Origin of the sequence: Prauserella rugosa (assembly GCF_000719975.1) — a bacterium.
Classification (GTDB): domain Bacteria; phylum Actinomycetota; class Actinomycetes; order Mycobacteriales; family Pseudonocardiaceae; genus Prauserella; species Prauserella rugosa.
Genome location: NZ_JOIJ01000002.1, coordinates 346,029 through 403,699 on the forward strand (window position 1 = coordinate 346,029; position 57,671 = coordinate 403,699).

The following is a 57,671-nucleotide window of genomic DNA, read 5'->3' on the forward strand; positions in this document are numbered from 1 at the left end:
TATCCCGAAGGCTGCGGCGGCGGGCGCCGACGCCGTCGCGGTCGATCTCGAGGACGCCGTCGCGGCGACCCGCAAGGAACAGGCACGCCGCGACGCGGCAGCCGCTCTCGCACAACTGCCCGCACACGGGCCTGCGGTGGCGGTGCGCATCAACGCCGTCGACAGCGGGCTCGCCGACGCCGACGTCGACGCCCTGAGCGACGTGCTCGGGCGCATCGCACTGGTCATCGTGCCGATGTGCGCGGACGTCGACACCGTCCGCGCCGCCTCCGCGCTGCTCGACCACGCCGAGGGCCGCGCCGGCCTCGACCGGGGCGCGACGGGCCTGGTGCCGTTGGTGGAGACCGCGGCGGGCGTCACCGACGCGCGTGCCATCGCAGAGGCCGACCCGCGGGTGCACACGCTCGCGTTCGGACCGGCCGACCTCTCCCGTGAACTCGGGATCACCCCCACGGCAGGCGGCGACGAACTCGTGCACGCGCGGTCACAGGTCGTGCTCGCCGCCGCCGCTGCCGGACGGGCCCGGCCGATCGACGGGCCGCACCTGGACCTCGACGACGCCGACGGACTCGCCGTGTCCGCCGCACGTGCCCGGCAGCTCGGTTTCGGCGGCAAACAGGTCCTGCATCCACGGCAGCTCCCGGCCGTGGCGGCGGCGTTCGCGCCGAGCTCCGAGGAGCTGGCCTGGGCCCGCCGGGTCGACACTGCGTTCCGCGAGGCGGAGGACGAGGGCGTGTCCTCCATCCGCCTCGACGACGGGACGTTCGTCGACTACCCGGTCGCCCACCGCGCCCGCGCGTTGCTGGCCGAGAACGCCGGACTCGACGGCCGCGGCCCCCATGACGAACAGGGAAGGATCTCGTGAGCTCACCGACGATCGTCGTCACACGCGCGCTGCCGCCTGCGGCCCTCACGCCCTTGCAGACGGTCGGCAACGTGCGCACGTCCCCGCACGATCGCCCCCTCACCGAGGACGAGCTGAGGGACGCGGTGCGCGGCGCGACCGCGGTGATCAGCATGCTCTTCGACCGCATCGACGACGGCGTGCTGGCCGCCGCGGGGCCGCAGCTTCGGGTGGTCGCGAACACCGCCGTCGGCTACGACAACCTCGACCTCGATGCCTTCGCCGGACGCGGCATCGTCGCGACCAACACACCGGGTGTACTGGTCGATGCCACGGCCGACCTCACGATGGCGTTGCTGCTCGCCGTCACGCGACGGGTCGCCGAAGGCGACCGGCTGGTGCGTACGGGCACACCGTGGTCGTGGGACATCTCGTTCATGCTCGGCTCGGGCCTGCAGGGGAAACGACTCGGGATCGTCGGCTACGGCCACATCGGCAGAGCCGTCGCCACCCGAGCGCGAGCGTTCGGTATGGACGTCGTCCACCACTCCCATCGCGGCGGTCAGGAGTCGACCGACCTGGAGGAACTGCTGGCCACCTCCGACGTGGTGTCGCTGCACTGCCCCCTCACCCAGGCGACCCGGCACCTCGTGGACGCCGCAGCGCTGCGCACCATGAAACCCAGTGCCTACCTCGTCAACACCGCCCGTGGCCCGATCGTCGACGAGACCGCACTCGCCGACGCGCTCGAGGCGGGCCGGCTCGCGGGCGCCGCACTGGACGTCTACGAACACGAGCCCGCGGTCCCGGCACGGCTGCGCGCCCTCGACAACGTGGTTCTCGCACCGCATCTCGGTTCGGCCACCGTGGAGACCCGCACCCGGATGGCCGAACTGGCCGTGTCCAACGTCGTCGCCGTGCTGTCCGGGCAGGACCCGCTCACCCCCGTCTCGGTAGTGTCCGCATGACGTGAACGCTGAGAGGGGTGCGATGCCGGGCAAGAGGGACCGCGGAACGGGTGCGAAAGCGACCAAGGCCGAGGAGGCCTTCGACGCGATCCGGCAGCAGATCGAGCGTGGCACGCTGCCGGGCGGTGCCAAGCTCACCCTGCAGAGTCTCTCGGACGAGCTGCAGATGAGCCTCACGCCCATTCGCGAGGCACTTCGGATGCTGCAGGCGCACGGGCTCGTCGAGTACCGGCCGCACCACGGCCACGTCGTCACCCGCTACTCGATTCCGCGTGCGGAGGAGATCTACCTGCTGCGCGAGACGCTCGAACCGCTCGCCACGCGTCTCGCGGCCGAACGCGCCACCGAGCGGGAACTCGAGGAGATCCGCGGGCTGCACGAGGAGTTCCGCGCCGCCGCCTACGCCGACGACGGCGAGCACGGCGTGGTGGTGGATCTCAACGCCCTGTGGCACCGCACCGTGTACGAGGCGGCGCACTCGTCCTTCCTCGACGAGTTCATCGATCGGCTCTGGACCGGCGTGCCGTACCAGGCCATCTGGTTCATCCACCGCCGGCACCGTTCGGTGGACGACCACCAGGCGGTGACCGACGCGGTCGCGACAGGAGACGCCGACGCCGCCGCGGCCGCCATGCTCGAACACATCGAGCGGGGCAAGCAGGCGACCATCGAACATCTGCGCGCCATCGGCGCGCCCGAGAACTGAACCTCGGCGAAACCCTGCCGGCGGCTCCGGGTGGTTCTACGATCGGTCCGTGGAACTCCCCGTGATGCCGCCGGTCCGGCCGATGCTCGCCACCCTCGTGCGCGAGCTTCCCCGCGAGGACGGGCTGCGCTACGAGCCGAAGTGGGACGGGTTCCGGTGCATCGTGTTCCGCGACGGCGACGACATCGAACTGGGCTCCCGCAACGACCGGCCGTTGACGCGCTACTTCCCCGAACTCGTCGACCTGCTCACCGAGGCACTCCCGCGCCGCTGCGTCGTGGACGGCGAGATCGTCATCGTCGGTCCAGGAGGGCTCGACTTCGACGCCCTGCAACAGCGCCTCCACCCGGCCGCATCACGAGTGCGCACCCTCGCCGCCCAGACGCCGGCGGGCTTCGTCGCCTTCGACCTGCTGGCGCTCGGCGACGAGGACCTGACCGAACAGCCGTTCTCGCAGCGCCGCGCCCGGTTGGAGGACATCCTCGACACGGCGCTCGACCGAGTGCACCTCACGCCGCTGACCGACGACGCCGACGTGGCGCAGGACTGGTTCACCCGGTTCGAGGGCGCCGGGTTCGACGGCGTGATGGTCAAACGCGCCGACGACCCGTATCGGCAGGACAAGCGCATCATGCGCAAGGTCAAGCACGAACGCACCGCCGACTGCGTCGTGGCCGGGTTCCGCTGGCACAAGGACGGCGAGGGCGTCGGCTCGCTGCTGCTCGGTCTCTACGACGACGCGGGCACGCTCCACCACGTCGGCGTCGCCAGCAGCTTCACCGCGCAACGCCGCCGCGAACTCGTCGACGAACTCGCCCCGCTGCGGGCCGACGCGCTCGACGGGCACCCGTGGCAGGCGTGGGCCGATCCGGACGCGCACGCCGCGCACGGCGGCCGGATGCCGGGCGGGGAGAGCCGCTGGAGTGCCGGCAAGGACCTCTCGTGGGAGCCGTTGCGGCCCGAACTGGTGGCCGAGGTGCGCTACGAACACCTGCAGGCGGGCCGGTTCCGCCACGGCGGCAGGCTCGTGCGTTTCCGGCCGGACCGGACCGCCGAGTCGTGCACCTACGGCCAGCTCGAACAGGTGCCGCCCGCCGAGTTGGCCGCCCTGTTCGACGAGGTGTCCACCGCGGAGAGGGCGGCCGGATCGTGAGCGCGAAGGGCAGGTCCGGCGACACCGTCACGGTCGAGGCCGGCGGCACGCAGGTGCCGATCTCGAGTCCGGACAAGGTCTTCTTCCCCGCCCGCGGCGAGACGAAGCTCGACCTGGTCCGCTACTACCAGGCCGTGGCGGAGCCGTTGCTGGCCACACTGGGCGGCAGGCCGTTGCTGATGGAGCGCTACCCCAACGGCGCGGGCGGGAAGTCGTGGTTCCAGAAACGCGTTCCCGCCTCGGTGCCCGACTGGCTGACCACGACGGTCGTGTCGACCCCGAACGGCACCACCAGCGACGCACTGGTGGCTGCCGACCTGGCGCACGTGTTGTGGGCGGTGAACCTCGGCTGCCTCGGGTTCCACGTGTGGCCCTATCTCGCCGACACACCCGAGGTCGCCGACGAGCTGCGGATCGACCTCGACCCGTCCCCCGGCGTCACGTTCGCGCAGGTGCGCGAGGCCGCGTGGCTGGCGAAGGAACTCCTCGACGACCTCGGCATCGCCCCGCTGATCAAGACGACCGGTTCGCGTGGTCTGCACCTGTACGTGCGCCTGCAGCCGCAGTGGGACAGCTACGCCGTGCGCGCCGCCGCCGTGGCGCTGGCGCGCGAACTCGAGCGGCGCCACCCGGACCTCATCACCGCGCAGTGGTGGAAGGAGGAACGCGGCACGCGCGTGTTCGTCGACTTCAACCAGAACGCACCCCACAAGACCGTGTTCGGTGCGTGGTGTGTGCGCCCGGTCGCCGACGCGCGGGTGTCGGTGCCCGTGGCGTGGGACGAGCTGGACGACGTCGATCCGGCCGCGCTCACGATCGCGACCGTTCCGCAACGGGTGGCCGAACGCGGCGATCCGTGGGCGGGCATCGGCGACCGGCCGCAGACCCTGGAACCGCTGCTGGAGATGTCCCGCCGCGACCTCGAGTCCGGGCTGATGGACGCGCCGTGGCCGCCGGTCTATCCCAAACAGCCGGGCGAACCGCCGCGCGTGGCCCCCAGCCGGGCCAAGAAGTCCTGACCCACCGCGACTCTCCGGGCGCCCGCCCCGTGCGCCCCGTGCGCCTCACCTCGAGCGGCTCACCGGGAGCGGGACCGGGTGCGGCGTCCGCTCTCCTTCTTCAGCGCGTCCACGAGTTCGCTCTTCGTCATCGTCGAACGCCCCTTGACGCCGAGTTCCTTGGCGCGTTCGTACAGATGCTGCTTGCTGGCGTTCGCGTCGACGCCGCCGGCGGTCCGGTACTGCTTCTTCCGTCCCGCGCCGCCCTTGGCGGCCTGCGTGTCGGACGGCCCCTTACCGCTCTTGGGCTTCCAGCGGTCGCCGACCTTCTCGTAGCTGTGTTTGAGGGCGGCGAACGCCGTCTGATGGGCTCGCCGTCCCTCGCCGTACTCCTCGACAGCCGAATCGTGCGCCTTGATCCACGTGCGCTGCGCCTTCTCCGGCGAGCGGCGCACCGTGTCGGGAAGTTCCTGACGTCCGGGCATGACCGCACCTCCTTGCCGTGTCCGTCCCGAGTTCTACCCGCGCCGCGGTGGATCAAACGTCGCGATCACTCGCCCGAGCACGCGCCCGAGCACTCGCCGCGGACCGTGTCATGGCTGCTCGCGGTAGCGCGGGTTGGCCACGGCGAGCCGGTCGGCCACGTCGCGCCGGACGACGTCCAGCACGGCCGGGTCGTCGGGGTCGAGCTCGCCACTGCGCAGTGCCGCGGCGAACGCGGCGTCGTCGGACAGTCCGAGTTCGGCCAGCCGCCGCCGGTGCGCGTGCTGTTGCCCGCCACCCAGTGCGAGTTCGCGTCGCACCATGCCGAGTGCGTTCGCCGCGACCCGCGCGTGGTAGTCGCCGACCTCCGTACGCAGGTACTCCCGCACGGCCTCGAGCAGTTCGCCCGCCGTGGGTCTGCCGTGCAGTTCCTGTGCCTCGCGCGGCTGCGTCGCCGAGGTGTCCGCTGCGGTAGGTTCGGCTCGGCCCGGCTCCAGACCGAGTGCGAGCAACAGGTCGTGTTCCTGTTCGCACACCCGCCTGCCGACGGTGGCCAGTTCGACCGAGCGGGTGCGCCCGGTCAGGTGCCTGCGGGCCTGCATACCGCACACGACCGCCCACTTGGCGGTGCCGTACACCTCCCACCAGTGCAGGACGTCCACATCGGGCCGCGCGCCCGCCACCTCGGCGTAGCCGTCGAGCAGCTCGCCGCGGGTGCCGAAACCACCGACCGGGTCCGCGGCCCCGAACCGCCACGCCTTCACGCACAACCAGCCGAGGTCCTCCATCGGGTCACCGCGGTGCACGAGCTCCCAGTCGAGCACGGCCGCGAGCCCCTCCGGCGAGACGATGAGGTTGCCGTTGCGGAAGTCGCCGTGCACGAGCGTGTCCCCGGACGCGGCGGGACGGTGCCTGCGCAGCCACCGCAGCGCGATCTCCACGGTGGGCAGGGGCTGGCCGAGGGCGTCGTAGTGCTCGACGAGCCAGTCGATCGGGTCGGGCGCGGCGAGGCCGGGCACCCGCTGCGGGTCGATGCGGTGGATCCGCGCGAGCACCCTGCCGAGCTCGGCCGCCAGCTGCGTCCGCGCGCCGGCGTAGACCTCCTCGCGCAGCAGCCGCCGCGGGATCGTCTCCCCGTCGACGTGCCGCGTGATCAGGTACGGCGCACCGAGCTCGCCGAACTCGGCGGTCGCGTGGTCGACGAGTTCGGGCACGGGGACGCCGTGAGCGCGCGCCTCGGGCAGCACGGCGGCCTCCCGCGCCATGACGTCGGGTTCGCGTTGGCCGGGCGGGTCGCGGCGCAGTACCAACCGCACCGGCTCGCCGTCGTCGCGCCGCGCCGAGAACGCCCACGTCTCGCGGCTCGCACCCGCCGACAGCCGGGCCGGCCCCTCCACCGTGACGGTGCTCCCCCACAGCGCGCCGAGGCGCCGTTCGAGGGCACCGCGCAGGTCGTCGCCGTCCATCCGCGGTCTCAGGACGGGTCGGTGAACGTCGGCGCGCGACCGTCGAGTTTCGCGCGGACGGCCTCGGCCTGGTTGGGGCTGCCGATCAGCCGGCGGATGGCGGTCTGCTCGGCGGCGAATCCCTCCTCGAGTCCGACCCGGCCCGCCAGGTCGAGCAGTCGTTTGGCCTCGCGGATCGCGTCCGGATTCCTGCTCGCGACGTCGGCCGCGAGCCGCAGTGCCTCCGCGACCGGCTCGTCGACGACCCGCGTCACGAGTCCGAGCCTGCCCGCCTCCTCGGCCTCGACGATGCGCCCGGTGAAGGTCAGTTCCTTGGCCACGTCCCTGCCGACGAGCTCGGGCAGCACCTGCGTACCCGTCATGTCCGGCACCAGCCCCCAGTCGATCTCCATGACCGACAGGCGCGTGTCCGGTGCCGCGAGCCGGACGTCGGCACCGAGCGCGATCTGCAGGCCGCCGCCGTAGGCGTGCCCGTGCAGCGCGGCGATCACCGGCACCGGGAGTCTGGTCCAGACGTGGGCCGCGCGCTGCCCGAGCGCCGTCGCCGGGCCGTGCAGGCCGTCCGCGCGCTCGTCGGTGCCGGGAAGGTCGTGCTCGCCCGTGGCCATCTCGCCGAACGCGGCGACGTCGAGCCCGGCGCAGAACGACCTGCCCGCGCCGGACAGCACGACCGCGCGCACCGACGGATCGGCGTGCAGCCGCTCGCCCGTCCGCGCGAGCGCCGTGAACATGGCGGGGTCGAGGGCGTTGCGTTTGTCGGGCCGCTCAAGGCGCACGTCGGCCACTCCGTCGCGGATCGTGCAGCTGACCCTCTGGGCTCCGGCGGCTCCGCCGTCTCTGTCGTCGGCCGTGTCGGTCGAGCCGGTCCGGTCGGTGCTCGTCATGTCACGGGCCTTTCCACTCGCCGGTGAACGTCGGCTCGGTCTTGGCGCGGAACGCCTCGAACGCGGCCCGCGCGTCCGTCGTGCCGAAGTTCACCGTCTGGGCGCGCGCCTCGTTCTCGAGTGCCTCGCGCAACGTCGCGTCGGCGCCCTCGTTGAGCAACGCCTTCGTCTGCGCCAGTGCCACGGGCGGTCCGGCGGCCAGTTTCTTGGCGGTCTCGGTGACGAACGCGTCGAGTTCGGCCGCGGGTTTGACCCACGTCACCAGCCCCAGGTCCGCGGCCTCCTCCGGTCCGACGAAGTCGGCCAGCAACGCGATCCGTTTCGCCTGTTGGAGTCCGACGAGTTTGGGCAGCAGCCACGATCCGCCGAAGTCGAGCGACAGGCCGCGCTTGGCGAAGATCTGGCTGAACCGCGCCCGGTCGGACGCGGCGACCAGATCGCAGCCGAGCGCCAGGTTCCAGCCCGCGCCCACGGCCACCCCGTCGACCTTCGCGATCGTCGGCGTCTCCAGTTCGTGCAGGGTGACGGCCGTGCGGTTCACGTGGTGCATCCGCCGCAGCGGGTGCGCGATCGTCGAGTCCACCGACAGGTCGGCTCCCGCGCAGAAGTCACCGCCCGCGCCGGTCAGCACGACCACCCGCGTGCCGTCGTCGGCGTCGGCCGCCCGCAACGCGTCGGCCAGCGTCTTCCACGTGTCCTGGTCGATCGCGTTCTTGCGGTGGGGCCGGTTGATCGTGATCGTCGTGACGCCGTCCTCGTGCGCCGTCACCACCGTCGGTTCGTCCACGGATTCCCTTCCGTCGTCGGCGTCGCAGCCGCCGGAGATCGAGCTCTGTCGTGTTGCCGGGGTCGTGTTGCCGGGTTCGGGGTTGTCGGGGTCGGTGTTGTCGGGCGGGTCTAGACCCCCAACCGTTCGGCCAGCAGGGCGCGGTGCGAGGCGGGTGTGCCCAGCAGGAGTTCGGAGGTCTTGGCGCGCTTGTAGTACAGGTGCGCGTCGTGCTCCCACGTGTAGCCGATCCCGCCGTGCAGCTGCAGTCCCGCGGCCGCGGTGTCGAACGCGTCGCCGGACAGCACCACCTGGGCCAGTGCCGCCGGCACGGGAAGTTCCGCCGGGTCGTGGTCGGCGGTCCATGCGGCGTGCCGCACCACGGCTTCGGCCTGTTCGCACGCGGCGTACAGGTCGGCGCACGCGTGCTTGACGGCCTGGTAGGAGCCGATCGGCCTGCCGAACTGCACGCGGGCCTTGGCGTAGTCGACGGTCTCGTCGAGCACGCGGCGCATCACGCCGAGCTGCTCGGCGGCCAGCGCGACGGCCGCGCGGTCCCACACCGCGGCCAGCACGGCCTCCGGGTCGGGGCACGCGATGTGCCGTGCGGCCGTGCCCACCAGCTCCGCCCTGGCGATGCGCCGGGTCGGGTCGAGGGTCGTCGAAGGACGCCAGGCCACCGCACCACCGTCGACGGCGAACCATCCGTGGTCGGCGTACACGAGCACCTGGTCGGCGGTGGGCCCGTCGACGACGAACGCCGCCTCGCCCGCGAGCCGCCACAGATCGCCGTCACGGGCGGCGTGCACGCTCTCGGCCGACGAACCCCACGTTCCGTCGGCACCGGCCACGGCGATCGCGGCGGTGCGCTGCCCGGACGCCAGGTCGGGCAGCAGCTCCTCGGCCAGTGCACGGTCGTCCAGTGCCGTCACGGTGTCGGCCGCCAGCACGGCCGAGGCCAGGTACGGCACCGGGGCCAGAGCCGCACCGAGTTCGGCGAGCACGACACACCGTTCGACGTGACCGGCACCCGCGCCGCCGAACTCCTCGCCGACGGCCAGCCCCGCCGCGCCGAGCTCGGCCAGCTTCGTCCACAACGGACGATCGATGCCCTCGTCGGTGGTGATGACCTCCCGTACGCGCGCGGAGGTGCAGTGATCGCCCAGCAGGTCCCGCACGCTCGTGGCCAGCTGGGTCTGCTCGTCGTCGAGTATCAGCCGCATGATCACCCCGCCTGGGTGCCGACGCGCAGTTGCCGGAACGGCACGTCCCGATCGACCTGCGGTTCCTTCGGCAGTCCGAGGACGCGGTCGCCGATGATGCCGCGCTGGATCTGGTTCGTACCGCCGGCGATACTCGAGGCCGGCGTGGCGTTGATCGCCAGTGCGAGCGCGTCCCCGTCGGTATCCCCGGGATCCCACGCGATCGTCCTGGCACCCGCCACGAGCCCGGCCACGTGGACGGCCTGCCACAGCAGTTCGGCGCCGGCGAGCTTGGCGACCGACCCCCGCGCACCGGGCGGGACCCCCGCGTCGCTCTGCTGTCGCAACCGGGCATTGAACAACGCGAGCTTGCGCTCCCCGGCGTACAGCGCGGCCAACTCGGCGCGGACCACGGGATCGTCGGCCCTCCCGCGCCGCCGTGCCAGCGCGGCCAGGTTCTCGAACGCCAGCGGGTCGTAGCGTCTGCGCACCGAACCGCCGATCGACACGCGCTCGTGCCCGAGCATCGCCACGGCGGCCGACCAGCCCGCGTCGACCTCGCCGAGCACGGCGTCGGCGGGCAGGCGGACGTCGTCCAGGTACACCTCGTTGAACGGTGCCGACCCCGTCATGTCCTTCAGCGGCCGTACCGTGACGCCGGGCGCGTGCATGTCGACGATGAACATCGTCAGGCCACGGTGCTTGACGGCGCCGGGATCGGTGCGGGCGAGCAGGGCACCGAAGTCGGCGTACTGCGCACCCGAGGTCCAGACCTTCTGCCCCCGCACCACCCAGTGGTCGCCGTCGCGGACCGCCCGTGTCTGCACCCCGGCGACGTCCGAACCCGCGCCGGGTTCGGAGAACAGCTGGCACCAGATCTCCTCACCGCGCAACAACGGAGGCAGGTGGCGGGACTTCTGCTCGTGAGTGCCCAGATCGACAAGCGTGGGACCGCACATGCCCATGCTGATGAGGAACACGCCGGTCGGCAGGTCGTACCCGGAGGCCTCCTCGTGGAAGATCTGCTGCTCGGCCGCCGTCAGGCCCTGCCCGCCGTACTCGACGGGCCAGGTGATCCCGGCCAGCCCGGCGTCGTGGAGCGCGGCCTGGAACCGTTTCGCGGCCGCCAGTTGCGCCTCGCTCGGGACGCTCTCGCTCGCGTCGGGCACCCGTTCGTCGCCGCGTGGCGCGTTCTCCGCCAACCAGGTGCGCACGCGTTCCCGGAAGTCCATCGCCACCTCCCCTCAGTGCGCCGCGACGCGGTAGCGTTCGACGAGCTTGTGCTTGACGAGCTTCCCGGTCGGGGTCCGCGGCAGTTCGTCGACGAAGTCGACGCTCTGCGGCGCCTTGTAGTGCGCGATCCGCTCCCGGACGTAGGCCAGCAACGCGTCGGCCAGTTCCGGGCCCGCCTCCACTGTGGACGCCGGCTCGACCACGGCCTTCACCCGCTGGCCCATCTCCTCGTCCGGAACGCCGATCACCGCGACGTCGGCCACCGCGGGATGCAGTGTCAGGACGTCCTCGACCTCCTGCGGGTAGATGTTCACCCCACCGGAGATGATCATGAAGGCCTTGCGGTCGGTGAGGAACAGATAGCCGTCCGAGTCGAGGTAGCCGACGTCGCCGCTGGTCGCCCAGTTCGGGTGGGCCGGATGCTGCGCGGCACGCGTCTTGTCCGGTTCGTTGTGGTAGGTGAACGACACCTCCTCGCGTTCGAAGTAGACGGTGCCGATCTGCCCCGCAGGCAGTTCGGCGCCCTCGTCGTCACAGATGCGCACGATGCCGAGACCGGCCCTGCCCACCGATCCCGGACGCTCGAGCCACTCCTGCGGGGAGATGAAGGTGATGCCGGCGCCCTCGGTGGAGGCGTAGTACTCGTACAGGATCGGGCCCCACCAGTCGATCATCGCCTGCTTGACCTCGACCGGGCACGGCGCGGCCGCGTGCACCGCCACGCGGTGGCTCGACAGGTCGTAGCGCGTACGCACGTCGTCGGGCAGCTTGAGCATGCGCACGAACATGGTCGGAACCCACTGGCTGTGGGTGACGCCGTAGGTCTCGATGGCGCGCAGTGCCGCTTCCGGCTCGAACTTCTCCATCATCACGAGCGTTCCGCCGACGGCGTGCACGCACGCGCCGTACCGCAGCGGGGCGGCGTGGTACACCGGCGCGGGCGAGAGGTAGACGATGGACTCGTCGAAGCCGTACATCAGCTGCACCAACGGCAGCAGCGGGTTGCCCGGCTCGTCGATCTGCCGGGCGGGCAGGGTCACCTTGATGCCCTTCGGCCTGCCGGTGGTGCCCGACGAGTACAGCATGTCCGCACCCGCGGGCTGGTCGGAAGGACGTTCGGGGGAAGCAGCCGCCAGCACGGCGTCGTAGTCGTCGTATCCGGCCGCCGCACCGCCGTAGGCCAGTTTCACCGGCACGTCCACGAGTTCGGCGACGTCGGTGACGAGCGGGCCGAGGGTGGCCGAGACGACGAGCGCCCTCGCCCCGGAGTCGGCCACGATGTAGGCCACCTCGTCGGCGGTGAGGTGACTGTTGACCGCCGTGATGTAGAGCCCGGAGCGCACCGCGGCCCAGTACACCTCGTAGGCACGCAGCGCGTTGTCGCTGAGCAACGCCACGGTGTCGCCGGTACGGAATCCCTTGTCGCGCAACGCGTTCGCGAGCCGGACCGAGTGATCCTCGAGCTCGGCATAGGTCAGCCGATCGCCGGAGCCCGCCATGATCACGGCTGGCTTGTCCGGCTGGGTGGCGGCGAAAGTGCCCGGATACATAACGGCTCCTCCTTGAACCGAGACGTCCCCCGTGAGCCTGCCCTGCGCGCCAGCCGGCAGTCAATGCCGACTGTTCTTCGCCGGCCCGCGGGCTTACCCTGCGCAGATGGCCCACCGTGCCGCACGTCCGGAGAGCACAACAGGTCCGGAGGACACAGCGGGTTCCGCGCCGCGTACCCGCCAACAGCGCAGTGCGGGCAGTCGCGAACTCATCCTCGACGCCGCCGTGGACTGCCTGGTCGAACACGGCTACTCCGGGGCTTCCACGTTGGCGATCCAGGCCAAGGCCGGGGTGTCCCGCGGCCGGCTGTTGCACCACTTCCCGTCCAGGGACGGGCTGTTGGTCGCCGCGGCCCAGCATCTGGCGAACCGGCGGCTCGCCCAGACGGAGGCACGGGTCGCCGCAGCCCTGTCGGACGAACCGGCCGGGCCCGAACGCGTCGCGCGCTGCATCGAACTGCTGTGGGCGACGTTCCACGAACCGCATTTCTGGGCCGCCGTCGAGCTCTGGACGGCGGCGCGCACGAACGACGCGTTGGCGAGTGCGCTGCGCCCGGCCGAACGGCGCCTCAGGGAGTCCATCCGCGCCGTCACCGACCGCATCTGGGGCACGGAGATCCGGGCCCATCCCCGCTACGACGAGGTGCGCGAACTGCTGTTCACCAGCATGCGCGGCGCCGCACTGCCGTACGCGTTCGAGTCCCGCGATCCCGCGAAGGATCGGCACATCCGCGGCTGGACGTCGGTGGCCACCACGATTCTGTTCGGCGAACAGGGATGAACACGTCAGCTTGACCGGCGTCGCACCCGCGGGCGACGATGACGTCCGTCACGGGTCGACGTCGACCGGTTCCGTTCCGTCACCGACGGTCCGCTCACCGGTGGCGGGATCTGGCGGGAACAACGATGGCGGGAACAACGATGGCGAGGTCAACGATGTCCGCACCGTCCGCAGAATCCGCAGGGTCGACAGGGTCCGCAGAATCCGCAGCAACTCCGGCGCCCCGTTCGGCACCCGAGATCCCCCGCATGCTCGGACGCGGCATGACCATGGGCGATCAGCTCGCGCGGCACGCGCGCACGATCGGCGAGGAGGTCGCCGTCGTCTTCGAGGGCACCTCCCGGACCTACCGCGAGCTCGACCGGCGGGTCAGCAGGCTCGCCAACGCGCTGCGCGACCGCGGGGTCGGCAGGCGTGATCGGATCGCGGTGCTCGGGCTGAACACGCTCGAGGTGCTGGAGGCGTTCTTCGCCGCGACGCGGCTGGGCGCCATCTGTGTGCCGGTCAACTTCCGGCTCGTGGCCGGGGAGATCGCCTACGTGCTGGAGGACAGCGGCGCCGCGGCGGCCGTGGTGCATGCGCCGTTGGCCGCGACCTACGCCCAGGCCCGGCAGCAGCTCGACGACCCTCCGGTCTGTCTGGTCCACGGCACCGACGCGAGCACCGGAACGGACGCGGACATCGCCGCGGTTCCGGGTGCGGTCGACTACGAGACGGCACTGGCCGCCGCCTCGCCGGAGTTCGACGAACTGACCGTCGACGAGCACGAGCCGGCGTTCATCATGTACACCTCGGGCACGACCGGTCGCCCGAAAGGCGCCGTGCTGACCCATTTCAACCTGGTCATGCACGCGTTCAGCAACATGGCCACGATCGGCGTCACGAGCGAGGACCGCGTGTGGATGGCGGCCGCTCCGCTGTTCCACATCGCCGGCATGTCCGGACTGCTGCCGACCCTGCTGTTGGGCGGGCGGATCGTGCTCGCCCCGTCGGGCCGGTTCGACCCGGCCGCGGTGCTCGACACGTTCGAGCGCGAACGGGTCTCCTCGGTGTTCCTGGTTCCCGCGCAGTGGCAGGCGATCGTGTCGGTGCCCGACATCGACCGGCGCGACCTGTCGTCGCTCAAGCACATCTCGTGGGGCGCCTCGCCCGCGTCGACGACGCTGCTGCGCACGATCATGGAGAAGTTCCCGCAGGCCGAGCTGTCGACGGCGTTCGGGCAGACCGAGTGCAGTCCGGTGACGACACTGCTCAAGGGAGAGGACTCGCTGCGCAAGATCGGCTCGGTGGGCAGGCCCATGCTCAACGTCGAGGTGCGCGTGGTCGACGAGGACATGAACGACGTCCCGCAGGGCGAGGTCGGCGAGATCGTCTACCGCAGCCCCATGGTGATGACCGAGTACTGGAACAAGCCCGCCGAGACGGCCGAGGTCTTCCGCGGCGGATGGTTCCATTCCGGCGATCTGGTGCGCCAGGACGAGGACGGCTACTACTACGTCGTCGACCGCAAGAAGGACATGATCATTTCCGGCGGGGAGAACATCTACTGCGCCGAGGTCGAGGACGTGCTGGCCGGACACCCCAAGATCGCCGAGATCGCCCTCATCGGGATGGCCGACGAGACGTGGGGCGAGACGCCCCTGGCCGTCCTGACACCGCGCGACCCGGCCGATCCGCCCAGCGGCGCCGAGCTCGAACAGTGGTGCACCGAACGGCTCGCCCGGTACAAGCGGCCCCGCAGGATGGCCGTGGTCGACGCACTGCCACGCAACCCGAGCGGCAAGGTCCTCAAGACCCGGCTGCGTTCGGACCGCGACGAGGGCACGCTGCCGATCGAGCCGGTGTGAGCCCGCACGCTCCCGCGGCGCGTGCGGCGCGGACGGCGCGGGTCGGCGGCCCTGCGGTGATCGGGAACTCGAGAAACCCGCCCGTCTTCTGGAAGACTGGCCGGTGTGACGGATCTGGCGAACCACGACCGCATCCTCTGGCTCGAGCTCGACGGTGCGGTGAACATCAGGGACGTCGGCGGTATCCCGACGGCCGACGGCGGCACCACCGCCCGCGGCCGGCTGCTGCGCGCCGACAACCTGCAGGACCTGTCCGAGGCCGATCTGGGCCTGCTGGTCGACACGATCGGCCTCGACACGGTCGTCGACCTGCGCACGGCCCACGAGATCGAGTCCGAGGGACCCGGCCCACTGCGCGCCTACGAGCAGGTCCGGCACGTGCACCATTCGCTGCTGCCGGAGGCGGGTGGGGACGCCCTGCTGACGCGGGACCGGGCGCGGGACGCCGAGACCGACGCGGACCTGGGCCGCATGGTGTCGCACTACCTCGGCTACGTCGCGCACCGCCCGGACAGCATTGTCGGGGCGCTGCGGGCCGTGACCGAGGCCCCGGGCGCCGCGCTGGTGCACTGCGCGGCGGGTAAGGACCGGACGGGCGTGGTCACGGCCTTCGCCCTGGAGGTGGCGGGCGTCGACCGGCAGGCCATCGCGGCCGACTACGCCGCGACCGCCCAGCGGATCGAGGCGATCATCCGCCGGCTGCGCGGGTCGGAGACCTACCGGGAGGACGTCGAGCGCAAGAGCATCGACGAGCACCGTCCCCGCGCCGAGTCGATGGACCGGTTCCTGCGCGAGGTCGACGTGCGCCACGGCGGCGTGCACGCCTACCTCGACGCCCACGGGTTCGGTGCGGACGAGGCGGCGAGGCTGCGCACCAAACTGCGCGACTGACCCCACTCGGTGGCCGCCCGGCGTCTGTGCTCAGAACCGCGCGCGGGCGAGCAGCCGGGTGGTGGTCTCCCCCGCCGCCTGCCACGCGACGGTGAACCGATCGGGCAGCAGGCGCGCCGGCTGACCGTGCGGAACGCGGTACGGGTGCGGCACGTCGCGAGACGGCTCGTCCGGGGCCCGCAAGGCCTCCCAGGCGAGCAGTCCGCCCGGCGCCACCGCGCCCGCCGCGGCGGTGAACACGCCGGCGTCCCAGAACAGGGTCGCCAGCACCATCGCCCACGGCCCCGCGTGGGCACTGAGGGCGGCGCCCGCGTCGGCGCGCACGCACGTGAGGCGCGCGGCGAGTCCGCGGCGTTCGGCTTCGGTCCGCAGTTGCTCGAGCGCCACGTCGGAGACGTCCACGGCGGTCACGGCGCGCCCGCCCGCCGCCAACGTCAGGGCACTGCCCGACGGGCCGCAGGCCAGCTCCAGCACCGGCCCGGGAGGCAGACCGGCCTCGGCCGCGTGGGCCACGAGCGGATGCGGCGTGAACGACGGCGTCCGCTGCCGGTACCGCCCGTTCCACCGGACGCGGTCCTGCTCGGCCGTCACAGCAGGTCGGAGAAGTACGTCCAGAACCGCTGCACCACGAGGAACACCACGAGCGCCAGCCACAGGGCCAGTCCCCACACGTGGTGGCGCACCTCGCGCGGTGCGACACCGGGCAGATGCCCGGCCGCGACGTTGTGCACGGTCGTGTACCAGAAGATCGGGATCATCACGGCCCACACGACGAGGCAGTACGGGCAGAGCGCACCGATCTCGTACAGGCTCTGCGTGATCAGCCAGTGCACGAAGCCGACCCCGAACACGGTTCCGGCCTGCATCCCGAGCCAGAACCAGCGCGGCAACCGCGCGCCCGCGAGCAGCGCCACCCCGACCGTGACCACCACGGGGAACGCGGCCACACCGATCAACGGGTTGGGGAACCCGAAGGCCGCGGCCTGGTCGCTCTGCATGACCGACGTGCACGAGATGGTGGCATCGAGGGTGCAGCTCGGCCGGTAGTCCGGGTTCTCGAGCAGCGCGAGCCGTTCGAGGGTCAGCACGAACGCGGCGGCCGTGCCGAACAGTCCGCCGACGGTCAGCACCCAGCCGACCACGAGACGGAGCCTGCGCTCGACGAAGCCGGTGCCGCCGGTCGGGACGTCGCTTGCCAGGTGGGCGCCCTCGGCCGCCTCGTCCCTGTCGTGCCTGCCGTCCCGGTCAGGCCGGTCGGCCCTGTCGGCGCTGTCGTTCACGGGTGCGGACATACCCCCCAGTGTCCTCCATCGGCACCATCGGTCGGCCGGGTCCCTGCGGCCGTGCGGTCGGCTACTGCGCTTCCACGGTAGGCCGCACGCGGTACCCCGCATGTGAAGGGCACCGTGAACGACAGCGTGAACGACACCGTGAACGGCACCGCGAACCACACCGTGTGAAAGGCACCGCGCCGCAGAACGTGATCCATCGCTCGTTGAGCGCGGCGCGTCCGCGGGATATCTTCGACCGGCAGTTGTGGACGACAACCGTCTAGGAAAGCCGGTGAGTCAGTGCCGACGAACCACGCCCGGTCACGGAGTCACGCCGGAGCGACGAACCACGCCGGACCGACCAACGGGTCACCGCCGCCGGAGGGCATCACCGTCCTCGGCACGGCGCAGCGAGAGGCGTGGCTCGAACGCCGCCTTCCGCCGGTCGAGCGGGTCCACGCCGGGGTGTGGTCCGTTCCCGTGCCGATCCCGCACAATCCCCTGCGCTACACGCTCTCCTACCTGATCGCCTCCGACGACGGGCTGCTCGTCGTCGATCCCGGATGGGATTCGCAGGAGGGCTGGCAGGCGCTGCTGGCCGGACTCTCCGAGGCGGGCGCCTCGCCCGGCGACGTCCACGGCATCCTCGCCACCCACATCCACCCGGACCACCACGGGCTGTCGGCCCGGCTCCGCGAGACGTCCGGGGCGTGGATCGCGATGCACCCGGCCGAACGCGACACCCTCCCCCAGCGCATGACGCACGTCGTCGGGCCGCACGAGACGATCACCGACTGGCTGCGGCACCGCGGGGCGCCCGCCGACGAGGCCGCCGCCCTCGGCGGCCCGCTCGACGCGCGCGACCCCGACGAGGCCGCCATGGCCGACCCGGACGTCCTGCTCGAGGACGGCGACGTGGTCCCGCTGCGCGGCCGCACGCTGCGCGCACTGTGGACACCCGGCCACACCCCCGGGCACCTGTGCCTGCAGGCCGTCGAGGAACGTCTGCTGCTCACGGGCGATCACGTGCTGCCCAGGATCACGCCGAACATCGGTCTGTACCCCGGCGGCACCGGCTCGCCCCTCGCCGATTTCCTCGCCTCGCTCGAGCGCACCGGCGAGTTCGACGACCACGACGCGCTGCCCGCACACGAATACCGCTTCCGCGGGCTCGGCGAGCGGACCCGGCTGCTGGCCGAACACCACGAACGGCGCTGCCGCGAACTCCTCGACGTCGTGGCCGACCTGGGCACGCCGACCCCGTGGGAGGTCGCCACCCATCTGAGTTGGTCGCGGCCGTGGTCGGAGATCGGCCGCATGCGCATCAGCGCACTGGCCGAAACCGAGTCACATCTGGATCATCTCGTCCGACAGGGCCTGCTCACCTGGCACGGGCAGGCGTCCGGCGACGAGCGGGCCTCGTCGCCGGACGCCGGGGGTGCCAGGGTCCGTCTCGCCGCCACCGCGACCACAGGGAGCACGTCATGACCGTGAGTTCGAACGCCGGCCCCGGCACCGCCCGGCAACCGGGGAACGCGTCCGCGGAGCTCGATCCGCGCACGCCGGTCCTCGTGGGTGTCGGCCAGTCCGCCGAGCGCATCGACGACGCCGACTACCGCAGGCGTTCGGCCGTCGAGCTGGCCGCGGACGCCGCCCGCACCGCGATCGCCGACACCGCGGCCGGCGACGATGCCGCCGTGGCGGCCGCCGTCGACACCGTGGCGGGGATCCGCCAGTTCGAACACTCCATGCCGGGGGCGTTTCCCCCGCTGGGCAGTTCCGACAACTACCCCCGATCGGTCGCGGGCCGCGTCGGCGCCGACCCCGGGCGCGCGATCCTCGAAGTGGTCGGCGGCCAGGGGCCGCAGCACCTGGTGAACGAGTTCGCCGCCACGATCGCCGCGGGCGAATCGGAGGTGGCGTTGCTGTTCGGCTCCGAGGCGATCTCCACGGTTCAGCATCTCGCCTCGGCGGACGACAAGCCCGACTTCACCGAGCACGTCGGTGGCCAGCTCGAGGACCGCGGCCGCGGCCTGCAGGGCCTGATGACGCAGGAACTGCTCGCGGCAGGCCTCGCCGATCCGCCGAGCCAGTACGCCCTGTTCGAGAACGCACGGCGCGCCAGGCTGAAGGCCTCGCGTGAGGAGTACGCCCGCGCGATGGGCGAGCTGTTCGCGCCCTTCACCACGGTCGCCGCGCGCAACCCGTTCGCCGCCGCCCCGGTCCGGCGCTCGGCCTCCGAGCTGACGACGGTCACCGAGTCGAACCGGATGATCGCCGACCCCTACCCGCGTTACGTCGTCTCCCGCGACAAGGTCAACCAGGGCGCCGCCATGCTGATGATGTCGGTGGCGGCCGCGCAGCGCCTCGGTGTGCCGCGCGAGAGGTGGGTCTTCCTCCACGGCCACGCCGACGTCCGCGAGCGCGACCTCATGGACCGTCCCGACCTGTCGGCCTACCCCGCCGCCGTCGCCGCGGTTCGGCACGCCCTCGACGTCGCCGGCATCGGACTCGACGAGGTGTCCGCGTTCGACCTCTACAGCTGTTTCCCCGTCGCCGTGTTCGCGCTCTGCGACGGTCTCGGGCTGGCCCCGGACGACGCCCGCGGCCTGACGCTCACCGGAGGGCTGCCGTTCTTCGGCGGCGCCGGCAACAACTATTCGATGCACGCGATCGCCGAGGCGGTGACGTTGCTGCGCGAGCGGCCCGGCGAGTACGGCCTCGTGGGTGCCAACGGTGGCATGCTCAGCAAGTACTCCGTCGGCGTGTACTCGACCGCACCGACACCGTGGCGCGCCGACGGCAGCGCCCGCGTGCAGGCCGAACTCGACGCCGCGGAGACGCCGGGGCACACCCGGCACGCCGACGGCTGGGCGACGATCGAGACGTTCACGGTCCTGTACGGCAGGTCGGGGTCGCGGACGGGGGTGGTCGTCGGGCGCCTCGAGTCCGACGGCACCCGCTTCGTGGCGAAGGCCGAACGCGGCGACGACGAGCTGCTCGACCTGCTGGCGACCGGAGACCCCGTCGGCACGCGGGTGTTCGCGCGATCGTTCGGCTACGGCAACCGCGTCACGCTCACCGAGGAGCGCATGGCCGAACTGCACCCGTACCGTGCGCCCGCCCTCCGCGACGGGTACGAGCACGTGCTGGTGCGCCGGGACGGCCACGTGCTCGAAGTGACCATCAACCGCCCCGAGGCGCGCAACAGCCTGCACCCCGACGCCAACGCCGAGCTCGACGAGATCTTCGACGCCTACTTCGCCGACCCCGACCTGTGGGTCGCCATCCTCACCGGCGCGGGCGACAAGGCGTTCTCCGCGGGCAACGACCTCAGCTACACCGCCTCCGGCAACCTGCCGTGGACCCCCAAGAACGGATTCGCCGGACTGACCAACCGCGCCCATCTCCCGAAACCGGTGATCGCCGCGGTCAACGGCTTCGCCATGGGCGGCGGACTCGAGATCGCGATGGCCTGCCACCTGATCGTCGCCGACGAGACGGCACGCTTCGCGCTCAGCGAGGTGAAGGTGGGGCTGATCGCGGCGGCGGGCGGCCTCGTCCGCCTGCCCCGGACGATCCCGCCGATGCTGGCCAACGAGATGATCCTGACGGGCAAACGCATCGACGCCCACGAGGCCGCTCGGCACGGCCTGGTGAACCGCGTCGTGGAGGCCGGGACCGCCGTGGAGGGTGCCAGGGCGCTGGCCGAGGAGATCCTCGCCGGCTCACCCACGTCGGTGCGGGCGTCGCTGCGGTTCATGGCCGAGACGGCGGGCATCGCCGACACGGTGGAGGCGGTGAACCATCCGTCGTCGGTGATGGACCATCTGCTCGTCGCCGAGGACACGACGGAAGGCATCATGGCCTTCGCACAGAAGCGGACCCCGCAGTGGAAGAACCGGTGACGGCCACTGCCTGAGGGGCATCGCGGAGCCGAGACGAACGCGGGTGGACGCCATGCAACCACGAACCGGGCAGGCGACGCAGGCACAACAGAGACAGGCACAACAGACACAGCCACAGGCGCAGACAGAGCCGCAGACCCAGACCCAGACGGGGCGGCCACGCGATCCGGAGGTCGACCGGCGGATCGCGCTGGCCGCGGTCGCGGTGTTCGGCGAGGCGGGCTGGGCGGGTTTCAGCGTCGAGTCCGTGGCGCGGCAGGCAGGCGTGGGCAAGGCGTCGATCTACCTGCGGTGGCAGACCAAGCAGCAACTGCTGCTCAGCGCACTGGCCGAACACGTCGCGCCGGTCGTCGACGCCGACACCGGCTCGTTGCGCGGTGACCTGGTCGCGTTGGCCCGGCAGCTGCTCGACCTCTACGCCGGGCCGAGCAGGCAGGCGGCCCTGCGCATGCTGCTCGAGGCGCCGATGATCCCCGGGCTGGCGTCCCGGTGCGACCAGCTCCGCCAGGCCCAGGTGAAGGCGGCACGCGCCATGGTCCGCCGCGGTATCCGCCGGGGCGACATCGACCCGGACACCTCGGTGACGTTGCTGCTCGACACCCTGTGCGGCGGCGTCATCGCGCACATCCTGTCCACACCGGACCATCTCGCCGACACGGTGCACGCCCGCCTCGACGAGTACGCCGAGCACCTCGTCGGGTTCCTGCTCGGCCCGTCGCTCGGCCAGCGCCCAAGCTGAGGACGGCCGCCGAGCCGGCCGGCTCAGCGCTGCGGTGTGCCGCGGAGCTGGCGGGCCAGGTCACCGGCCAGTCGCCTGCCGGTGGCCGCGTCGACCGGCGCATGACCGATGAGGATTCGGTACCACAGCACGCCGTGGACCTGGTCCACGGCGAGGTCGGCGTCCAGTTCCGGGTCGAGGTCCGGTAGCCAGCGCTCGATGAGCAGGTGCAGCTGTTCCCTGCGGTCCGCAGTGAACTCGGCCAGGACGGCCGAGGCGTGCTCGTCGCGCAGTGCCTCCGACACGATGCCCCGCAGGGTGGCCGCGTACTCGGGGGTGCCTGCCGCCTCGAACGTCGCCGCGAGGAACGCCTCGAGGTCGCCCTCCAGCGATCCCGTCGACGGCGTCGGCGCGAGACTCCGTGCCCTCTCGGTGATCGCCTCGAGGACGACCGCGCCCTTCGACGGCCACCAACGGTAGATCGTCTGCTTGCCGATCCGCGCCCGCGCCGCGATCGCCCCGAGCGTCACCGGCGAGCCCTCGGCCAGCAGTTCGGTGGCGGCGCTGAGGATCGCGGCCCTGGCCTCGTCGTTCCGGCGTCGTCCGGTGTGCGCCCGCATGAGCTTGACGGTACCAAGAGTCTCGACTACGGGCGGGGTTCAACCGATCCGGTCGCTCGCCGGCCGGGGTCACTGCGCGGATTCGGCTCCCGCGGGGTTGCCGCGGTCCACGCGCTGGCGCTGGGGGACGACGACGTACTTCGGATCGCGGGTCGACTCGACGCCGGCCTCGAAGATCCCGAGCCGTTGCAGCGCGCTGCCAGCCAGCAGGGCCAGCCCCGACGCCACCGCGACCCCGCGGCTGCGCCCGGCCAGCAGACTGCCCAGCGCCCCGCCCGCGGTCAGGTACTCCGACCACTGCCGCAGTCGGTGCGCGCGGCCGGTGCGATAGGCCTCGCTGACCACACCCAGGCGCTCGTCGAGCTGACGGGAGGTCACCAGTTCGGTCACGGCGCCGGCCGCGGCCAGCCGCCGCGCGGGGCCTGCCTCCTCGACCGGAGCGCACACCATGCCGAATCCGCCACCGCTGGCCGCCGCCGAGCCGGTGAACACGAACGGCAGCCAGTCGCGCGCCTCGTTCCACGCGGGCACGGCGGTGTGGGACAGCAGCACCGCGGTGTACGAGGCGACCCCGGGAGCCACCGCGGCCGACGACAGTCCGGCCGGCCGCGCCAGCTTCCCGACGAGTTTGCCCAGCATCGTGCGCCGCAGCCGCTTCGGCATGAGTTCGGCGACCGCGGACACGCCGACGCCCGGCCCGTAGGCGACGAGGATCCACGTGCCCACGCTCATCGGCGAACTGGGCTTGGCCACGCGAAGCATGTGATGGAAGCGTTCGGGCCTGCCGAGGTCGGCGATGAGGAAGTACATGCTCGCGCCGAGGCCACCCAGCGCGCCCACCCGCGTCACCTTCCGCAGCCGCGGCCGCCGGGTGAGGTCGGCACCAGCCGCCAGCTCGGCACACGCGGCCGACAGTCCGCCCGCGAACAGGTACGCCGGCACGAGCCACTCCCAGACCGGCTGTTTCAGCACCGGCCTGCCGTAGTACGACCGGAACGAGGCCTTCGGGACGGCCCGCTCCTCCTTCGTCCCGTCGCCACCGGCCACCCGGTTCAACGCCCGGCTCATCGACCGCTCCGTCCGAAGAAGACGGACACGGCGGCCGCGGCGAACGCGGCGGCGGCCATGCCCGCACGGGTCCACATCGATCCTGCATCGCGCGTGGGCACGACCGGGTCCGGCGGCAGGCCGTAGACCTCCGGCTCGTCGAGCAGGAGGAAGAAGGCACCATCGCCGCCGACCCCGTCGTTCGGGTCCTCGCCGTACAACCGGGCCTCGGTGACGCCGCGCTCGTGCAGCGTCTCGACGCGCTGCCGGGCGCGTTCGCGCAACTCGTCGAGCGGTCCGAACTGGATCGAGTCGGTCGGGCACGCCTTGGCACACGCCGGTTCGAGGCCGTCGCGGAGGCGGTCGTAGCACATCGTGCACTTCCACGCCCTGCCGTCGCCCTCGCGGCGGTCGATCACGCCGTACGGGCAGCCGGAGACGCAGTAGCCGCAGCCGTTGCAGATGTCGTCCTGCACCACCACCGTGCCGAACTCGGTGCGAAACAGCGCTCCCGTGGGACACACGTCCAGACATCCGGCGTGGGTGCAGTGCTTGCACACGTCGGAGCTCATCAGCCACCGGAAGTCGGTCCTGGTCTCCTCCCCCGTCTTCGCGCCGGGAAGGTCGAACGACGGCAACCCCAGGTCGACCGCGGTGGCCTCGTCCGTACGGCGCTCCGGGGCCGGCTGTTCGATGAACGCCACGTGCCGCCACGAGTTGGCGCTCAGCTCGCCCGTGTTGTCGAACGACATGCCGAGCAGGTCGAACCCGTCGTCCGGGATGAGGTTCCACTCCTTGCACGCCACCTCGCAGGCCTTGCACCCGATGCACACCGACGTGTCGGTGAAGAACCCCACCCGCTCCGGGTGCTCGGTGTAGCCGGCGTCGCCGGAGACGTCGTCGAGCGGGCCGTAGAAGCTCTCGCGCGAGACGGTCATGCGTCCTCCTCCCGATCGTCCGTACGGCTGGCCGAGGACTCGGCGGCCGTGGTCAGCACGTGGGTTCCGGTGTCGACGGTGACGCCCGCACGCCTGCGATAGTCGTCCAGATAGGCCAGCAGCTCCCGGCCCCGCGGCCTGCGGCCGGGGCGGATGTCGCACGTGGCCACCTTGCTCTCCTGGATCAGCGTGTTCGGATCCAGCACCACACCGAGCAGGTCGTTGACGATGTCCCCGTCGACCTTGCCGCTCGGACCCCAGTGGTACGGCATCCACACCTGGTGCACCACCCGGCCCTCGAGCCGCAGCGGGCGCATCCGCTCGGTGACGAGCACGCGGGCGTCGACCGCGGCCCTGCTGGTCACCACGTGGGCCCAGCCGAGGTGCTCCAGCCCCCGCTCGACGGCCAGTTGCGGCGACACCTCGACGAACAGCGACGGCTGCAGCTCCGACAGGTAGGCCAGCTGCCTGCTCATGCCGCCCGCCGTGTGGTGCTCGGTGAGCCGCGCGGCGGTGAACACGAACGGGAACACCTCGCCGCCGGCTTCCGGCGGAGCCGGGTTCGACGGGTTGTCCGGCCGTCCGTACACCTTGCGCACCGGGCTGCCCTGCTGGCCGTAGAGCAGGTTGCGCATGGGCGACTCGTGCGGCTCGTAGTGCGTCGGCAACGGCCCGTCGACCACGCCGCTCGGCGCGAACAGCCACGCCTTGCCGTCGGCCTGCATGATGAACGGGTCGTCGCCGGCGAGTGCGTCCGGGCCGGCCTGGCCCAGTTCGGGCTGGTGGTCCGGCGGCGTCGTCCTCGGGAAGTCCGGCACGTCGTGCCCGGTCCACTCCCCGCGTTCGGCGTCCCACCACACCAGCTTCTTGCGTTCGCTCCACGGCCTGCCCTGCGGGTCGGCGGAGGCGCGGTTGTAGAGCACCCGCCGGTTGGCGGGCCACGCCCAGCCCCATTCGAGGGCGACCTCGTCCTGCTCGTCCCGCGAGGTGCGGCGGCGTGCCTGGTTGACGCCGTCGGCGTAGACGCCGCTGTAGATCCAGCATCCCGCGGCCGTGCTGCCGTCCGACTTCAGTTCCAGGTAGCTGTTCACCGGCTCGCCGGTGCTGAGGTCGACGCCGTTGATCCGGCGCAGCACGTCGTCGGCCGACGGCTCGGCGAACTCCCCTTCACCCTCGGTCGCGTAGTCCCACGCCAGGTCGAGCAGCGGACGGTCACGTTCGTCGGTCGAGTCCGCCAGCTTCCTGCGCACGAGGCGCCCGAGGTGGTAGGTGAACCACAGTTCGGAACGCCGGTCACCGGTCGGTTCGAGCGCCCGATCACGCCACTGCAGCATGCGCTGGGTCTGCGTGAACGTGCCCTCCTTCTCCACGTGGGACGCGGCGGGGAAGAAGAACACCTCGGTGCGACACTGCTCGGGCACGATCTCGCCAGTCTCGATCTCGGGCGCGTTCCGCCAGAACTCGGCACTCTCGATCATGGTCAGGTCGCGGACGACGAGCCAGTCCAGATTGGCCATGCCGAGGCGCTGGAGCCTGCCGTGCGCCGAGCCGACGGCCGGGTTCTGCCCGAGCAGGAAGTACCCGAACACCTTGCCGTCGATCATGTCCATGACGGTGCGGTAGGTGCCGTGGTCGCCGTCGATGCGCGGCAGGTGGTCGAAGCAGTAGTCGTTCTCGGCCGTCGCCGCCTCGCCCCAGTACTCCTTCAGCAGGGACACCAGGTAGTCGTCGGCGTTGTGCCAGAAGCCCTTCTGGTGCGTGCCACGGATCGACTCGACGTAGTCGTGCTTGTCGGCGTGCTGCGCATCGGGCATCGGCAGGTAGCCGGGAAGCAGGTTGTACAGCGTCGGGATGTCGGTCGAGCCCTGGATGCTCGCGTGCCCGCGCAGCGCGAGCACACCACCGCCCGGCCTGCCGATGTTGCCCAGCAGCAGCTGGATGATCGCACCGGCCCGGATGTACTGCGCACCCATCGAGTGCTGCGTCCAGCCGACGCTGTAGACCAGCGACGCCGTCCGCTCCCGGCCCGAGGCCTCCGTCCACGCGCGACAGACCTCGAGGAAGTCCTCGGCCGACACACCGCAGATGCGTTCCACCATCTCCGGCGTGTAGCGCGCGAAGTGCCGCTTGAGGATCTGGAACACACACCGCGGGTGCTCGAGGGTCTCGTCGGTCGCGATGCCGGTGCCGCTCTCCAGCTTCGGCCCGCCCGAGCCGTGCTGCTCGCCCGCGGACTCCTCCCGGTGCCGGTGTCCCTCGACCGCGTTCTCCGGGGCACCGTTCTCGTACTGCCACGTCGAGGTGTCGTAGGTGCCCTGCTCCGGGTCGTAACCCGAGAAGAGACCGTCGAGGTCCTCGGTGTCGGCGAAATCCTCATGGATGAGGAAACTCGCGTTGGTGTAGGCCCGCACGTACTCCCGGAAGTCCAGGTCGTTGGACAGGATGTAGTTGATCACCCCGCCGAGGAACGCGATGTCCGAGCCCGCGCGCAGCGGGACGTGCTTGTCCGCGAGCGCGCTCGTCCTGGTGAACCGCGGGTCGATGTGGATGACCTTGGCGCCACGCGCCTTGGCCTCCATGACCCACTGGAATCCCACCGGATGGGCCTCGGCCATGTTCGAGCCCATGATGACGATGCAGTCGGCGTTGGCCAGGTCCTGCTGATAGTCCGTCGCGCCACCGCGACCGAAGGAGGCTCCCAGACCGGGAACCGTGGCGGAGTGTCAAATACGCGCCTGGTTCTCGATCTGGATCGCGCCGAGCGCGGTGAAGAGCTTCTTGATCAGATAGTTCTCTTCGTTGTCGAGCGTCGCGCCGCCGAGGCTGGCGATCCCCTGCGTGCGCCGTAGCTTGCGGCCCTCGGCGTCGGTCTCCTGCCATCCCTTGCGACGGGCCTCGAGCACCCGGTCGGCGACCATGTCCATCGCCGTCTCGAGATCGAGCTCCTGCCACTCGGTGCCGTAGGCGGGCCGGTACAGCACCCGGTCCTCGCGGTGCTCGCCGGTGACGAGCTGCTTGCTCGCCGAACCCTTCGGGCACAGCCTGCCGCGGGAGACCGGACTGTCCGGGTTGCCCTCGATCTGCAGGACGCGCTCACCGTGTTCGGCCGTCTCGTCCTTGCCGACGTAGACCTTCTGGGAGCAGCCGACGGCGCAGTACGGGCAGACGGAACTGGCGACGTGGTCGGCCTCGACGGTCCGGGGCTGCCGCTCGCGCGAGCGCGGGGACGCCGCGGCGTCTCCCCTCCCGAGCCGGTCGGCCCCGGTGAGCTGGCGATAGACCGGCCACGACCGGATCCAATCGCTCACACCCATGGGCGGCCTCCCACTCGACTCGTCGGCGTACCCGACACCGTACCTCGCGGCGCTCGCCGCGTCATCGCGAGATGATCACACGAGTCCGCGAATCACGTGTGCGGGGGGCTTGTCCCCCTTGATCACCGCCACCATATCGAGCGCCTGGCACGTCTCGGCGACGTTGTGGGCGCGGAACACGGCCGCACCCTGCCACGCGCACACCGCGGTCGCGGCCAGGGTGCCGTGGAGCCTGCGGTCGACGGGCAGGTCGAGGGCCTCCCCGACGAAGTCCTTGTTGGACAGCGCCACCAGCACGGGCCAGCCGGTGTCGACCAGCCGGCCCAGGTCGCGGGTCAGCGCGAGCGAGTGCCACGTGTTCTTGCCGAAGTCGTGCGTCGGGTCGACGAGCAGTCCCTCGGCAGGCACCCCGAGGTCCTGCAGCTGCCGTGCCCTGCCGGTCACTTCGGCGATCACGTCGGCCACGACGTCCGGATAACGCACCCGGTGCGGACGCGTGCGCGGCACGGCCCCGCCCGTGTGCGAGCAGACGTACCCGGCGCCGAACTCCGCCGCGACCACGGCGAGCTCGGGGTCGGATCCCGCCCACGTGTCGTTGAGCAGGTCCGCACCCTCCTCGCAGGCGCGTCTGCCGACCTCGTGCCGCCACGTGTCGACACTGATCGCGATGTCGGGGAACCGGGACCGCAACTCGGCGACGAACGGCACCACCCGGCGGGTCTCCTCCGCCACGTCGACGTCCGTGCCCGGACCCGCCTTCACCCCGCCCACATCGATGATGTCGGCCCCCTCGGCGACGGCGCGCTCGGCGGCTTCGAGGGCCTCCTCGGTGCCGTAGGTGGCGCCGCGATCGTAGAACGAATCGGGCGTGCGGTTGACGATCGCCATCACCAGCGGCCGGTCCCGGCGCATCGCCCTTCCTCGGAAGCGGATCGCGGGCGCCGCGGGAGTCTCACCGGTCTGCACGGGTCCAGTATCCCGTGGACGGCCACGGGCCCCGGCGTGCGGGCCCGCGCACCGGTGGCCCGCCGTCAACGCGGTGGTGCCAGCGCGTCGATGCCCGCGGCCCGGCCGTTGCTCGGGGCGGTCGGGGCTGCCGGATCGGCCGGGCCGGCTCCCACATCGGCGTGCCCGCCCAGTCCGTAGCGGAGCCGGTCCTCGTCGGTCAGCGAGTCGGTGATGCCGCGCCGGGCCTCGGGCGGCAGCGTGTGCAGGATCGACATCACCCGGTCCTTGCGGCGCCGCACGCCCCGGCGTTCCGGCAACCCGGGGGTGGGCTGCAGCTGGGGCACGACGCCCCGCACGTCGTCGACGGACCCGTCGTGGTGGCCGGCGGCGGCGCGCGCCTCCTCGAGCGCCATCTGCGCCGAGTCCTTCTCCTCGCTCATGCCGATCGGCCCGCGGACCCGGCCGTTGAGGAACTGCTCGACAACCGGCTCGTCCGAGGTCAGCAGCACCTCGCGCGGGCCGAACATCACCAGCTCCTTGCGGAACAGCATGCCGATGTTGTCCGGCACCGTGCGCGCCACGTTGATGTTGTGCGTGACGATGAGGATCGTCGCGTCGATCTGCGCGTTCAAATCCACCAACAGCTGTGAGATGTAGGCCGTGCGCACCGGGTCGAGACCGGAGTCCGGCTCGTCGCACAGGATGATCTCCGGATCCAGCACCAGAGCACGAGCCAACCCCGCACGCTTACGCATACCGCCGGAGATCTCCCCGGGGAGCTTGTCCTCGGCACCCGAAAGACCCGTCATGTCGAGCTTCTCGAGCACGATCCCTCGGACCTCGGTCTCTGACTTCTTCGTGTGCTCGCGCAGCGGGAACGCCACGTTGTCGTACAGGTTCATCGACCCGAACAGCGCGCCGTCCTGGAACAGCACCCCGAAGAGCTTGCGCGTGTCGTAGAGCCTGCGCTCGGAGCACCGCACGATGTCGGTGCCGTCGACCGTGCACGACCCCTTGTCCGGTTTGAGCAGGCCGATCATCGACTTCAGGAACACCGACTTACCGGTACCTGACGGCCCCAGGAGCACCGACACCTCACCGGGCGGAAGGGTCAGGGTCACGTCCCGCCAGATCGGCTGTCTCCCGAACGACTTCGACAGGCCCTCGACGACGACTTCAGCACCCATGCTGCCTCCCGGCCACGCTCCACCTGCCGGCGTCCTCGCAGGTCCGGTGAAACATGTTCTAGCGTGACAGTGTGCCACCGGAGGGTCAAGCACGGGGATCGAGCACGAGAGGTCACGGGTCAGGGCCGAGCACGAACGACGATCAGCGCCGCCCGGGCGCCGCACAGGTGGCGGGCGAGGCAGGCCTGCCGTCGGCGGACGCGTCGGACTCGCGCGCGGCCCGGGGCGCCGGGGTGATCGCGGCGATCACGCACGCGAGCGCGCCCGCCCCTCCGGCGATCAGGAAGATCACCGTGTAGGCGTCGATGCCGGGCAGCACCGTGCCGTCGATCCGCACCACGATGCCGGCCGTGACGGTCGCGACGACGGCGCTGCAGCTGGACGTGCCGATCGAGCGGCACAGGGCGTTGAGACTGTTCGCCGCCGCGGTCTCCGACTGCGGCACCGCGCGCATGATCAGCGCGGGCACGGCGCCGTAGGCCAGCGCGGCACCGATCGCGGTCGCCGTGACGGCAGCGATCGCCGCGACCAGCGGATCGTGCACGACGGACCGGGCGAAGTTGCCCGCCGCGAGGACGCTCGTGCCGACCATGACCGTCACCCGCGGTCCCCACCGCCGCGAGATCACGGCCGACAGCGGGGAGAACACCACCATGGCCCCACCGACGGGCAGCAGGGCGAGACCGCTCTCCATCAACGAGAGGTCGAAGCCGTATCCGGTGGAGGCGGGCGCCTGCAGCATCTGGGCACTCACCATGAACCCCGCGAACATCGCCACGCCGATCAGCACCGAGGCCACGTTGGTCAGCAGCACGGCCGGCCGCGCCGACACCCGCAGGTCCACCAGCGGCGCGGAGGGCCCGCGCAGCTCGTACCAGCCCCATCCCACGAAGATCACCACGGAGGCGGCGAGCAGGCCCAGCACCAGCGGACTGCCCCACCCCCATTCGCTGCCGCGCGACACCGGCAGCAGCAGACACAGCAGCCCCGCCGACAGGCCCGCGGCTCCACCCGCGTCGAACCGGCCACCGCTGCGCACCGGCGATTCCGGCACGAGCAGGACCACCAGCACCATCTGCACCAACCCGAACAGCGCCGAGCCCCAGAACAGCCAGTGCCAATCGGCCTGCTCGGCGACGAATCCGGTCAGCGGCAGTCCGACCGCACCACCGGCACCGAGCGTCGAGCTCATCACCGCGATCCCCGTGCCGACGCGTTCGGGTGGCAGTTCATCGCGCATGATGCTGATGCCGAGCGGGATGACCCCGATCGCGACACCCTGCAGCCCGCGGGCCACCAGCACGAGTGCGACCTCGCTCGACATCGCGCCCACGGCGCTGCCGACCGTCATCGACGCGAGCGCGACGAGCAGCATGCGCCGCTTGCCGTACATGTCGCCCAGCCTGCCGAGGACCGGTGCGCACACCGCGCCGGTGAGCAGGGTGACGGTGATCAGCCACGCAGCGGTGGACGGTGTCGTGTCCAGCAGCCGCGGGAACTCGGGCAGCAGCGGCACCGCGAGCGTCTGCATGAGCGAGACCGCGATGCCCGACGTGGCGAGGACGGCGACCACGGACCGTGAAGCGGGTGTTCGGGCCACGGTCCGGGCTCCCCCTTGCTCCATGTTCGACCAGCACGGGCGGTGCGCATACGGCTGCACACGCAGCCTAACCCGGAAGCGGGACGGCCGTACAACACAGTGCGGTATCGACCACCCGCCATAACCATGTTCATCATCCCGACAGTTGCAGCGAAACCCTGGACGCCGCATGGCTTACAGGTGAACCTGACAGGGAACACTGGACAGACGGCGCCGTGAACCGCGTATCGTTGTGTTAATCTATCATCACCATTCGCATAGAGGAGACGACATGGCGACTGACACCGTCCCCTCCGGCGCGCAGCCGCTGACCGGTGTACGGGTGATCGAGCTCGGATCGATGTACGCGGCACCGACGGCGGGGCGCATGCTCCGCGACTTCGGGGCCGACGTCGTCAAGGTCGAGGATCCCACCGCGGGCGACTTCGCCCGCCAGTGGCAGCCCTCCCACAACGGCACGGCGATCGGCTTCGCGCGGCTGAACTCCGGTAAACGGTCGGTGGGCATCGACCTGCGCACGCCACGGGGGCGGGACGTCGTCACGCGGCTGATCGACGAGGCCGACGTGCTCATCGAGAACTTCCGGCCGGGCAGGCTCGAGGACTGGGGCATGGGCTACGCCGCGCTGTCCGCCCGCAACCCGCGCCTGGTGATGACGCGGGTCAGCGGTTTCGGCCAGACCGGGCCGTACCGCACCCGGCCCGGATTCGGCACGGTCGCCGAGACCGCCAGCGGCTACGCCTTCCTCAACGGCTGGCCGGACACCCCGCCGACCGCTCCCCCGTTCGGCTTCGCCGACTCCATCGCCGGCATCTCCGCGGCGTTCGGCACGGCCATGGCGCTGTACCGCCGCGAGCTGTCCGGCCACGGCTCCGAGGTCGACGTCGCGCTGTACGAACCGCTCATGTTCATCCTCGGCGACGCGGTGCTGAACTACACCTCGTCGGGCACGATCATGCAGCGCCACGGCAACAGCTCGGGCGCGGCCTCCCCACGCGGCATCTATCAGGCGTCCGACGGAGGGTGGCTGTCCATCGCCGGATCGAACCAGGCCATCGCGATGCGGCTGTTCGACGCGATGGGGATGCCCGAACTGAAGACCGACGAACGCTACGCCACCAACACGGCGCGGATGGCCAACAACGAGGCACTCCAGGAGATCGTGCGCGGATGGGTGGGCAGCAGACCGCGCGACGAGATCCTCGCCGTGCTCGACGAGTACGAGGTCGTCTCCGCCGCGGTCAACGACGCCAGCGACATCGCCCGCGATCCGCACTTCCTGCAGCGCACACTCGTCGACCTCGCCGGAAGCGCGCTCGGACCCGCACTGATGCCGGGCCCGGTCCTGCACGTCAGCGACTGCCCGCGCCCGGTCTACGACGGTGTCCCCACCGTCGGCGAGCACACCGGGGACGTCCTCGCGGGCGAGCTCGGCCTGCCCGCCGCCGAGCTCACCGCCCTCGCCGCCGACGGCGTCATCGGCGTCATCGGCCCCACCAACAACGGCGCCCCAGGGAACGCGGCAGCTCCGGCAACCGCGGACACAGCGGGGAATCCGGGGACTGCGGGGTCTGCGGGGACTGCGGGGACTGCGGCAGCGTCGGGAACCTCGGACACCGTGCCGGAGACCGGGGCGGCGTGATGGTCCAGCCTCCGCTTCGCCCGCGGAAGACGGCGATGCTCGTCGCGCAGCGCATCGTGGCCGACATCCACGAACGCGGAAACACCGTCGGGGAACGGCTTCCGCCGGAACGGGTCATGCTCGACGAGTACGCCGTCGGCAGGGGCACGCTGCGGGAGTCGCTGCGCTTCCTCGAACTGCAGGGCGTGATCTCGCTGCGTCCCGGCCCGGGCGGCGGGCCGGTCGTCGAACAGCCCGACGCCTCGAGCCTGGCGACGGCGCTGACGTTGCTGCTGCAGTTCGAGAACGCCCCCTTCCGTACCATCGCCGAGGCGCGCACCGGACTGGAACCGATGATGGCGCGGCTGGCGGCGGAGCGGATCGACGACACGGCGTTGGCGCAGCTCGCATCGAGCGTCGAGGCGATGCACGACGGGCTGGACGACCAGCACGTGTTCCTCGCCGAGAACAAGCGGTTCCACGACATCATCGCCCACGGCAGCGGCAACGCCATGTTCGGTTACCTCGTGGACGCGCTGCTGGGCATCCTCGACGGGTCAGCCATCGGCATCGACTACCCGCAGGTGCGCCGCACCGCCGTGCACAAGGCGCATCTGCGGATCTACCAGGCGATCGCGACCCGGGATCCGCAGGCCTCGGCGGAGGCCATGGCCCACCACATCGAGGAATACGTCAAGTACGCCGAGCGCAAGTTCCCCGACGTGCTGGCCGCGCCGATCACCTGGACCCATCTCGGCACGGTCTGACTCGCCCTTCGAATCGCCGTCCGGGTCGGCGCGGGTGGTGCCCGGCACGCTCCGCACGCGCAGTCTCACGCCCACGGCGAGGCGATTCCCAGCACGCGCGCCAGCGTCCCGCCCAGCACCGATTTCGTCTCGCCGTCGGTCAGCCCCAGCGCGTCGATCGCCGCGATCTCGGCCGCGGGGTCGGCCATCGGCCAATCGGAGCCGAACACGATCCGTTCCGCACCGTGGTTGCGGATGAGCCTGCGCACCCGCTCGGGGCGCAAGGTGTTCAGCCCCGGCGGCCACGACGTCTCGAGGACCACGTCGGCGCCGGAGAGCATCTCCTCGGCGTCGTCGAGGATCTTGTAGCCGCCGAAGTGGCAGGCCATCAGCCGCAGATCGGGGAACTGGCGCGCGATGTCGGCGATCATGCGCGGGCTGGACAGGCTGTTGGTGCGGGCGTCGGCGCTGCCCGCACCGACGTGGGTGATCACCGCGATGTCCGAGCCGAACGCCTCGAGGATCGCCCACAGCCGCGGGTCGTCGAGCGCGTAGTTCTGGAACAGCGGGTGGATCTTCACGGCGCGCAGGCCGTGCCGGTGCAGGCTCGCCAGGTTCTCTTCCACCGGCAGGTCCACGTGCACCGTGCCGACGGGGACGTGCCGGTCGCTGGCGGTGCCCGCAACGAACCGGTTGACCGAGTCGACGTGCCGCGCCTCGGCGGCGATACCGAGGCAGCAGCTCATGTCGACGCCGGTGCCCGCCATCGTGGCGGTCAGCCCGCCGACGGTGCCGTCCCCGCGCGGGGTCAGTCCGGGCAGCCGGTTACCGGCGAGCGCCGCGGCGGCGATCTTGTCGGGCCAGACGTGGGTGTGGGCGTCGATGATCATGTCGGTCACAACTTTCCGGATTCGCCGCCGTCGACCACGAACACCGCACCGGTGGTGAACGGCGACCGCGCCGAGACGAGCAGGCAGACGAGCGGCATGAGTTCCTCGGCGTCGGCCATCCGTCCCGAGGGGATCTTCTTGACCCGGCGCGCGAGCAGTTCCGGCGATTCCAGGACGGCGCTCTGGGCGTCGGTCGCGAACGCGCCGGGTGCGATGCAGTTCACCTGCACGCCCTTGCCCGCCCATTCCGCGGCGAGCGCCTCGGTCATCCGGACGACGGCGCCCTTGGAGGTCGAGTACCCCACGAGGTGCGGTTTCCCGCGCACGCCGGTCGTGGACGCGACGTTGACGATGCGGCCGCTCCCCTGCGCGATCATGTGCCTGCCCGCGGCCTGGGCGAGCAGCATCGGGGCGAGCACGTTGACCGCCATGGTCTCCTTCCACACCGCGGGGTCCTGATCGGCGAACCTGCCCGCCGGAGCGATGCCGGCGTTGTTCACCAGGGCGTCGATGTGGCCGTGCCGGGCCACGACGTGCTCGACGAGCGCCGTGACGGCCTCCTCGTCGCGCATGTCGACGGCCTCGGTGGTGATCCGCCCTTCGCCGCGCGCGGCGACCTCCGCGAGGGAGTCCTTGCTGCGTGCGGCGGCGACGACCGTGGCGCCCTCGGCGGCCAGCGTCGTCGCCATGGCGGCACCGAGACCGCGGCTGGCACCGGTGACGAGCACGACGGTTCCGTCGAGTCCGAGGTCCATTCAGGACACCTTCTTCCCTGCCGGGTCGACCGCGGCCTTCTTGCCCAGCCGCCTGGCCAGCGAGTCGAGCAGCACCTCGGTCGCACCCTCGTACACCCGCAGGGGCCGCGCGTTGCGGTACAGCCGCTCGATCTTCGAACCCCGCACGAGCCCGAACCGGCCCATGCTCTGCACCGCGCGGTCGGCCGCGCGCCCTGCCGCCTCGGTGGCGACGACCTTCGCGATCGACGAGTAGTCCAAATGCGACAGCGGGTCGGTACGGGCGAGCGATGCGGCGCGGTACGTCATCGCCCGCGCGCTCTCGACGTCGGCCCACGAGGACGCCAGGTTCTGCCCCACCGCACCGAGTTCGAGCAACGGCCTGCCGAACTGGGTCCGGGTCGTGGCGTGCCGGGTCGCCTCGTCGAGCGCGGCCTGGCCGAGTCCCACCCCGGATCCGGCGACGGTCACGCGGAACACCGCGAGGGTCTGCAACATCAGCGAGAATGCCTTGCCCGGTTCACCCAGCCGGTTCGCCTCGGGCACGACGACGTCGTCGAAGGCCAGCTCCCCGAGGATGTGCGGGGCGATGATGTCCGCACCCCGCTCGGCACGCAGGCCCGGCGACGTCGCGGGGACCAGCACCATCGAGTAGCCGTCCCCTTCCCTGCCGAGCACGCAGTAGAACGACGCGGCGCCGCCGTTGGTGATGAACGACTTGCGCCCGCGGACGACGAGTTCACCGCCGCGGCGCTCGATCGTCGTCGTGATGGCACGCAGGTCGGAGCCGACGTCCGGTTCGGTGAGCGCGAGGCCCGCGATCGCCTCCAACGCCGCGACGCGGGGCAGCCAGGCGCGTTTGAGCTCGGCGGACCCGCCGACGGTGAGCGAGTAGCTGCCGACGCCCTGCATACCGAACAGCGAGTCCAGATGCGCCGAGCTGTACATCAACGCCTCCCGCACGACCGCGATGGCCAGCGGGTCGAGCGTGTCGGCGGCGCCGCCGTAGTCGGCGGGCACGACCTGGCGGGCCAGTCCGGATTCCCGGAGCAGCGCCGCGGTTCGTTCGTGCACGTCGGGACATTCGTCGGCCTCGGCCGCGAACGGCTCGACCGCCGCGGCGACGTCCCGCGCGGCCTGCTGGATCGTGCGATGCCCCTCGGACAGGTCGAACAACTGCTCTGGTGCCACCATCTCGCCTTTCGGTCCGGATCGGAGGTTCGGTCAGCGGCGCTGGTCGAATCGGCGGCCGAGCAGTTCCGACACGATGCGGGTGCGCTGCATGGCGGGGGTTCCGCCCGCGATCGCCCAGCCGTGCGCGTCCCGATGCAGCCGTTCGAGGCCGTACTCCTCGGTGTAGCCGTTGCCGCCGTGCAACTGCATGCCCAGATCGGTGACGCGCTTGGCCATCTCGTTGGCCGTGCACTTGGCGAGCGAGACCCGCAACGGGTCGGGCAGTCCGGCGCGCGCGGTGTCGGCGGCCTTCTCCAGCAGCGCACGTGCACCTTCGACCTGCAACACCATGTCGGCCAGCACGGTCTGGACGCTCTGGAACTCCACGAGCGGTTTGCCGAACTGCTCGCGCTCCTGCACGTAGGCGATCGTGCGATCGAGGGCGGCCTGCGCGACGGCGAGACTCATCGTGGAGTTGCCGAGCCGTTCGATCGAGAAGACCCCGAACAGCTTGCCGAAGCCGCCGGCAGGCACGACGACGTCGGCGGCCGGCGCCACCACGTCCTCGAGGATCACGTCGGCGGACGGGATCCCGCGGAAGCCCATGAGTTTCTCCTGCGGGCCGAAGCTCAGGCCCGGAGTCCCCTTCTCCACCACGATCGCGCCGATGCCCTTCGAACCGGGCGCGTCGGACAGCCGGGTGTAGACCAGGTACAGGTCGGCCTCTCCGCCGTTGGAGATCCACCGTTTGGTGCCGTTGATGACGTAGGTGTCGTCGACGGGTTTCGCGGCGGTGCGCATGTCGGTGGCCGCCGAGCCCGCGTCGGGTTCGGAGATCGCGACCGCCATCGTCCGCTCCCCGGCGACGATGTCCGGGAGCCAGCGCCTGCGCTGCTCGTCGGTGCCGAGGTGGTTGATCACCTGCGCGGGCCCGGTGTTGGACTCGAACACTTGGAACGCGGCGGGCCTGCACACCTTGCCGAGCTCCTCGATGACGGCCAGCGCGTGGGCGATCGGGGCTCCGGATCCGCCGAACTCCTCGGGCAGCGCGATCCCCAGAAAGCCCAGCTCGCCGAGGCGCCTGCGCTCCTCGACCGGAAGGGGCCTGCGCTCGGCGTCCAGCTCGGCGGCCATCGGGGCGTAGACCTCGGCGGCCACCTGCGCGGCGAGCTGCCGGATCTCCCGGATGTCATCGGTCATCAGCGACCTCCTTGGTTGTAATCATTATCCTGGTTTATCCACCACGGTTGTCAACAGGCGGCCGGATGATGCGGCGAGAATGGGGGTGTCGGTGGCGCCCTTCAGGCCCCGGCGCCGCACGCGAGCATGGACCTAGACATGCATATCATGATAAGTAATTAACCATGATTCCAGCGCGGGAAATCAGCGACGCCGTCATCGTCGACGCGGTACGCACCCCGATGGGCAAGGGAAAACCGGGCGGTGCCCTGTCGAGCGTGCATCCCGTCGACCTGCTGGGACAGACCCTGACCGGCCTGCTCGAGAGCACCGGCGTCGATCCGGCCACCGTCGACGACGTGCTCATCGGCTGCGTGTCGCAGGTCGGCGAACAGTCGGCAACCCCCGGCCGGATGGCGTGGCTCGCGGCGGGCCTGCCCGAACACGTGCCGTCCACGACGATCGACCGCAAGTGCGGTTCCGGCCAGCAGGCGGTGCACTTCGCCGCCCAGGCGGTCATGGCCGGCTCCTACGACATCGCCGTCGCCGGGGGTGTCGAGTCGATGAGCCGCGTGCGGATGGGCTCGGCCCGGCTCGACGCCGATCCGTTCGGCGAGGGGGTGCGCCGGCGGTACCGCCCGGGGCTCGTCTCGCAGGGCGTGGCCGCGGAACTCGTCGCCGCACGGTGGAAACTCGACCGCGCCGAACTCGACGAGTACTCGGCACGCTCGCACGCGCGCGCGGCTGAGATGCGCGCGTCCGGGGCGTTCGACCGGGAGATCGTGCCCGTCACCACGCCCGAGGGCACCGTCACCGAGGACGAGACGATCCGCCCGGGAACCTCGGCCGAGAAGCTCGCCGCGCTCGAGCCCGCGTTCCGGGACGCCGCCGTGTCGGAACGTTTCCCCGAGATCGGCTGGCACGTCACGGCCGGAAACTCCTCGCAGATCACCGACGGGGCGAGCGCCGTCCTGGTGATGAACGCCGAGACCTGTGCGCGGCTGGGCCTCAGGCCCCGCGCACGCATCCGGGCGATGCACGTCTGCGGTGACGACCCGCTGTCCATGCTCACCGCCCCCATCCCCGCGACCCGCCGGATCCTCGAACGGTCCGGCATCGGCCTCGACGAGATCGGGCACGTCGAGCTGAACGAGGCGTTCGCCCCGGTGCCCCTGGCCTGGTTGCGCGAGTTCGGCGACGCCGGCGCCGACGAGGCACGGCTCAATCCGCGTGGTGGCGCGATCGCCCTCGGCCATCCGCTGGGCGCCTCCGGCGCGCGCCTGATGACCACCCTCCTGCATGCACTCGAGGACGGCGGCCACCGCTACGGCCTGCAGCTGATGTGCGAGGCGGGCGGCATGGCCAACGCCACCCTCGTCGAACGCCTCTGACCCGCACCCGTCCCGGCGGACACGCGCTGCCCGCACCGCCGGTGGCCACCGCACCACCGACCCCTCCACACCACCGACCCACCCACACCACCAGCCAACCCGCGCCACCAACCAGCCCGCGCACCCAGCCGACCCGCGCAAGGAGAAGGACCGTGGATCTCACCGACAGCTCCGTCGTCGTCACCGGCGGCGCCTCCGGACTCGGCCTGGCCACCGCCACCCGGCTGGCCGCCCGCGGCGCGCACGTCGTCGTACTCGACCTGCCCTCCTCGGACGGCGCCGCGGTGGCGGACAGTTTCGCCGGCACCTTCGCCCCGGCCGACGTCACCGATGCCGACACGGTCGACGCCGCGCTGGAGGCCGCCGAGCAGGCGGGCCCGCTGCGCGCCGTCGTGCACTGTGCCGGACGCGGCGGCGCGGTGCGACTGGTCGACCGGGACGGCAACCCGGGATCGATGGACATGTTCGACACCGTCGTGCGGACGAACCTCTACGGCACGTTCAACGTCCTGCGCCTCGCCGCGGCACGGATGGCACGCAACGAGCCGGTCGACGGCGAACGCGGCGTGTGCGTCCTGACCGCGTCGGTCGCGGCCTACGAGGGACAGATCGGACAGTTGCCGTACGCCGCGTCGAAGGCAGGCATCGTGGGCATGACCCTCGTGGCGGCCCGCGACCTGGCCTCGAAGCAGATCCGGGTGACCACCATCGCGCCGGGCCTGTTCGACACGCCGATCCTCGCGCGACTCCCCGAGGAGGTCCGCGACTCGCTCGGCAGGTCCATCCCGAATCCCAGCCGCCTCGGCGTGCCCGGCGAGTACGCTCAGCTGGCGGAACAGATCATCGACAACCCCATGCTCAACGGCGAGACCATCCGGCTCGACGGCGCCATCCGCATGGCGCCACGCTGACCCCGAGCCGAACACCAGAGCCGAACACCCAGTGCATTGCAGAGCCGATCCGGGAGCGCCCATGACCGACCCCGCAGCCGACGAACCCGAACTGCAGGTCAGCGAACGCGGCCGGGTTCTCGTCCTGACGATGAACCGGCCGAAGGCGAGGAATGCGATGTCGCTGGCGATGTCGCGGCAGATCGCCGAGGCCGTCGACGAGCTCGACCGCAGGCCCGACCTGTCGGTCGGGGTCATCACCGGCGCGGGCGGCACCTTCTGCGCCGGCATGGATCTCAAGGGCTTCGCCCGCGGCGAGCTCCCGGTCGTCGAGGGACGTGGTTTCGCCGGACTGGTGCAGCAGCCGCCGGCCAAACCGCTCGTCGCCGCGGTCGAGGGCTATGCGCTGGGCGGTGGTTTCGAGGTCGTCCTGGCCTGCGACCTGGTGGTGGCCGGTGAGCAGGCACAGTTCGGGCTGCCCGAGGTGAAGCGGGGGCTCACGGCGGGTGCGGGCGGACTGCTGCGCCTGCAGGAGCGGATTCCCTACCACCTGGCGATGGAACTCGTCCTGACCGGACGGATGTGGCCCGCCGCCGAGGCAGCCGAGGCCCGGCTGGTCAACCGCCTCACCGCGGCCGGAGGCGCACTCGACGGCGCGATCGAACTGGCCGAGCAGATCGCCGAGAACGCGCCCCTGGCGCTGGCCGCCTCCAAACAGGTCCTCGTCCGGTCCGCCGATTGGCCGTTGGACGAGAAGTTCACCAGGCAGAACGAGTTCCTCGACCCGGTGCGCACCTCCGCCGACGCCAAGGAGGGCGCGAGGGCCTTCGCGGAGAAACGTAAGCCGGTGTGGAAGGGCGAGTAACCTCGCCGTCCCGCTCCCCCAGTATCGGAACACCGGCCGCCGATCCGTCCGGGATCGGCGGCCCTTCCGCGCGTGCGCCGCCAGTGTCAGTAGCTGCGTGGGAGTCCGAGGACGTGCTCGGCGACGTAGTTGAGCACCATCTCCTGGCTGATCGGGGCGATCCGCATCAGCCGTGCCTCCCGGAAGTAGCGTTCGACGTGGTACTCCTGCGCGAAGCCGTATCCGCCGTGCACACTGATCGCCACGTCGGCCGCGTGGAAGCCCGCCTCGGCGGCGAGGTACTTCGCCTCGTTGGCCTCCTTGCCGCACGGGACGTCGTGGTCGATCATCCACGCGGCCTGCTTGCACATCAGGTCGGCGGCGTCGAGCTTGATCTTCGCCTCGGCGAGCTGACCGGAGATCAGCTGGTTCCTGCCGATGGGGCGGCCGAACACCACGCGCTCCCCCGCGTAGGCGCACGCGCGCGCGAGCGCCGCCCGGCCCAGGCCGATCGCCGCGTTCGCCGACAGCACCCGCTCGGCGTTGAGGCCGGCCAGGATGGCCGCGAACCCGCCGCCCACCTCGCCGATGACGTCCTCGTCGGCGACGAACAGATCGTCGATGAACAACTCGTTCGTGTCGACGGCGTTGCGGCCCATCTTGGGAATCGGCTTGACGTCCACGTGATCGCGGTCGACCTCGGCGAACATCAGGGTCAGCCCGCGGGTGCGGCCCGTGCCCTCCGCACGGGGCGAGGTCCGGCAGAGCAGCATCATCCGCTCGGCCTCCTGCGCCTTGGTGATCCACACCTTCTTGCCGGACACCCGAAAACCGCCGTCCACCTTGCGTGCGGCCGTGGACAGGTTCAGCGTGTCGGTCCCCGCGTCCGGCTCGGTGACCGCGAACGAGGTGTGCAGATCACCCTTCACCAGCCGCGGCAGGAACCGCCGTTTCAGGTCCTCGCTGCCGTACCGGATGAGCGGCTCGAACCCGAAGATTCCGATGTGGACACTGCTGCACCCGTTCATGCCCGCCCCGGACGCGGAGATCTCCTGTTCCACGATCGCCGCCTCGGTGACCCCGAGTCCCCCGCCGCCGTACTCCTCGGGCACCGTGAGCCCGAGCCATCCGCCGTCGACGACGGCCTGGTAGAAGTCCCACGGGAACTCGTGCGACCGGTCGCGAGCGGCCCAGTACTCGTCGCCGAAGCGGCCGCACAGCTGCCGCACCGCCTGGCGGATGTCCTCGTGCGTCTCGTCGTAACCGAATCCCATCATGGCCTCCTGAGCCTGCGGCCGCGGACGCAGCCGCAGCCGGTGGACAGTCCGCAGTGGAACGTCCGCAGTGGACGCATCACGCCTCGACGGGGCGTTTCATCATCATGCCGGCGCGCTCGCACAGGCAGACGACCTCGTCCCGCTGGTTGATCCCCCGGTGCTCGAACCAGACGATGCCGGCGTCCGGACGGGACGCCGACTCGCGCTTGCGCAGGATCGTGCTGCTGGCCCGGATGGTGTCGCCGTGGAACACCGGGTTGGGGAACTCCACCTTGTCGTAGCCGAGGTTTCCCAACGTCGTGCCGTAGGTCAGGTCGTACACGATCATCCCGCCGACCAGCGCCATCGTGAAGAGACTGTTGACGAGGCGATGCCCGTGGATGGTGGTCTTCGCGAACTCCGCGTCCAGGTGGAGCGGCTGCGGGTTCATGGTGAGCGAGGTGAACAGGACGTTGTCCATCTCGGTCACCGTGCGGGTGAACGGGTGGTCGTAGACCTCCCCTTCCACGAGTTCCTCGAAGTACAGACCCGGCATGGTGGCTCCTTGCGAACAGGGGATGGTCACGCGCCGCCGGTCACCCGCCGGGCGTGGGCGAGCCACTCCCGCGCGGTGTCGGCGTGCGCCTTGTCGATGTGGATGCCGCGGTAGCGCACGGCACCGTCGCCCCGCGCGGCCGCCTCCTCGAACGCGGCGACGAGCCCCTCGCGGAACTCGATCTCGGCCGCGGTCGGTGAGAACACCTCGTTGATCGTCGCCACGTGGGACGGATGAATGGCTATCTGACCGCGGAATCCGAGCTGCAGCCCGTAGTCCGCGAACGCCCTCAGTCCGTCCAGATCGGACAGCTCCTCCCACAGGCCGGTGAGGGGGTGCAGGCCGTGTTCGCGACAGGCCAGCAGGATGCGGCTGCGCAGGTACAGGGTCTCGGTGCCGTCGCGGCTCCAGCGGTAGCCGACGGCACGGGCGATGTCGGCGTGCTCCGCCGTCGGCCCGATCATCGCCCCGACCCGTGGTGAGGCGCCCGCGATCGCGCGGCAGTTCTGGATCGCCTCGACCGTCTCGACGGGCACGATCATCTCGAGGCCGCCTGCCGATGCGGCGGCGTTGCGGGTCTCGAACCAGTCGATGAGCGTGTCCCACCGCAGCACGTCGTCGCGGTCGCGCACCTTGGGCACGAACAACCCGGTCAGCCCCGGACACACCGCGGCTTCCAGGTCGGCGCCGGCGAGGCCGGTGTCCAGGCCATTGGGGCGCACGAACAGGCCCAGGCCGCGGCCGGCTGAGCGCACGTCGGCGACGGTGCCCGCGATCAGGCTCCGCGCCTCGGCCTTGCGGTCGGCGGGTACGGAGTCCTCGAGGTCGAGCACGACCGCGTCCGCGCCGCTGGCGATCGCCTTGTCGACCCACTGCGGCTTGTGCGCGGGGACGAACAGGACGGACCGATAGGGATGCATCGGTGGTCTCCTTCCCGCTCAGCGTGCCGGGGCCGCGAGCGCCGCGCGATCGACGGTGTCCGGGGTGACGCCGAGTTCGCGCAGCTTGGCCTTCTGCACCCGCTGGCTCGGGGTCTTCGGCAGCTCGTCGACGAACCGCAGGAACCGCGGCACGGCGAAGGCAGGCACCTTGCTGCCGCACCAGTCCCAGATCTCCTCGGCGCTGACCGGCTCCTCGGTGATGAGGTAGGCCATGACCTCGTCCTCACCGGCCTCGGCGTCGGCGGGCACGGCGATCACCGCGCATTCGAGGACGGCGGGGTGGCTGAGGAAGGCCGTCTCCACCTCGTAGGAACTGATGTTTTCCCCGCGGCGGCGCAGCGCGTCCTTGAACCGGTCGACGAAGTAGAACCAGCCGTCGGCGTCCCGCTTGAGTGCGTCGCCGGTGTGGAACCACAGGTTCCGCCACGCCTCGACGGTGCGGTCCGGCATGTTGAAGTAGCCCATGCTGCAGATCCACGGCACGCGCGGGCGCACCACGAGTTCGCCGACCTCGCCGTCCTCGACCTCCTCGTCGGTGTCCGGGTCCACCAGCCGCACGTCGAACCACGCGTCGGCGGCCAGCCCCGCGGCGCCTGCGGGCCGATCCTCGCCGTAGGGCGACAGGATCGGCGCGGACGTCTCGGTCAGGCCGAACACCTCGACGAAGGCCTCGATGCCGTAGCGGCGCCGGAACTCGTCGACCAGCGACGCCGCGGTCGGCGCGGCGAACACGCAGCGCAACACGTTGTCGGAGTCGTCGGGCCGCGGCGGCTGTTTGGACAGGAAGTCCATCATCACGCCGATGAAGTTCGTGACCGTGGCGCGGCTCTCGCGGATCTGGGCGATCCAGTTGCTGGCGGAGAACCGCGACCGCACGATCGCCCGCGCGCCGGCCACCAGTGCCGGATACACCGCCATGAACTGGGCGTTGCCGTGGAACAGCGGCGTGACCGTCAGCCACGCGTCGTCGGCGGTCAGGCGCGTCAACGACACGCATTCGTCACCGAAGAAGTACATCTGGCCGTGCGGCATCGCGACGCCCTTCGACGGCCCCGTCGTGCCCGACGTGAAGAACACCGAGGCGAGGTCGCCGGGTGAGACCACGGGCAGCTCCGCCGCGCCGCCCTGTTCGAGGGCCTCCCACGGCTCGGCCCGCCAGCCCGCCCCGCGCAACGTGGCCAGCGCGCGCTCGCGCGACCCGGTGTCGATGACGTAGAAGCGCGTGATGTCGGCGGCGGCGTCGGCCACCGCGGCGAACCGCTCGGCATGCACGTCGTCGATCACGGCGATTCGCGCCTCGACCGTCCGCACCTGGTGAGCGAGGAAGTCGTGCTCGTAGGCGGTGTTGATCGGCACCTCGACGAGTCCGGCCACCGCGGTGCCGAGCCACGTGCGGACGAACCGCGACGAGTTCGCCGCCATGATCACCACGCGGTCCCCCGGCTCTGTGCCCGCGGCGAGCAGCGCGCGGCCGATCCGTTCGGCGGCGGCGAGGGTCTCGGCGTAGGTCCAGGTCGCCGATTCCTCGGGGGTGTCCAGGAAGATCCGGTCCGGTGTGGACTCGGCCCAGTGCCGCAGCACCGTCGGCAGTGCCCAGCGCGTGCGGTCCGGGAATGTCGGGTGCAGCTCCGTGTAGAACCGCCGTGCCATCACGACCTCCGTGTTCCGGTGCCGGGGGGCGGAAACTCCGGGCGGCGCTTCTCGACGAACGCCCGCGCACCCTCCCGCATGTCGTCGCTGCCGACGGCCTGCGTGAGCATCGCGAGGCCGTTGGACATCGAGTCCTGGCCGGTGTTCCACCACAGGTTCGAGCTGACCTTGCTGATCTCCAGGTACAGCGGGCTCAGCGCCTTGAGCTCGTCGATCCACTCGCCGACCCGGCGTTCGAGGGCGGCGGTCTGGTCCCCGCCTCCGTTCCCGTCTCCGTCCCCATTGCCGTCGCTGTCGACCTCGACGACCTCGTTGATCAGCCCCATCCGCAGGGCCTGCTCCGCGCTGTAGCGGCGGCACAGCAGCGTGAGTTCCTTGGCCTTCTTCTCGCCGATCTGCACCGCCATGTGGTTGGTGGCGCCGAGGACGGGCGCCGAGCCCACACGCGGCCCGGTCTGCCCGAACGTGGCGCGTGGGGTGGCGATGGCGAGGTCGCACGCGACGACGAGCTCGTTGCCCCCGCCCGCCGCGGGGCCGTCCACGGCCGCGAACACCGGGCGCGGGCAGTCCCGCACCGCCTGCAGCATCCGGGCCGAGGTGTGGAACAGCGTCCGCAGGAGGTCGGGGTCCGGGTCGTCGAGCTGGTCGAGGGCGCCACCGGCGCAGAAGCTGCCGCCCGAGCCGGTGATCACGACGGCGTGCAGGCGGGTCGCCGTGTCCAGCGCGTCGATCACCGCTCGGGCCATGTCGATGTCGTAGGCGTTGCGCCGTTCGGGGCGGTTGAGCCGGATCCACAGCGCACCGTCGCGCTCGGTCACCTCAACGGCCGCACCTGACTGTCCCGCCATACCGCTCATTCGTCCGTCACCGACAGCGCGATCTCCGGGCACGCCTCGGCACCGCGCGCGGCGTCGTCCTCGAGTTCCGGTGGAACCTCGGGTGTCCGGATCACCACGTGCCCGTCCTCGTCGGACAGGTCGAAGACGTCGGGTGCGGTCATGTTGCACAGACCGTGCCCCTGACACCGGTTCTCGTCAGCTCGGACCTTCATGGCTGTCCTCCGTGCGACGCTGCTTCGGGAACGAATCAGGGCCCGCGCGCTCGCCGCGTGGATCCTGGTGAACACCCCACCGTGTTCACATATAACCATTATCAGAGAACGGTCGAAACGTCGAGCCTTGACGAGGGCAGCCATATAACTATTATCAGGAAAAGCCCAAAGGAGGGATGCGCTGTGACCGAGCAGGCTCGTCGTCCGATCGCCGCGTTCGACCACCACTCCCCGCAGCACGCCGAGGATCCGGTCGGCACCTACCGCAGGCTCCGTGCCGAAAACCCGGTCGCCTGGACCGAGGCCCACGGCGGCTACTGGGTACTGGGCGACTACGCCAGCGTCTTCGAGGCCTCCCGCGACGACGACCTGTTCTCGTCGGCGCGCCACGAGTCCGGCGGAGAGGGACTGGCCATCGTCATCCCGAAGGCTCCGACGGCGTTCCACATCCCGATCGAGCTCGACCCGCCGACGTTCCGCGGGTACCGCAAGATCGTCAACAAGGTCACCGCACCGGCCGCCGTGAAGAAGCTCGACCCGGTCATCGAGCGGTTCGTCACCGGGTTCATCGACGAGATCATCGAAAGCGGCGAGGCCGACCTCGCGTTCGTGGCGGGCGTGCCCGCCGCCGTCACCGTCGACTGGCTCGGCCTCGACGCCGCGGACTACAAGCGCTACGTCGACGCGATGCACACGCTCGTGTCGGCGGCACCGGGCTCGGAGGAGTACAACCACGCCCGCGACGTCGCCGTGCCGTGGGTGGAGAAGACGGTCCGCGCACACATCGCGGCGCGGCGGCAGAACCCGACCGACGACGCCACGAGCGAGTTCATCCGCGCCGAGATCGACGGCAGGCCCATGTCCGACGACGAGATCTACTCGATCCTCGAACTGCTGATCTCCGGCGGGGTCGGGACGACGGCCTCGCTCGTGACGCAGTCGCTGGTGTGGCTGTACGAGAACCCCGACCAGCGGCAACGGCTCATCGACGACCCGAGCCTGCTCGACGTCGCGGTGGAGGAGTTCCTGCGCGTGTTCTCCCCGACGCAGGCACTCGCCCGGACCGTCACCCGCGACGCCGAGTTCCAGGGCGTGCACCTGCGCGGCGGCGATCGGGCGCTGCTCAGCTGGGCCTCGGCCAACCGCGATCCGGACCAGTTCGACGACCCCGACACGGTGGACATCACGCGCTGGCCCAACCGGCACATGGCCTTCGGACTGGGCGTGCACCGCTGCGCGGGGTCACACCTGGGCCGTGCGATGGCCCGCGCGATGATCAGCCAGGTCCTCGAACGCATGCCGGACTACGAGGTCGATCTCGACGGGCTCGTGACCTATCCCGACCAGGGCACGAACGCGGGCTACCACTCGATTCCCTGCCGGTTCACCCCCGGCGAGCGGCGTGGTGAGCCGCTGTTCGGCGCGCGACGATGATGCGCATCGTCGTCGCGGGGGCCGGACTCGCGGCCGCCCGCGCGTGCTCGGCGCTGCGCCGCTCAGGGTTCGACGGCGAACTCGTCGTCCTCGGCGCGGAACCGCACGCGCCCTACGACCGTCCGCCGCTGTCGAAGGCCGTGTTGGCCGGCGAGCGCGACGACGCGCCGCTGCCGTTCGACCCCGAGGCCCTGGGCGTGCGCCTGCGTACCGGCGTGGCGGCCACCGGGCTGGACGTCACCGGCCGCGTCGTGCACACCGACGAGGGCGACGAGCCGTTCGACCGGTTGCTGCTGGCCACCGGTGCCGAACCGATCCGCCTGCCCGGCGACGGCGAGCAGCTGACCGTGCGCACGCTCGAGGACGCACTGGCGTTGCGTGCGCGGCTCACCGCGGGCGCGCGGGTGGTGATCATCGGGGCGAGTTGGATCGGCGCCGAGGTGGCCACGGCGGCCGGTGCGGCCGGCTGCCACGTGACGTGTCTCGAAGCGAGCCCCGCGCCTCTGTCGGCCGCGCTGGGCACCGAGGTCGGCGCGCTGCTGACGCCATGGTGGTCGGGCGTCGACCTGCGTCTCGACACCACGGTCGCCTCGATCGACCCCGGCGGCGTGCAGCTGGCCGACGGAGCGAGCGTGCCCGCTGACGTCGTCGTGACCGGCGTCGGCGTCCGCCCCGCGACCGGATGGCTGTCCGGTTCCGGCCTCGAGATCGGCAACGGGGTGCACGTCGACGAACACCTGCGCACCTCGGCGCCCGGCGTGCTGGCGGTCGGCGACGTCGCGGCGCGGTGGTCCCCGCGATGCGGCACCCGGGTGCGGGTGGAGCACTGGGACGAGGCGGGGGCCGCCGCTTCCGTCGCCGCTCGGGTCCTGCTCGCCGGTGGCGACGACACCACCGGCGAGCAGGACCTGCCGGTGCACGACCCGGTGCCGTACTTCTGGTCGGATCAGTTCGGCCGCAAGGTACAGTACGTCGGCCACCACGACCCGGCGGACGACGTCGAGATCGACACGAGCGACCCGGACAAGCCCGCGGCGCGCTGGCACTCCCCCGCCGGCAGGCCGACCGCGTGGCTCGGGGTGAACCGGATGAAGGAGCTCGCCGGCGCCCGCAAGGCCATCGCCCAGGCGAGCGCCTGACCTTCGCCGCGCACAGCGGGAGAACCGCAGAAGCGCGCGTTGGGTCCACTGTGGATTCCCGTGGTGCGTGAGCGGTCAGCGTCCGAGGTCGAGGATCGCGTAGCCGAATCCGTCGACCGCGAGCCCGCGGCCCCCGATCCGCACCCCGCGGCCCTCGACGCGGTGGGCGTGCTCGATCCGCTCGTCCGGCACGTCGACGGTGACCGCGTCCCGCGACGGATTGACCGTGACCAGGAAGCGATCACCACGCACGTAGGTCAGCGGGTAGCCGTCGGTCAGGACACGCACGTCGCTGCCGACACCGAGTTCGGGATGGTGCTTGCGCAACCGGATCAGCCTGCGCACGAGATGCAGGAGCGAATCCGGATCGCCGATCTGCGCCGCCACCGTCGGACGTGCGGGATCCGGGTCGATGGGCAGGTACAGCTTGTCGGCAGGTGCGTCGGAGAAGCCCGCGTTCGGCCCGTCGTCCCACTGCATCGGCGTGCGGTTGTTCTGCCGCCCCTGGCTGCCCTCGACGTCGGGCAGCCCCGGCACCGCCCGCATGCCGATCTCCTCGCCGTAGTACAGGGTCGGCACGAACGGCCAGGTGAGCAGGAACGTCCACGCCGCGGGAAACTCCTCCGCGGCCCGAACCCCGTCGTTGAGGCGGGTCGCGCTGTCGTGGTTGGCGATCGGCATCATGGTCACGCCGGCACCGCCGATGGTGTCGGTCGCCTCGGACCAGGCGCGCACGAACGTCGAGGCCGTGCCGGTGCCGGACGCCGAGAAGTACGGATCGTCGCGCCACAGCGAACGCCACGGCGCACCGTCGCCGGGGCCGTTGACGGGCAGATAGAAGTCACCGTGGAATCCGGCGGGCACCGACGTGGCCGGGTCGCCCCACTCCGACACCATGACCGCGCCGGGATGGTGGGTCTCGAGCCACGAGCGGAACTCGCCCCACAGCTTGCCCGTCTCGACCCACCCGGGGTCGTCCTTGACGAGCGTCGCCGCCATGTCGCACCGGAAGCCGGAGATGCCCATCGACAGCCAGTGGTCCATGATCTCGCGCATCGCCTCCCGGTTCCGGCGAGGCCCCTCTGCGTCGACGGGCTGGCGCCACGGCTCGTCCGGATTGCTCCGCGCGTAGCCGTAGTTGATGGCGGGCTGGGTCTCGTAGTAGTTCATGTAGAACGCGCCGGGGCGCGGACCCGGCGAGGCGACGAACTCCTCCGGGAGCGATCCGTCGCCGGGCAGCTGTTCCGGGCTCGCCCAGATGTAGCGATGGTCGGTCTCGTCCTCCAACGACCGCAGGAACCACGGATGCTGATCGGAACTGTGCCCGGCGACGAGGTCGAACAGGATCCGGATGCCGCGCCGCCGCGCCGCCTCGACGACGGCCACCACGTCGTCGGCCGTCCCGTACCGAGGGTGCACACCGGTGTAGTCGGAGATGTCGTACCCGGCGTCGGTCAACGGCGACGGAAAGATCGGGTTCATCCAGACCGTGTCGACACCGAGCCAGTCGAGGTAGTCGAGGCGCTCCAGCACGCCGGCGAGGTCGCCGATCCCGTCGCCGTCGGTGTCGGCGAAACTCTGCGGATACAGCTCGTACAGGATGGCATCGGCCAACCAGCTCGACCCACCGGGCCGCAGGCGTGCCGTCCTCGATGACGACGCATGCACCACCCCCGGAACAGCGGCCGCGCCCGCGAGCGCCGCGCTCGTACCGAGCAGGAACGATCGCCGGGACACCGCAGGTGTCCGATCCCTCGAATCGCCGCGCACACTACCTCCACATTTCGATGCCGCGCGATGCTTACGTATGCATCAGGGGCGTCAATGTACGGCAGACGCCGGTCACTGTGAAGCCCCGGAAGCGCACGCAGGGTGAGTCCGACGTGGCACCCCGCCGGTGGGACTCGCTCGGCCGGTGGGACTCGGCCCGACGGTGGAACTCGGCCGGCAGCCGGGGTCAGGCGGCCAGGGTCAGACAGCCGGGGTCAGGCTGCCGGAGTCAGACAGCCGGGGTCAGGCGGCCGGGGTCTCGAGGAAGTCGGTGAACGAACGCGATTCCAGCTCCCGCAGCGGTCCGACGATCTCGCGGCCGACGTGGTCCAGATAGGCCACCGTCTCGTCGACGTCCATCCCCGGCCAGTGCGGGCGCACGAGCAGCGGGCCCACCGGCAGCGCGGCCGCGATGTCGGCGATCTGCCTGCGGCACTCCTCGGCGCTGCCGAGGATCACGTGGTCGCGCACGGTGTCGCCGAAGTTGCGCACCTCCTCGTCGTCGAGCAGGGTCATCCCGCGCCCGGCGTAGGCCTCGTACTTGCCCCGCGCTACGGCGGCGAAGCGGGCCACCGCGTCGTCGAAGTCGGCACCGATCATCAGCTCCCTGCGCAACGGCAGCGGGTTCAGTGGCAGTCCCCGCTCGGTGCGTTCGGCGGCGTACGTCCGGATCAGTGCGTCGACCTGCTCGAGCGTCTGCTGCGGTGTGATCGTCCAGACGTCGCCGTGGCGGGCGGCCCGCCGCACGCCCGTCTCCCGCATCGCGCCCAGCCAGATCGGCGGCCGCGGTTGCTGCAGCGGGTGCACGTGCGTGGGCAGGTCGTCGATCTGCCAGAACCGGCCGTGATGACGCACGCGGTCGGACGACCACATCGCCGTCATCACCTCGATCATCTCCTCCAGCAGCCGGTAGCGCTGCGCGAAGGGGACGCCCATCGTGGCGTACTCCTGCGGCAGGTAGCCGGTGCCGAGTCCGACGACGAGCCGCCCTCCCGTGATCACGTCCAATGTGGCCAGTTCCTCGCCGAGGACCACGGGGTGGTGTACCGGTCCGATGAGGACGGTCGTGCCGATGCGGACGTGGTCGTCGATCTCTGCGGCCAGCCGGGCCAGCAACGGCACCGGCTGGAACCACCGGAAACCGTCGTAGAGAAAGTGCTGGCCGATCGTGAGATAGGTGAACCCCGCCCGCTGCGCGGCCTCGGCCTTGCGCAGCACCAGGTCCAGGTGCTCCCGGGCCGACGAGCCGACCGGCTGGTCCCCCATCAGGATGCCGAACTCCACGACGTCTCCTTTCCTCGAACCCGTGGCCTACTTGGCCGTCATGCCGCCGTCGACGGGGATCGTCACGCCGGTCACGAAACTGGCCATGTCGCTGGCCAGGAACAGCGCCACCTGCGCGATCTCCTCCGGCTGCGACGGCCTGCCCATCGGGATCTGGGCGAAGAACGCCTTCTTGCGCTCGGCCAGCTCCTCCTCGGTGTTCGTGCGGAAGAAGGCGGGCAGTCCCGGGGTGTCGACCGATCCGGGCGCGATGGCGTTCACCCGCACCCCGTCCTGCGCGAAGGCGAGCGCCAGCGATCGGACGAGCGCGATGATGCCGCCCTTGGTGAACGAGTACAGCGGGCTGTACGGCGAGCCGACCAGCCCCGAACTGGAGCTGGTGAAGATCACCGACGCGTTGCCGGAGGCGCGCAACGCGTCGGTGAGGTAGTTGGTCAGGTAGAAGCTCGCCCTGGCGTTGATCTCGATGAGTGCGTCCCAGTCCTCGAGTGCCAGGTCCGTGCCCGCGGCGCCGGGGACGCCGACGTTGTTGTACAGCACGTCCAGCGATCCGTGGTCGGCCTGCACTCGTTCGGCGAGCGACTTCAGCGCGTCCAGGTCCCGAACGTCGATCACCTCGGCGCGGGCGCTGCCGCCCGCCCCCTCGATCGCACCGACGACCTCCTTGGCCGCCCCCTCGTCGACGTCCACGACGATCACGTGGGCGCCCTCGGCGGCGAACGCCTCCGCCGCGGCCCGGCCCATGCCCGAGCCGCCCGCGGTGATGAGTGCGGTCCTGTTCTTCAGCAGCATGACGAAAACTCCGATCTACCTCAGGTGGTCCACAGTGGATGTGCCGGCGCCGCGTGGGCGATCAGGTCCCCGGCGGGCGCGTGACGCCCGCAAGCGGCCACTGGATGTGTTTGACCTCGAAGAACTCGGCGAAACCGTCCTCCCCGAGTTCGCGGCCGACACCGCTGCGGCCGGGACCGCCCCACGGTGCGTCGGGGCGCATCCCGGCGCCGCCGTTGATCGTCACCGTGCCCGAGCGCAGACGTTCGGCCACCGGCATCGCCTCGTCCAGCGGGCCGAAGACGTTGGCGGCGAGGCCGTACGACGTGGCGTTGGCGATCCGCATCGCATCGTCCACATCGGAGTACGGCAGGGCGATCGCGATCGGGGCGAACAGTTCGGTCTGCGCGATCGGCGCGTCGACGTCGACCCCGGTGAGGATCGCCGGATTGAGGTAGTGCCCGGTCGCGAGGTCGGGACGTCCGCCACCGGCGGCCACCGTCGCACCCGCCGCCACGGCGTCGGACACCATGCCTTCGACCTTGTCCCGGTGGGCCGCCGAGATGACGGGACCGACGACGGTGGTGTCGTCCTGCGGGTCGCCGACGGCGATCGTCCTGATGAACGCGTCGGCCTTCGCGCAGAACTCGTCGAGACGGTCCTCCGGCACCAGCACCCGGCTCCACGCGGCGCATCCCTGGCCGGCGTTGCGGGCGAAGCGCAGGATCGACGGTGCGACCGTGGCGTCCAGGTCGGCGCTCGGCAGGATGATGTTGGGGCTCTTGCCTCCGAGTTCCAGCACGGCCTTCGACAGCGAGCCGAGTGCCGACTGCGCCATGACCTGCCCGCCGACGGCATCCGATCCGGTGAACGACACCAGGTCGACGTCCGGGTGCCCGGTGAGCCGCTGCCCGATGTCCGGACCGCCGACCACGAGGTTCACCACGCCGGGCGGCAGATCGAGTTCGTCGAGCAGTTCGAAGACCCGCAGGGTCGTCTGCATGCCCTGCGGCGACGGCAGCACGACCGTGGTGCAGCCACTGGCGAGCGCGCCACCGAGCTTCCAGGCCAATAGGTTGATCGGATAGTTGTACGCGGGCAGGGCGGCCAGGACGCCGGCCGGTTCGTAACGCAGCAGGCTCGTCGACAGCACCGGCTTGTCGTAGAGCGGCAGCGCGTGCGCGTATCCGCCGCGCGGGCCCCGTTCGGCCATCTCGGCGTACCACCGCAACGCCTCGACGGGACCGCCGACCTGCATCCCCCGCGCCGCTCCGATCGGGGTGCCCACCTCGTCGGCGATCAGCCGGGCCAGTGGCTCGGTGTTCTTCTCGAGCAGATCGGCGAACCGGGTGACGACCGCCGCACGGTCCTTCGGGCCGTAGCCCCGCCAGTCCCGGCCTTCGAAGGCCGCGCGGGCACTCGCGACGGCGGCGTCCACCTGCGCCGGGGAACTCAGCTGTGCGGTGCCGACGGGCTTCTCGGTCGAGGGGCTCCACGAGGTGTAGGTCTCGCCGGACTCCCCGTCGCGCCACGCGCCGTCGATGTAGGTGCTCTTGCTTCGCGTGTCCAGGCCACTCATGCCGGCTCCTTCGTCGTCATCGTTGACCGCCGCTCACCGCCGGAGCGATCGTAAGCACCCCGCGCGGCCGGGCGACAGCAGTTGTCTTCGGGCGGGAACTCGGGTACGCGCGCATCACCTGCCCCGATCGGCCCGGAATGTCCGCACTGCGGCGCGGTGTTCGTCGGTGTCGAACAGCAGCGCGGTCGCCTCCACCGACTCGGCGAACCCGCCACTCGTACCGCGGTTGACGAACGCCTTGCCGACGCGCACGGCCAACGGCGGGTGTGCGGCCATGTCGGCGGCCAACGCGACGGCGCGCTCCCCCAGCAAGGCATCCGGGTGCACCTCCTGCACCAGGCCGATCCGTTCGGCCCGCTCGGCGTCGATGTCCCGCCCGCTCAACGCGAGATAGCGCGTCCAGTGCCTGCCGATGACGTCGGGACCACGCACGATGCCGTAGCCCGGCATCAGTCCGACCGTGGGTTCCTTGAACGCGAAGCGCGCGGACGCGCCCGCGAGCACGACGTCCGCGGCGAGCGCCAACTCGGTGCCGCCGCCGTAGGCGAGGCCGTTCACCGCGGCGATCACGGGGACCGCGCACCGTTCCACGGCGTGGAACGCGTCGTAGACGAGCCGCAGGTGCGGCCGCACCCGCGCGACGTCCCCGTCCAGGCCGGCGAACATGTCGATGTCCCCGCCCGCGGAGAACGCGCGGCCCGACCCCGTGAGCACGACCGCCCGCACGTGGTCGTCCTCGCCCTGCCCGATCGCCTCCATCAGGTCCCGCAGCTCCCGGAACCACGTGCCGTCCATGGCGTTGAGCTTCTCGGGACGTGCCATGGTCAGCACGAGCACGCCGGGCCGCGGTTCGGTGCGCGCGAAGCGGGTGAGCTCGACGGTCATCGGCCTGCCTCCCGGTCGAACGTGCCCGGAGGCACGCCGTCGGCCCTGAGCTTGTATTTCTCCACCCGCTGGCTCGGCGTGAGCGGCAGGGAATCGAGTACCCGCACGTATCGCGGGATCGCGAACGACGTCAGCCGGCCCTCGCAGTGGTCGGTGATCGCGGCCGGGTCGACCGTGGCACCCTCCGCAGGCACGATCGCCACCATGACGTCCTCTTCGGACAGTGCGGAGGGCACACCGTAGGCCGCGACCGCGCCGACCGACGGATGTTCGGCCACGACGCGTTCCACCTCCCACGACGAGACGTTCTCACCGCGTCGGCGCACCGTGTCCTTGAGCCGGTCGAGGAACGTCAGGTAGCCGTCCTCGTCGAGCCGTCCGCGGTCACCGGTGTGGAACCACAGATTGCGCCAGCTGCGCGCCGTCTCGGCCGGCATGCCGTGGTAGCCGTCGAACATCCATCCGGGTCTGCGCGGCCGGGCGACGATCTCCCCGGCCTGCCCCGGCGGCACGGGCTCGTCCCGCTCGTCCACGACGGCCACCTCGTAGTTGGCCGAGGCCTGTCCCGACGTGCCGATCCGGCGCCGCTGCGGTGGCATGTCGGTGACGATCGAGACCTCGGTGCTGCCGAAGATCTCGGTCAGCTGCACACCGAACCGCGTCTCGAACGCTGCGAAGATCTCCTGCGGGCACGGCGCTCCGAAGCCCACGCGCACCGGGTTGTCCGCATCGTCGGGCCGGGGCGGCTGTTTGAACAGGATGCTCATCATCGCGCCCTGGTAGTTGAACGCGGTGATCCCGTGGTCGCGGCAGACGTCCCAGAACCGGCTCGCCGAGAAACGCCGGTGCATCACGAGTCCCGCGCCCGCCTCGAGTGCCGCCATGACACTGCAGTAGCGGGCGTTGCTGTGGAACAGCGGGAAGACGCTGTAGAGCCGGTCGGCGGCCGTGTACCCCATGAGCGTCACCGTGTGCCGGGCGAGGTTGACGTTGGCCTGGTGACTGAGCACGACGCCTTTCGGTGGTCCGGTCGTGCCCGACGTGTAGAGGATCGCGGCCGGATCGCCGGGTGCCACGACGGCGGCGCCACCGTCACCGGACGCACCTGCGGACTCCACATCGGACAGCCGATGGCGCGGGACGCCGGTCGGGGGACCGCCCTGCCCGCCGGTCCCGGTGTCGCCGACCACGACGACGTGCCGCACCGAATCCGGCAGGCACTCGCGCACCGCGGTCTCGCATCGGGCCTCGCACACCACCGCGGTGGCACCGGAGTCGGCGAGGTAGTACCGCAGCAGGTACTCGCCCGCCTCGGGGTTGAGCGGCACCTCCACGACGCCACGCCGCGCCAGTCCGAACCAGACGGTCAGGAACTCGGGGCGGGCGTCCAGCACCACGCACACCCTCTCGCCCGGTGCGATCCCGAACGCCGCGAGGCCCGCCGCCACCCGGTCGGCGCGCATGTCGAGCTCGCGGTAGCCGAGGAACTCGTCCTCGATGAGCACGCCTGCGCCCTCGGGTGCGGCGGCGGCCGCCTCCCGGAGCCAGCCGCCCAGAGTTCGGGAGACGGTCCGGGTGCCTGCCTGCGCGGCATCGGCGCGTTCGCCCGCGACGGTCATGGGGCGCCCTCCTCGGCGAGTGCCGCCTCACCGAGCAGCGCGTGCACGACCGACGCGTCCTGGCGCAGCTCGGCGGCCTGCCCGCTGCGCACCACCTCGCCGCGGGCGACGATCGACACGGTGTCGGCGACCGCCAGGCCCGCATCGACGTTCTGCTCGACCATCAGCACGCCGATCCCGGAGTCGGCGATCGCGCGAACCCCGGCGAGCACCGTGTCCACCATGCCCGGGGCCAGGCCCATGGACGGCTCGTCGAGCAGCATGACGTGTGGCTGCGCCATGAGCGCCCTGCCGAACGCGAGCATCTGCTGCTCCCCGCCCGACAGCAGCCCCGCGGGCATGTCCCGCCGCTGCGCGAGGATCGGGAACCGGTCGTACACGCCGTCGACGAGCGCGCCCACCCGGGACCGATCGGCGGTGTAGCCACCGATACGGAGGTTCTCGGCGACCGTCAACGGAGCGAAGATGCGCCGCCCCTCGGGGACGAGACTCACGCCGTCCCGGACGATCCGATGCGGACGCTTGCCGAGCAGCTCGGCACCGTCCAGGCGGACCGATCCGCCGGAGGCCGGCTGCAGACCGCAGATCGCCCGCAGGCTCGTCGACTTGCCGGCGCCGTTCGCCCCCAGCACGAGGGTGATCCGCTCCGGCTCGGCGGCCAACGACACCCCGCGTACGGCGTGCACGGGTCCGTAACTGACGTGCAGATCGGCGACCTCAAGCATGTGCCCTCCCCTGCGTGCCCAGGTAGGCCTCCTGCACCGCGGGGTGGCGTACGACGGACTCGGGCTCGCCGTCGGCGATCAGTTCACCGAAGTTCATCGCGAACAGGTGATCGCAGGCCTCGACCATCATCTGCACGTCGTGCTCGATGAGCAGTTGCGTGAGGCCTTCGCCGCGCAGGTCGTCGAGCAGGCCGGTGATGTCGTCGCGCTCCTGCCGGTT

Annotated in this window: 52 protein-coding genes (2 of these 52 cut by a window edge); 18 read left to right on the top strand and 34 right to left on the bottom strand. The window is 71.2% G+C overall.

Annotated features, from left to right (window positions below; translation table 11 throughout):
- The 5 genes in view from IF64_RS0104160 to ligD are tightly spaced (at most 49 nt apart) and all read left to right on the top strand, a layout consistent with a single transcriptional unit that may run on beyond the window.
- Positions 1-865, top strand: partial view of an HpcH/HpaI aldolase/citrate lyase family protein gene (locus IF64_RS0104160; RefSeq protein ID WP_036875700.1) — the 3' portion only. 68 nt of this gene lie to the left of the window's left edge; the window shows 865 of its 933 coding nt (coding positions 69-933); its start codon lies off the left edge, out of view; its stop codon occupies positions 863-865.
- On the top strand, positions 862-1,812 hold the full coding sequence (locus IF64_RS0104165; RefSeq protein WP_030530651.1) for a 2-hydroxyacid dehydrogenase: 951 nt from the start codon (positions 862-864) through the stop codon (positions 1,810-1,812). The genes IF64_RS0104160 and IF64_RS0104165 overlap by 4 nt, the downstream gene beginning before the upstream one ends.
- Before the next feature lies 1 nt (position 1,813).
- Positions 1,814-2,518, top strand: a complete 705-nt coding sequence (locus tag IF64_RS0104170; protein WP_211252518.1) for a GntR family transcriptional regulator — start codon at positions 1,814-1,816, stop codon at positions 2,516-2,518.
- A 49-nt stretch (positions 2,519-2,567) separates the two neighbouring features.
- The gene (locus IF64_RS0104175) at positions 2,568-3,671 is read left to right on the top strand and encodes an ATP-dependent DNA ligase (RefSeq protein WP_030530653.1); all 1,104 of its coding nucleotides are present in this window, start codon (positions 2,568-2,570) and stop codon (positions 3,669-3,671) included.
- On the top strand, positions 3,668-4,690 hold the full coding sequence (ligD, locus tag IF64_RS0104180; protein WP_030530654.1) for a non-homologous end-joining DNA ligase: 1,023 nt from the start codon (positions 3,668-3,670) through the stop codon (positions 4,688-4,690). The genes IF64_RS0104175 and ligD overlap by 4 nt, the downstream gene beginning before the upstream one ends.
- 59 nt (positions 4,691-4,749) lie before the next feature.
- Here ligD and IF64_RS0104185 read toward each other — a convergent pair whose 3' ends face one another.
- The 7 genes from IF64_RS0104185 to IF64_RS0104215 all read right to left on the bottom strand — a co-directional run bounded on the left by IF64_RS0104185 (position 4,750) and on the right by IF64_RS0104215 (position 12,253).
- Positions 4,750-5,154, bottom strand: coding sequence for a ChaB family protein (locus IF64_RS0104185; protein WP_030530655.1), 405 nt, complete (start codon positions 5,152-5,154; stop codon positions 4,750-4,752).
- A 108-nt stretch (positions 5,155-5,262) separates the two neighbouring features.
- Positions 5,263-6,618, bottom strand: a complete 1,356-nt coding sequence (locus tag IF64_RS0104190; RefSeq protein WP_030530656.1) for a phosphotransferase family protein — start codon at positions 6,616-6,618, stop codon at positions 5,263-5,265.
- Positions 6,619-6,626: 8 nt separating this feature from the next.
- Positions 6,627-7,502, bottom strand: a complete 876-nt coding sequence (locus tag IF64_RS0104195) for a crotonase/enoyl-CoA hydratase family protein (protein WP_084705635.1) — start codon at positions 7,500-7,502, stop codon at positions 6,627-6,629.
- A 1-nt stretch (position 7,503) separates the two neighbouring features.
- Positions 7,504-8,289: an enoyl-CoA hydratase/isomerase family protein gene (locus tag IF64_RS0104200; RefSeq protein WP_030530658.1), complete on the bottom strand. Its 786-nt coding sequence runs from the start codon at positions 8,287-8,289 to the stop codon at positions 7,504-7,506.
- A 110-nt stretch (positions 8,290-8,399) separates the two neighbouring features.
- Positions 8,400-9,491, bottom strand: coding sequence for an acyl-CoA dehydrogenase family protein (locus tag IF64_RS0104205; RefSeq protein WP_030530659.1), 1,092 nt, complete (start codon positions 9,489-9,491; stop codon positions 8,400-8,402).
- A 2-nt stretch (positions 9,492-9,493) separates the two neighbouring features.
- Entirely contained in the window at positions 9,494-10,702 is a 1,209-nt protein-coding gene (locus tag IF64_RS0104210; RefSeq protein WP_030530660.1) for an acyl-CoA dehydrogenase family protein, read from the bottom strand.
- A gap of 12 nt (positions 10,703-10,714) precedes the next feature.
- On the bottom strand, positions 10,715-12,253 hold the full coding sequence (locus IF64_RS0104215; RefSeq protein ID WP_030530661.1) for an acyl-CoA synthetase: 1,539 nt from the start codon (positions 12,251-12,253) through the stop codon (positions 10,715-10,717).
- 106 nt (positions 12,254-12,359) lie between these two features.
- Here IF64_RS0104215 and IF64_RS0104220 point away from each other — a divergent pair, with 106 nt between their 5' ends.
- From IF64_RS0104220 to IF64_RS0104235, 3 genes are all read left to right on the top strand, one after another.
- Positions 12,360-13,034, top strand: a complete 675-nt coding sequence (locus tag IF64_RS0104220; protein WP_048807930.1) for a TetR/AcrR family transcriptional regulator — start codon at positions 12,360-12,362, stop codon at positions 13,032-13,034.
- A 263-nt stretch (positions 13,035-13,297) separates the two neighbouring features.
- Positions 13,298-14,881: a long-chain-fatty-acid--CoA ligase gene (locus IF64_RS0104230; RefSeq protein WP_084705660.1), complete on the top strand. Its 1,584-nt coding sequence runs from the start codon at positions 13,298-13,300 to the stop codon at positions 14,879-14,881.
- Positions 14,882-15,013: 132 nt separating this feature from the next.
- A complete protein-coding gene (locus IF64_RS0104235) occupies positions 15,014-15,772 on the top strand; it encodes a tyrosine-protein phosphatase (RefSeq protein WP_030530665.1) in 759 nt (252 codons plus the stop codon).
- Between the two features lie 30 nt (positions 15,773-15,802).
- Here the strand turns inward: IF64_RS0104235 and IF64_RS0104240 are convergent, their stop codons facing one another.
- A complete protein-coding gene (locus tag IF64_RS0104240; protein WP_036875703.1) occupies positions 15,803-16,363 on the bottom strand; it encodes an SAM-dependent methyltransferase in 561 nt (186 codons plus the stop codon).
- Positions 16,360-17,064 (bottom strand): vitamin K epoxide reductase family protein, encoded by a 705-nt coding sequence (locus tag IF64_RS0104245; RefSeq protein WP_084705636.1) that lies wholly within the window; start codon positions 17,062-17,064, stop codon positions 16,360-16,362. The genes IF64_RS0104240 and IF64_RS0104245 overlap by 4 nt, the downstream gene beginning before the upstream one ends.
- Positions 17,065-17,343: 279 nt before the next feature.
- On the opposite strand from IF64_RS0104245, the gene IF64_RS0104250 reads away from it, so the two are divergent.
- Genes IF64_RS0104250 through IF64_RS0104260 form a run of 3 tightly spaced genes read left to right on the top strand, consistent with a single transcriptional unit; the run spans position 17,344 to position 21,690 of the window.
- On the top strand, positions 17,344-18,531 hold the full coding sequence (locus tag IF64_RS0104250) for an MBL fold metallo-hydrolase (protein WP_048807926.1): 1,188 nt from the start codon (positions 17,344-17,346) through the stop codon (positions 18,529-18,531).
- Positions 18,528-20,951: an acetyl-CoA acetyltransferase gene (locus IF64_RS0104255; RefSeq protein WP_051757461.1), complete on the top strand. Its 2,424-nt coding sequence runs from the start codon at positions 18,528-18,530 to the stop codon at positions 20,949-20,951. The genes IF64_RS0104250 and IF64_RS0104255 overlap by 4 nt, the downstream gene beginning before the upstream one ends.
- A 52-nt stretch (positions 20,952-21,003) precedes the next feature.
- On the top strand, positions 21,004-21,690 hold the full coding sequence (locus IF64_RS0104260) for a TetR/AcrR family transcriptional regulator (protein WP_084705662.1): 687 nt from the start codon (positions 21,004-21,006) through the stop codon (positions 21,688-21,690).
- Positions 21,691-21,713: 23 nt separating this feature from the next.
- Here IF64_RS0104260 and IF64_RS0104265 read toward each other — a convergent pair whose 3' ends face one another.
- The 7 genes from IF64_RS0104265 to IF64_RS0104300 form a co-directional block, all read right to left on the bottom strand.
- Complete coding sequence (locus tag IF64_RS0104265; protein WP_030530671.1) at positions 21,714-22,289, bottom strand: TetR/AcrR family transcriptional regulator; 576 nt, start codon at positions 22,287-22,289, stop codon at positions 21,714-21,716.
- Positions 22,290-22,358: 69 nt separating this feature from the next.
- Positions 22,359-23,357, bottom strand: a complete 999-nt coding sequence (gene nrfD / locus IF64_RS0104270) for an NrfD/PsrC family molybdoenzyme membrane anchor subunit (protein WP_048807923.1) — start codon at positions 23,355-23,357, stop codon at positions 22,359-22,361.
- Positions 23,354-24,274, bottom strand: a complete 921-nt coding sequence (locus IF64_RS0104275) for a 4Fe-4S dicluster domain-containing protein (protein WP_030530673.1) — start codon at positions 24,272-24,274, stop codon at positions 23,354-23,356. Before IF64_RS0104275 ends, nrfD begins: the two co-directional genes overlap by 4 nt.
- Complete coding sequence (gene fdh, locus IF64_RS0104280) at positions 24,271-27,588, bottom strand: formate dehydrogenase (protein WP_145600369.1); 3,318 nt, start codon at positions 27,586-27,588, stop codon at positions 24,271-24,273. The genes IF64_RS0104275 and fdh overlap by 4 nt, the downstream gene beginning before the upstream one ends.
- A 75-nt stretch (positions 27,589-27,663) precedes the next feature.
- Positions 27,664-28,500: a dihydropteroate synthase gene (gene folP, locus IF64_RS0104290; protein WP_030530676.1), complete on the bottom strand. Its 837-nt coding sequence runs from the start codon at positions 28,498-28,500 to the stop codon at positions 27,664-27,666.
- A 119-nt stretch (positions 28,501-28,619) separates the two neighbouring features.
- Complete coding sequence (locus IF64_RS0104295; RefSeq protein ID WP_084705637.1) at positions 28,620-29,723, bottom strand: ABC transporter ATP-binding protein; 1,104 nt, start codon at positions 29,721-29,723, stop codon at positions 28,620-28,622.
- Positions 29,724-29,865: 142 nt separating this feature from the next.
- On the bottom strand, positions 29,866-31,347 hold the full coding sequence (locus IF64_RS0104300) for an MFS transporter (protein WP_084705638.1): 1,482 nt from the start codon (positions 31,345-31,347) through the stop codon (positions 29,866-29,868).
- Positions 31,348-31,594: 247 nt separating this feature from the next.
- On the opposite strand from IF64_RS0104300, the gene IF64_RS0104305 reads away from it, so the two are divergent.
- Together IF64_RS0104305 and IF64_RS0104310 are read left to right on the top strand one after the other, a co-directional pair.
- Complete coding sequence (locus tag IF64_RS0104305; RefSeq protein ID WP_084705639.1) at positions 31,595-32,965, top strand: CaiB/BaiF CoA transferase family protein; 1,371 nt, start codon at positions 31,595-31,597, stop codon at positions 32,963-32,965.
- Positions 32,965-33,711, top strand: coding sequence for a FadR/GntR family transcriptional regulator (locus IF64_RS0104310; protein WP_036875705.1), 747 nt, complete (start codon positions 32,965-32,967; stop codon positions 33,709-33,711). Before IF64_RS0104305 ends, IF64_RS0104310 begins: the two co-directional genes overlap by 1 nt.
- A 65-nt stretch (positions 33,712-33,776) precedes the next feature.
- Here IF64_RS0104310 and IF64_RS0104315 read toward each other — a convergent pair whose 3' ends face one another.
- Genes IF64_RS0104315 through IF64_RS0104330 form a run of 4 tightly spaced genes read right to left on the bottom strand, consistent with a single transcriptional unit; the run spans position 33,777 to position 37,687 of the window.
- Positions 33,777-34,580 (bottom strand): amidohydrolase family protein, encoded by an 804-nt coding sequence (locus tag IF64_RS0104315; protein ID WP_030530681.1) that lies wholly within the window; start codon positions 34,578-34,580, stop codon positions 33,777-33,779.
- A gap of 5 nt (positions 34,581-34,585) precedes the next feature.
- Positions 34,586-35,335 (bottom strand): SDR family NAD(P)-dependent oxidoreductase, encoded by a 750-nt coding sequence (locus IF64_RS0104320; RefSeq protein WP_030530682.1) that lies wholly within the window; start codon positions 35,333-35,335, stop codon positions 34,586-34,588.
- On the bottom strand, positions 35,336-36,508 hold the full coding sequence (locus IF64_RS0104325; protein WP_030530683.1) for an acyl-CoA dehydrogenase family protein: 1,173 nt from the start codon (positions 36,506-36,508) through the stop codon (positions 35,336-35,338).
- A 30-nt stretch (positions 36,509-36,538) separates the two neighbouring features.
- Positions 36,539-37,687 carry an acyl-CoA dehydrogenase family protein gene (locus IF64_RS0104330; protein WP_030530684.1) on the bottom strand — a complete coding sequence of 383 codons (1,149 nt, stop codon included), beginning with the start codon at positions 37,685-37,687 and terminating at the stop codon, positions 36,539-36,541.
- Positions 37,688-37,869: 182 nt separating this feature from the next.
- On the opposite strand from IF64_RS0104330, the gene IF64_RS0104335 reads away from it, so the two are divergent.
- The 3 genes from IF64_RS0104335 to IF64_RS0104345 all read left to right on the top strand — a co-directional run bounded on the left by IF64_RS0104335 (position 37,870) and on the right by IF64_RS0104345 (position 40,812).
- Positions 37,870-39,057, top strand: coding sequence for a thiolase family protein (locus IF64_RS0104335; protein ID WP_211252530.1), 1,188 nt, complete (start codon positions 37,870-37,872; stop codon positions 39,055-39,057).
- Between the two features lie 152 nt (positions 39,058-39,209).
- Positions 39,210-39,968: an SDR family NAD(P)-dependent oxidoreductase gene (locus IF64_RS0104340; protein WP_030530686.1), complete on the top strand. Its 759-nt coding sequence runs from the start codon at positions 39,210-39,212 to the stop codon at positions 39,966-39,968.
- A gap of 61 nt (positions 39,969-40,029) precedes the next feature.
- Entirely contained in the window at positions 40,030-40,812 is a 783-nt protein-coding gene (locus IF64_RS0104345) for a crotonase/enoyl-CoA hydratase family protein (protein ID WP_030530687.1), read from the top strand.
- An 86-nt stretch (positions 40,813-40,898) separates the two neighbouring features.
- Here the strand turns inward: IF64_RS0104345 and IF64_RS0104350 are convergent, their stop codons facing one another.
- The 6 genes from IF64_RS0104350 to IF64_RS0104375 form a co-directional block, all read right to left on the bottom strand.
- Positions 40,899-42,068, bottom strand: coding sequence for an acyl-CoA dehydrogenase family protein (locus IF64_RS0104350; protein ID WP_246134722.1), 1,170 nt, complete (start codon positions 42,066-42,068; stop codon positions 40,899-40,901).
- Between the two features lie 76 nt (positions 42,069-42,144).
- On the bottom strand, positions 42,145-42,603 hold the full coding sequence (locus IF64_RS0104355; RefSeq protein WP_030530689.1) for a MaoC family dehydratase: 459 nt from the start codon (positions 42,601-42,603) through the stop codon (positions 42,145-42,147).
- A gap of 26 nt (positions 42,604-42,629) precedes the next feature.
- Positions 42,630-43,523, bottom strand: a complete 894-nt coding sequence (locus tag IF64_RS0104360; protein WP_030530690.1) for an HpcH/HpaI aldolase/citrate lyase family protein — start codon at positions 43,521-43,523, stop codon at positions 42,630-42,632.
- A gap of 18 nt (positions 43,524-43,541) precedes the next feature.
- Positions 43,542-45,194 (bottom strand): AMP-binding protein, encoded by a 1,653-nt coding sequence (locus tag IF64_RS0104365; protein ID WP_030530691.1) that lies wholly within the window; start codon positions 45,192-45,194, stop codon positions 43,542-43,544.
- Positions 45,194-46,012 (bottom strand): enoyl-CoA hydratase/isomerase family protein, encoded by an 819-nt coding sequence (locus IF64_RS0104370; protein ID WP_246134723.1) that lies wholly within the window; start codon positions 46,010-46,012, stop codon positions 45,194-45,196. Before IF64_RS0104370 ends, IF64_RS0104365 begins: the two co-directional genes overlap by 1 nt.
- A gap of 35 nt (positions 46,013-46,047) precedes the next feature.
- Complete coding sequence (locus tag IF64_RS0104375; protein ID WP_030530693.1) at positions 46,048-46,245, bottom strand: ferredoxin; 198 nt, start codon at positions 46,243-46,245, stop codon at positions 46,048-46,050.
- A gap of 183 nt (positions 46,246-46,428) precedes the next feature.
- On the opposite strand from IF64_RS0104375, the gene IF64_RS0104380 reads away from it, so the two are divergent.
- Positions 46,429-47,679 (top strand): cytochrome P450, encoded by a 1,251-nt coding sequence (locus tag IF64_RS0104380; RefSeq protein ID WP_030530694.1) that lies wholly within the window; start codon positions 46,429-46,431, stop codon positions 47,677-47,679.
- Positions 47,676-48,818 carry an NAD(P)/FAD-dependent oxidoreductase gene (locus IF64_RS0104385; protein ID WP_036875780.1) on the top strand — a complete coding sequence of 381 codons (1,143 nt, stop codon included), beginning with the start codon at positions 47,676-47,678 and terminating at the stop codon, positions 48,816-48,818. Before IF64_RS0104380 ends, IF64_RS0104385 begins: the two co-directional genes overlap by 4 nt.
- 75 nt (positions 48,819-48,893) lie before the next feature.
- Here IF64_RS0104385 and IF64_RS0104390 read toward each other — a convergent pair whose 3' ends face one another.
- The 8 genes from IF64_RS0104390 to IF64_RS0104425 all read right to left on the bottom strand — a co-directional run.
- Positions 48,894-50,555 (bottom strand): alpha-amylase family glycosyl hydrolase, encoded by a 1,662-nt coding sequence (locus IF64_RS0104390; RefSeq protein ID WP_211252521.1) that lies wholly within the window; start codon positions 50,553-50,555, stop codon positions 48,894-48,896.
- Between the two features lie 276 nt (positions 50,556-50,831).
- Positions 50,832-51,872, bottom strand: a complete 1,041-nt coding sequence (locus tag IF64_RS0104395) for an LLM class flavin-dependent oxidoreductase (RefSeq protein ID WP_030530697.1) — start codon at positions 51,870-51,872, stop codon at positions 50,832-50,834.
- Positions 51,873-51,899: 27 nt separating this feature from the next.
- Entirely contained in the window at positions 51,900-52,664 is a 765-nt protein-coding gene (locus IF64_RS0104400) for an SDR family NAD(P)-dependent oxidoreductase (protein ID WP_030530698.1), read from the bottom strand.
- Between the two features lie 61 nt (positions 52,665-52,725).
- Entirely contained in the window at positions 52,726-54,222 is a 1,497-nt protein-coding gene (locus IF64_RS0104405; protein ID WP_030530699.1) for an aldehyde dehydrogenase family protein, read from the bottom strand.
- A 114-nt stretch (positions 54,223-54,336) separates the two neighbouring features.
- The gene (locus tag IF64_RS0104410; RefSeq protein ID WP_030530700.1) at positions 54,337-55,107 is read right to left on the bottom strand and encodes an enoyl-CoA hydratase/isomerase family protein; all 771 of its coding nucleotides are present in this window, start codon (positions 55,105-55,107) and stop codon (positions 54,337-54,339) included.
- Entirely contained in the window at positions 55,104-56,726 is a 1,623-nt protein-coding gene (locus IF64_RS0104415; RefSeq protein WP_084705640.1) for an AMP-binding protein, read from the bottom strand. Before IF64_RS0104415 ends, IF64_RS0104410 begins: the two co-directional genes overlap by 4 nt.
- Positions 56,723-57,451, bottom strand: coding sequence for an ABC transporter ATP-binding protein (locus tag IF64_RS0104420; protein ID WP_030530702.1), 729 nt, complete (start codon positions 57,449-57,451; stop codon positions 56,723-56,725). The genes IF64_RS0104415 and IF64_RS0104420 overlap by 4 nt, the downstream gene beginning before the upstream one ends.
- Positions 57,444-57,671, bottom strand: partial view of an ABC transporter ATP-binding protein gene (locus IF64_RS0104425; RefSeq protein WP_051757462.1) — the final stretch only. Its footprint extends 585 nt past the window's final position; the window shows 228 of its 813 coding nt (coding positions 586-813); its start codon lies beyond the right edge, outside the window; its stop codon occupies positions 57,444-57,446. Before IF64_RS0104425 ends, IF64_RS0104420 begins: the two co-directional genes overlap by 8 nt.

Coding starts and splice junctions, on each gene's coding strand:
- IF64_RS0104185 (WP_030530655.1), bottom strand. CDS start 5,154: ATGCCCGGACGTCAGGAACTTCCCGACACGGTGCGCCGCTCGCCGGAG.
- IF64_RS0104190 (WP_030530656.1), bottom strand. CDS start 6,618: ATGGACGGCGACGACCTGCGCGGTGCCCTCGAACGGCGCCTCGGCGCG.
- IF64_RS0104195 (WP_084705635.1), bottom strand. CDS start 7,502: ATGACGAGCACCGACCGGACCGGCTCGACCGACACGGCCGACGACAGA.
- IF64_RS0104205 (WP_030530659.1), bottom strand. CDS start 9,491: ATGCGGCTGATACTCGACGACGAGCAGACCCAGCTGGCCACGAGCGTG.
- IF64_RS0104210 (WP_030530660.1), bottom strand. CDS start 10,702: ATGGACTTCCGGGAACGCGTGCGCACCTGGTTGGCGGAGAACGCGCCA.
- IF64_RS0104215 (WP_030530661.1), bottom strand. CDS start 12,253: ATGTATCCGGGCACTTTCGCCGCCACCCAGCCGGACAAGCCAGCCGTG.
- IF64_RS0104220 (WP_048807930.1), top strand. CDS start 12,360: ATGGCCCACCGTGCCGCACGTCCGGAGAGCACAACAGGTCCGGAGGAC.
- IF64_RS0104230 (WP_084705660.1), top strand. CDS start 13,298: ATGACCATGGGCGATCAGCTCGCGCGGCACGCGCGCACGATCGGCGAG.
- IF64_RS0104245 (WP_084705636.1), bottom strand. CDS start 17,064: ATGTCCGCACCCGTGAACGACAGCGCCGACAGGGCCGACCGGCCTGAC.
- IF64_RS0104255 (WP_051757461.1), top strand. CDS start 18,528: ATGACCGTGAGTTCGAACGCCGGCCCCGGCACCGCCCGGCAACCGGGG.
- IF64_RS0104260 (WP_084705662.1), top strand. CDS start 21,004: ATGCAACCACGAACCGGGCAGGCGACGCAGGCACAACAGAGACAGGCA.
- IF64_RS0104265 (WP_030530671.1), bottom strand. CDS start 22,289: ATGCGGGCGCACACCGGACGACGCCGGAACGACGAGGCCAGGGCCGCG.
- nrfD (WP_048807923.1), bottom strand. CDS start 23,357: ATGAGCCGGGCGTTGAACCGGGTGGCCGGTGGCGACGGGACGAAGGAG.
- IF64_RS0104275 (WP_030530673.1), bottom strand. CDS start 24,274: ATGACCGTCTCGCGCGAGAGCTTCTACGGCCCGCTCGACGACGTCTCC.
- folP (WP_030530676.1), bottom strand. CDS start 28,500: ATGCGCCGGGACCGGCCGCTGGTGATGGCGATCGTCAACCGCACGCCC.
- IF64_RS0104295 (WP_084705637.1), bottom strand. CDS start 29,723: ATGGGTGCTGAAGTCGTCGTCGAGGGCCTGTCGAAGTCGTTCGGGAGA.
- IF64_RS0104300 (WP_084705638.1), bottom strand. CDS start 31,347: ATGGAGCAAGGGGGAGCCCGGACCGTGGCCCGAACACCCGCTTCACGG.
- IF64_RS0104305 (WP_084705639.1), top strand. CDS start 31,595: ATGGCGACTGACACCGTCCCCTCCGGCGCGCAGCCGCTGACCGGTGTA.
- IF64_RS0104310 (WP_036875705.1), top strand. CDS start 32,965: ATGGTCCAGCCTCCGCTTCGCCCGCGGAAGACGGCGATGCTCGTCGCG.
- IF64_RS0104315 (WP_030530681.1), bottom strand. CDS start 34,580: ATGATCATCGACGCCCACACCCACGTCTGGCCCGACAAGATCGCCGCC.
- IF64_RS0104320 (WP_030530682.1), bottom strand. CDS start 35,335: ATGGACCTCGGACTCGACGGAACCGTCGTGCTCGTCACCGGTGCCAGC.
- IF64_RS0104325 (WP_030530683.1), bottom strand. CDS start 36,508: ATGGTGGCACCAGAGCAGTTGTTCGACCTGTCCGAGGGGCATCGCACG.
- IF64_RS0104330 (WP_030530684.1), bottom strand. CDS start 37,687: ATGACCGATGACATCCGGGAGATCCGGCAGCTCGCCGCGCAGGTGGCC.
- IF64_RS0104345 (WP_030530687.1), top strand. CDS start 40,030: ATGACCGACCCCGCAGCCGACGAACCCGAACTGCAGGTCAGCGAACGC.
- IF64_RS0104350 (WP_246134722.1), bottom strand. CDS start 42,068: ATGATGGGATTCGGTTACGACGAGACGCACGAGGACATCCGCCAGGCG.
- IF64_RS0104355 (WP_030530689.1), bottom strand. CDS start 42,603: ATGCCGGGTCTGTACTTCGAGGAACTCGTGGAAGGGGAGGTCTACGAC.
- IF64_RS0104360 (WP_030530690.1), bottom strand. CDS start 43,523: ATGCATCCCTATCGGTCCGTCCTGTTCGTCCCCGCGCACAAGCCGCAG.
- IF64_RS0104365 (WP_030530691.1), bottom strand. CDS start 45,194: ATGGCACGGCGGTTCTACACGGAGCTGCACCCGACATTCCCGGACCGC.
- IF64_RS0104375 (WP_030530693.1), bottom strand. CDS start 46,245: ATGAAGGTCCGAGCTGACGAGAACCGGTGTCAGGGGCACGGTCTGTGC.
- IF64_RS0104385 (WP_036875780.1), top strand. CDS start 47,676: ATGATGCGCATCGTCGTCGCGGGGGCCGGACTCGCGGCCGCCCGCGCG.
- IF64_RS0104400 (WP_030530698.1), bottom strand. CDS start 52,664: ATGCTGCTGAAGAACAGGACCGCACTCATCACCGCGGGCGGCTCGGGC.
- IF64_RS0104405 (WP_030530699.1), bottom strand. CDS start 54,222: ATGAGTGGCCTGGACACGCGAAGCAAGAGCACCTACATCGACGGCGCG.
- IF64_RS0104410 (WP_030530700.1), bottom strand. CDS start 55,107: ATGACCGTCGAGCTCACCCGCTTCGCGCGCACCGAACCGCGGCCCGGC.
- IF64_RS0104415 (WP_084705640.1), bottom strand. CDS start 56,726: ATGACCGTCGCGGGCGAACGCGCCGATGCCGCGCAGGCAGGCACCCGG.
- IF64_RS0104420 (WP_030530702.1), bottom strand. CDS start 57,451: ATGCTTGAGGTCGCCGATCTGCACGTCAGTTACGGACCCGTGCACGCC.